Genomic DNA, 54,679 nt, shown 5'->3' on the forward strand with positions numbered 1-54,679 from the left:
GAGGTGCTCGAACACTTCCTTGGGCATGCCGTCGGGCAGGTCGATCAGGCTGTATTCGCCGCGGATGCTCAGGCGGCCGATGAAGCCGCTTTCCAGCCCGGCCTCGTTGGCGATGGCGCCGATGATGTTGCCCGGCTTGACGCCGTGCTCGTGGCCGACCTCGACGCGATAGGTGCGCTTGCCTTCCTCGGTCTGGTGCGGACGCACCGGGCGCGTGCCGAACTCGCGCGGGGCGCCGTCGCGGTCGCGCGGCCGCTGCTCGCGCTCGCCGCGATCCTGCTGGCTGTTGCGCGGGCCGTCGCGGTCGGCGCCGCGGCGATCGTCACGGCGGTTGTCCTGGCGATCGTCGCGCTCGCGCGGCGCGAAGTCGCGTTTCGGCGGCGGCGTCAGCAGCAGCGGCTGGTCGCCCTGGGCGATGCGCGCCAGCGCGGCGGCGATCTCGACCGCCGGGATGTTGTGCTCCTGCTCGTACTGCTCGATCAGCTGCTGGAACAGCTCCAGCTCGCCCACCGCCAGGGTGTCGCTGATGCGCTGCTTGAAGCGGGCGATGCGCACGTCGTTCACCGCCTCGACGGTGGGCAGGCGCATTTCCTCGATCGGCTGGCGCGTGGCACGCTCGATCGCGCGCAGCATGCCCTTCTCGCGCGGCGTGACGAACAGGATCGCCTCGCCGCTGCGGCCGGCGCGGCCGGTGCGGCCGATGCGGTGCACGTAGCTTTCGGTGTCGTAGGGGATGTCGTAGTTGAGCACGTGGCTGATGCGTTCCACGTCCAGGCCGCGCGCGGCCACGTCGGTGGCGACCAGCACGTCGAGCTTGCCGTCCTTCAGCTGCTGGATCACGCGCTCGCGCTGCGCCTGGGCGATGTCGCCATTGATCGCGGCGGCGGCCAGGCCGCGCGCCTGCAGCTTCTCGGCCAGTTCCTCGGTGGCCTGCTTGGTGCGCGCGAAGATGATCATCGCGTCGAACGGCTCGGCCTCCAGGATGCGCGTCATCGCGTCCAGCTTGTGCAGGCCGCTGACGAACCAGTAGCGCTGGCGGATATTGGCGGCGGTGGTGGTGGACGACTTGATCGTCACCTCGACCGGTTCCTTCAGGTGCTGCTGCGCGATCTTGCGGATCGGCGCCGGCATGGTCGCCGAGAACAGCGCGACCTGGCGCGACGGCGGGGTGGCCTGCAGCACCTTTTCCACGTCGTCGATGAAGCCCATGCGCAGCATTTCGTCGGCTTCGTCCAGCACCAGGAACTTCAGCTCGGACAGGTCGAGCGTGCCGCGCTCCAGATGGTCGATCACACGGCCGGGCGTGCCCACCACGATCTGCACGCCGCGCTTGAGCGCGTGCAGCTGCGGGCCGTAGCTCTGGCCGCCGTAGATCGGCAGCACCTGCAGGCCGGGCATGTGCGCGGCATAGCGCTGGAACGCCTCGGCCACCTGGATGGCCAGTTCGCGCGTCGGCGCCAGCACCAGCGCCTGCGGCTTGCCGGGCTTGAGCTCGATGCGCGAGAGGATCGGCAGCGCGAACGCGGCGGTCTTGCCGGTGCCGGTCTGCGCCTGGCCCAGCACGTCGCTGCCTTCCAGCAGCGGCGGAATAGTGGCGGCCTGGATCGGCGACGGCGACTCGTAGCCGACGTCGGACAGTGCCTTGAGCACTTCCGGCTTGAGCGCGAGCGCAGCGAAGCCGGCGGCCGCCGGCTGGGATTCGGAGGACGGGGAGGACATGGGGAACCTCGACAGGGCAGGCGCGGCGCGCATGCGTGAGAAGGCGGCCATTGTAGCAGCCTGGCTGGCCTGAGCCGTGGGATGTATGGCTAAAAAACCGTTCTGCATGGATTCTGGCAGCAAATCTCGGCTGTGGCGGGAGCGGTGACGGCAGGCGGTTGGGGGTGTGGGCGGAGCGGGGCACATCACGCTTGCGCTCCGCCCGTACCCTCATCCCAGCCCCTCTCTCCCACGGGGAGGGCACAGGGATGTGCCCGGCTTTGAGGAGCGAGGAAGGTGGCGGCAGCCGGATGAGGGTACGGGCGGAGCGGCGCGCATCACCCTTATATCGCGACATTTTCAGCCCGGTGCACCAGCGGGTGTTTATCATGCCCACCCGCTACGCCATGGTTGAGGAGACGGCATGTCCGAGATCGAGATCGTCGCCGAGCAGCGCAGTTTCGGCGGCGTGCAGGGTTTCTACCGCCATGTATCGGAGACTTGCGGCGGCCCGATGCGCTTCGCGGTCTACCAGCCGCCGCAGGCCGCCACGCGCGCCTGCCCGGTGCTGTATTTCCTGGCCGGCCTCACCTGCACCGAAGAGACCGCCACGATCAAGGCCGGCGCGCAGCGCATGGCGGCGGAACTCGGCCTGGTGCTGGTGATGCCCGATACCAGCCCGCGCGACACCGGCATCGGAGGCGCCACCGGCGACTGGGAATTCGGCGAAGGCGCCGGCTTCTACGTGGATGCCACCGTGGCGCCGTGGTCGGCGCGCTTTCGCATGCACAGCTACGTGGTGGACGAGTTGCCGGCGCTGCTGGCGCGGCAGTTTCCGGTAGATCTTGCACGCAGCGGCATCTGCGGCCATTCGATGGGCGGCCATGGCGCGCTGACCATCGCGCTGAAGCATCCGCAGCGCTATCGCTCGGTGTCGGCGTTCGCGCCGATCGTTGCGCCGACCCAGGTGCCGTGGGGGCACAAGGCGCTGCCGCGCTATCTCGGCGACGACCCGGCCGCGTGGGCGGCGTACGACGCCTGCGAGCTGGTGCGCGAGCACAGCTTCGACGGCGAGATCCTGATCGACCAGGGCGAGGCGGATAAATTTCTCGCCGAGCAGCTGCGCCCGGAATTGTTCGACCAGGCCTGCGCGGAATCCGGCCAGGCCCTGCGGCTGCGCCGCCACGCCGGCTACGACCACAGTTATTACTTCATCGCCAGCTTCATCGAGGATCACCTGCGTCATCACGCGCGGGCGCTGGAGGCATGACGCTGCTGACCACGCCGCGCACGCGCATCCGCCATGCCGGCGAGGCGGACGCCGCGGCGCTGTGGCAGTTCCGCATGGACAATCGCGCGCATCTCGCGCCGTGGGAGCCGTTGCGCGAAGAGCGCTACTACACGCAGGGCCATTGCGCGCAGACCATCTTCGACTGGCGCGAGTCGATCCGCCTGGACCGCGGCTATCCGTTCCTGGTGTTCGATCCCGACGAGCGCGAAGTGATCGCCACCTTCAACCTGGCCAACCTGGTGCGCGGCGTGTTCCAGGCCTGCCACCTCGGCTATGCGGTGGCGCAGAAATGGCAGGGGCAGGGCCTGATGCGGGAGGCGCTGGAGCTGGGCCTGGCCTGGGCCCTCGGTCCGCTGGGCTTGCACCGGGTGATGGCCAACTACATGCCGCGCAACGAGCGCAGCGGGCGGCTGCTGGAGCGGCTGGGCTTCCAGCGCGAAGGCTACGCGCCGCGGTATCTATGCATCGCGGGCACGTGGGAGGACCACGTGCTGACGTCGCTGATCCATCCCAAGGGGTAGGTTGGGGTGAGCCGTAGGCGAACCCCAACGTTCGCCACCTTGTAAGCGTCTCGCATCGTTGGGGTTCGCCTTCGGCTCACCCCAACCTACGCCGTGCGCTGCGTGCTCAGGCCTTCGCGGCCGGACGCCGGCGGCGCCGGCGCTTGTGATTGCCATCGCTGGCGCGCTCGCTGCCCGCCTGCTGCGCATGCCCATGCGGGCGGTGCGATGCGGGACGCGACTGGCGCTGGCCCTGCGACGACTGGCGCTGCCCCTGCGGCTGGCGCTGGCCCTGCACGGGGCGCGGCGCGCCGGCGTCCAGGCGCAGCGGCTGCGAGGGTTCGAAGCCGGCCACGTCGGTGACCGCGATCTCCTGCTTGAGCAGGCGACGGATGTCGCGCAGCAGGCCGGATTCGTCGTGGCTGACCAGCGACACGGCCAGGCCGTCGGCGCCGGCGCGGCCGGTGCGGCCGATGCGGTGCACGTAGTCCTCGGCCACCATCGGCAGGTCGAAGTTGATCACGATCGGCAGCTGGTCGATGTCGATGCCGCGCGCGGCGATGTCGGTGGCGACCAGCACGGTGATGCGGCCGGTCTTGAAATCGCTGAGCGCGCGGGTGCGGGCGTTCTGGCTCTTGTTGCCGTGGATCGCCGCGGCGCGCAGGCCGGCGGTTTCCAGGTAGCGCACCAGCTTGTCGGCGCCGTGCTTGGTACGGCTGAACACCAGGGTCTGGCGGCGGCTGTCCTGGGCCAGCACGTGCAGCAGCAGGTCGCGCTTGCGCGCGGCGTCCACCGGATGCACGTGGTGGCTGACCGTGGTGGCCACGGTATTGGGCGGCGTCACCGACACTTCGCGCGGCTCATGCATGAACTGCATGGCCAGCGCCTTGATCGGCGGCGCGAAGGTGGCCGAGAACAGCAGCGTCTGGCGCTGCTTCGGCAGCGCCGAGAGGATGCGCTTGAGCGCCGGCAGGAAGCCCATGTCGAGCATGCGGTCGGCTTCGTCCAGGATCAGCGTTTCCACGCCGGAGAGGTCGATGCTGCGCTGCTGCATGTGGTCGATCAGGCGGCCCGGGGTGGCGATCACCACGTCCACGCCGCGGCGCAGGGCCTGCATCTGCGGACCCATGCTGACACCGCCGAAGATGGTGGTGCTGCTGACGCGCAGGTGGCGGCCGTAGTCGCGCAGGTTGTCGTTGACCTGGGCGGCCAGCTCGCGGGTGGGGGTAAGCACCAGCGCGCGCGGGCGGCGCGTCATGGTCGGGCCGGCGGAGGCCAGCTTGTGCAGCAGCGGCAGCGCGAACGCGGCGGTCTTGCCGGTGCCGGTCTGCGCGGCGGCCAGCAGGTCGTGGCCTTCCAGCACCACGGGAATGGCGCCGGCCTGGATCGGGGTGGGGTTGGCGTAGCCCTGATCGGCGAGCGCACGCAGCAACGCGGGCGCGAGGCCCAGCGATTCGAAAGACATGGATGGATGCTCCAAGGCGCAACCCGGAGCGTCTGGCGAACCGCGTTGCAGTGTTCAAAAGGGGAGGGCGGCGGTTGCCGCGCCGCCGAGTATAGCCGAATTGTTACGCCGCCGCTTGGCGCGGCCGGCGCGCCACCAGCAGGTAGCTGTTGAAGGGCGTGCGGCCGAACAGCGGGCCCATGCTGACCGCCAGCCCGGCGGCTTCCAGCGGCGGCCGCAGTTCCTCGGTCGACGGGTAGTGCTGGGCCCCGCCGCGGATGAGTCCGCTCACGCGCAGCCACACTTCCTCGGCGCGGGTGGCCTGGAAGCGCCAGCTGCCGTCGCGCAGCACGCTGCGGATCACCAGCACCCCGCCCGGGGCGAGCCGGGCGATGGCCGCCTGCAGCAGCGTGGCCTGCGCGTCGCGCGGCAGGTAATGCAGCATGTCCAGCAGCGCGACGTGCCCGCGCAGGTCCGGCAGCGCGGCGGCATCGGCGGCGTGCAGTTCGATCGCGTGCTCGATGCCGGCGCGGCGCACCGCCACGCGGCCTTGGGTGATCTTGCGCTCGTCGCGATCCAGCCCGACGTAGCGCGGCAGCGCGCCGCGCGCATGCAGGTACAGCCCGAGCAGGCCGATGCCGCAGCCGATGTCGAGCAGGGGCAGGTTGCAGCCCGCGATGGCGTCGGCGGTGGCCGCGTACACCGGATCGGAGGCGAGCTTGCCGCGCACGTAGCCGCGCTGGAAGCGGCCGTCGTAACAGGCGGCAATGCGTCGATGCGAGTGGGGATCCATCGGTTCGCAAAAAATCTCGATGCAGGGAGACTAGCGTTCGCGCGACAGCGATACCACCGGCACGATGTGAATGCGGCGTCGCGAGCGAACGCCGCCTTGCGCCGCGGCGCGCATTGGTGTCTTGTGGCGCCACCCTCGCCGACAGCGGAGTTTCCATGCGCCTGTTCGAGCCTTTGCGCGAATTGAATGCCACGCAGCGTCACACCGTGCTGGCGAGCTTCCTCGGCTGGACGCTGGATGCGTTCGATTACTTCCTGCTGACCTTCGTGATCGTCGCGGTCTCCAAGGAATTCCACGCCGACAAGGCGCAGGTGCTGTATGGCCTGTTCCTCACGCTGGCGGCGCGGCCGCTCGGCGCGTTCCTGTTCGGACGGCTGGCGGATCGCTACGGACGCCGGCCGATCCTGATGATCGACGTGGTGCTGTTCTCGCTGTTCGAACTGGCTACCGCGTTCGCGCCGTCGCTCACCGCATTCCTGGTGCTGCGCTTCCTGTTCGGCGTGGCGATGGGCGGCGAATGGGGACTGGGCGCGTCGCTGGCGATGGAAAGCATTCCGGCGCGCACGCGCGGGCTGGTCTCCGGATTACTGCAGAGCGGGTATCCGTGCGGCTTCTTCCTCGGCGCGCTGGTGAACTGGCTGCTGGTGGATCACATCGGCTGGCGCGGCCTGTTCATCGTCGGCGCGGCGCCGGCGCTGCTGGTGCTGTACATCCGTTCCAGCGTGCCGGAATCGCCGGTGTGGGAAGCCGGGCGCGAGGACCGCGCCAAACGCGGCCTGTTCGAGCAGATGCGCGGCCACTGGAAGCTGGCCTTCTACCTGACCCTGCTGATGGCCGCGTTCAACATGTTCAGCCACGGCTCGCAGGACCTGTACCACACCTTCGAGGAGGAAACCCTGCATCTGCCGACGGGCTCCGGCGCGGCCTTCCTGCTGGTGGCGATGCTCAACCTGGGCGCGATGTTCGGCGGCCTGTTCTTCGGCGGGCTGTCGGAGCGGTTCGGGCGGCGGCGCACGATGATCACCGCGGCGCTGCTGGCGATCCCGGTGATTCCCCTGTGGATGTACGGCGGCTCGATGCTGTGGCTCTCGGTCGGCGCCTTCCTGATCCAGGTGATGGTGCAGGGCGCCTGGGGCGTGGTGCCCACGCACCTGAACGAGCTGTCGCCCGATGCGGTGCGCGGCACCCTGCCGGGCGTGGCCTACCAGCTGGGCAACCTGCTGGCGGCCTATACGGCCAATGCGCAGAACCTGATCGCGGACTGGCGCGGCGGCGACCTGGCCTTCGCCATGAGCGCGTGGATCGCCGGCATCGCCCTGCTGCTGGCCCTGCTGGTATGGCTGGGGCCGGAAAAACAGGGCGTGGGGTTCGGAGATTCCTCAGGCCCCAGGGGCGAATCCTTCTCCCCTCGGGAGAAGGTGCCGGCAGGCGGATGAGGGTGCGGGCGGAGCGGTGCGCATCACTCTTGCGCTCCGGCCGTACCCTCACCCCCAACCCCTCTCTCCCACGGGGACTACCTTCGGGTCGCCGGAGGGAGAGGGGCTCAAAGCCTCTGCTAGAATGACCGCTTTTCGCACATCACGAGACAGGCAATGAAGGCTGGCAAGGACAAGGTCATCTCGCTCCACTACACCCTGACGGTGGACGGCGAGAAGGTGGAAAGCTCGCTCGATCGCAACGAGCCGCTGTGGGTGCTGCTCGGCCACGGCCAGCTGATCCCCGGCCTGGAGAAGGCGCTGGACGGCCACGAGGCCGGCGCGAGCCTGCAGGTCGAAGTGGCGCCGGAGGAAGGCTACGGCGTGCGCCAGGACGGCCAGATCCAGCGCGTGCCGAAGAAGTACTTCCAGAACGGCGCCCGCCTGAAGGTCGGCGACACCACCGTGCTGGCGCTCAAGCAGGGCGGCCAGCGCGTGGTCACCGTGCACAAGGTGGGCATGAGCGCGATCGACGTCGACCTCAATCATCCGATGGCCGGCAAGACGCTGCACTTCGACGTGACCGTCAACGAGGTGCGCGACGGCAGCGAGGAAGAGATCCAGCACGGCCACGCGCATCCGCCGGGCGCCGAGGCGCACTGAGCGCGGTTCTCGCGAGGCAAACGAAAACGGCGCCCACTGGGCGCCGTTTTTTTCTGCCGTGTGCGATCAGGCCGCCAGCGTGATCTGCACGTCGACGTTGCCGCGGGTGGCGTGCGAGTAGGGGCAGATGTCGCTGTGCGCGGTGTCGACCAGCTTCTGCGCGACCTCGCGGTCGATGCCCGGCAGGCTCACTTCCAGCTTCACCGCGATGCCGAAGCCGGTCGGCTCGCGCGGGCCGATGCCCACCTGCGCGGTGACCGAGGCGTCCTTCAACGCCACCTTCTGCTCGCGCGCCACATAGCGCACCGCGCCTTCGAAACAGGCCGCATAGCCGGCGGCGAACAGCTGCTCCGGATTGCTGCCGTGGCCGCCCGGGCCGCCGAGTTCCTTCGGCACCTTCAGGTCGAAGTCGAGCACGCCGTCGCTGCTCTTGATATGGCCTTCGCGGCCGCCGTGGGCGGTGGCGGTGGCGGTGTAGAGGATCTTGCTGACAGTGCCGTTGCTCATGATGGTTTCCTCGATGGGAGTGGTACGGGGTGGGTGTGGGTCAGGCTTCGGTGGGGCTCAGTACCCGTGCGGCGAGTTCTCGCAGTTCGTCGCGCAGGCGGCGCATGTCGTCGGGGGCGAGGCACAGCCGCGCCGCCAGGCATGCGGGGATCGATTCGGCCGCGGCGCGCAGTTCGCGCCCGGCCGGGGTGAGGCGGATTTCCACTTCGCGCTCGTCGCTGCTGCGGCGTTCGCGCGAGACCAGGCCGGCCTGCTGCAGGCGCTTGAGCAACGGGGTCAGGGTGCCGGAATCCAGCTGCAGGCGGCGGCCCAGCTCGCGCACGGTCAACCCGTCCTGTTCCCACAGCACCAGCATGGTCAGGTACTGCGGATAGGTCAGGTCCAGCGCCTCCAGCAGCGGCCGGTACGCGGCGGTGACGGCGCGGGAGGCGGCGTACAGCGCGAAGCACAGCTGCTGGTCGAGCAGCAGGGCGTCCGGGCTGGCGGTGGGCTTGGCGGTCTTCATGTAGGCGAACCTTAGGTGCAAAATTCAATTGTGTACAATTCAATTTTTCAATCGCTGCGATAGGCGGCGCTCGTCGGGGCGCACCTGAGCGAAGGGCGAATCAGGGGGAGGCTAGTCGAGCAGCCGTTTGCCGAAGGCGAAATGGTCCTTCCAGTACGGCCCGTCGATATCGTCCAGGCGCACCGTGCCGCCGCTGTTGGGCGCGTGCACGAAGCGCCCCTTGCCGACATAGACGCCGACGTGGCTGATGCCGCCGCCGCCGCCGAAGAACACCAGGTCGCCGCTGACCAGGTCGCGCATGGTGCCGACCCGGTGGCCGCCCATCGCCGACATCTCGCGCGAGGTGCGCGGCAGCTGCAGGCCCGCGGCCTGGCGGTAGATGTAGTCGACCAGGCCGCTGCAGTCGAAGCCGCCGTCCGGCGTATTGCCGCCCCAGCGGTACGGCGTGCCGACCAGCGCGATGGCGCGGAACAGCACGTCGTTGGCCGTGCCCGTCGCCCCTTCCGGCGCGCGCGCGGGCAGGTTGGCGAGGGAGGAGCGGGATTCCTTGTAGGTCGGCTGCGGCCGGCGCGGCGCGCTGGAGCAGGCCGCCAGCGCCAGCAGCACCAGGGCCAGCGCCGCATGCCGCAACGTCAGCGGCGGGCGGGTGCTCGGTGCGGTGGCGGCCTGGCGCATGGGACATCCCTGGCGAACGACGGGCGCGAGGCTAGCAAATCAATGAGTTGGATGGAAGTCTTGAGTCCCGGGGTGAGGCTCTGCAGCCGCTGAGACCGCAATCCTCACTTGCCGACCGTCACCGTCCGCTCGCCCAGCACCTTGCCGTCGGCATCACGGACACGGACGCGGTAGTCGCCGGGGAACAGATACAGCGCGCTGCGCACGCCCGAATGCAGGAAGGCGAAACGGTCCGCCGGCACCGCCTGGTCGTTTTCCTTGGCGTGGAAGGCTTCGACCAGGCAGGGATAGGTCTTGTCGCACAGCTCGCTGCCGATCTCGAACGGCAGGCGCTCGCCACCCAGGCCGAGCCAGTCCGGACGCTGGCCTTCGTCGACGCCGGCCAGGTAGGGCAGCAGCAGGTCGCCGACCTGGGCATACGTTGCCGTGGCGGTGGCTTCCTTCGCGGTGTGGCTGTCGGGCGGGAGGATCACCGAGATGTCGTGCAGATCGGGATTCGCGCTCCAGTAAGGCGATGCCGGTGCCGTGCCCGCGGCCGGCGCGGCGTCGGCCCTGCGTTCGAGCACCACCGGCCCGCTCGGCTTGTAGCTGGCAATGAGCTGGTCGTAGGCGGCGTGCGGCACGCGCGGATTCGCCTCGCGAAACTGCGTCTGCTCGATCGACAGCGGCTCGATGCCGCTCAGCCGCGCCAGTTCCGCCGCCATCGGCGCGGCCTTGCCGAGACGGCCCTTGGCCTTGTCGATGTGCGCGTAGCCGGCGTGCACGAACAGGCGCGCATCCGGATGCTCGGCGAACACGCGCTTGTACAGATTCTTGGCCTGGCCGCTTTCGCGCACGGCGGTGGAAGACGTGTCCGCTTCGTACGGCACTACCACGAAGCCCAGTTGCAAGGCGCGGCGCACCAGTTCTCCGTACAGCGGCTCGTGCAGGTATTCGCTGCCGCTGGTCAATAATGGATAGCCGCGCCTGGCCATATCCGCATCCTCGTCGCCCAGCGCTTCCACCGCGAAGTAGTTGAAGCCTGCGGCACGCATGCGCGGCAGCAGGGCCAGGGTGAGTGCGCGGGTATGCGGGTCGTGGTGCGCCTCGTTGATCAGCACCAGCTTGCGACCCTCCGCCATGTGCGCGATCGCCGCGGCGGCGTCGACGGCCTGCCAGGCGCCGGGCGCCGGCAGCGGGTCGTTGTAGTTCTTGCGGGTGTCGATGGGGAAGTCGCGCAAGGCCTGGGTGTACAGGCCCAGCTCGCTCTCGGTGGTGGCCAGCAATTGCCTGGCCACCAGGCGCTGGTCTTCCGGCAGCTTGTGCACGGCGGCGGCCAGGTAGCGGTAGCGCGCCAGGTCGTCGGTCAGCGGCTTGAGGTCGCGCAGCAGGGCCAGCGTGGCGGGATCGATCTCGTTCGCGCGCGATGCGCCGCACAGCAACCCCAACGCACAAGCGATGGCCGCGACACCGCGCGAAACCCGATGGCCCGATGACATGAATCCGTTCTCCCCCGTGGATGACGACGAAAGCTAATGGGGCCGATGCGCGGTTGCAAAAGCAGCGCAACAAAGGCGGTCAGGGCGCGACCTCGATGCGCCGTTCGGCCAGCACGCGGCCGTCCGCGTCCGACGCGCGCAGCCGGTACTTGCCCGGAAACAGATACAGCGAACTCATCCCATCCGCCGCGAGGAAGCTGTAGCGGTCGGCGGCGATCGCATCGTCGCTTTCGTCCGCGTAGCGCGCTTCGACCATGCAGGGGATGTGGCCCGCGCACAGGTCGGTGGTGATCAGCCGCGAGCTGCGCCGTCCGTCCAGCGCGAGCCAGCGCGGCCGGCGCTGGTGGCCAGAGGGCGGCAGGATCACGTCGACATCGTGCCGCGCCGGATCCGCGCTCCACGCGCTGCCGTCGTCGCGGCGTACCAGCACCATGGCTTTCTCCGGGCGATAAAGCGCGAGCAGCTGGCGATACGGATCGCCGTCCAGCTTGAAGCCGATGTCGCGCCAGCGGGTCTGGTCGATCGACAGCGGTTCGAAACCGCTGAGCTGCTTCAGCTGCATCGCCATCGGTTGCACGCCTGCGCCGAGATTGCCGGGCGCCTTGTCGACGTGCGCGTAGCCCGCATGGACGAACAGCCTGGCCTTCGGATCGGCCTCGAACACCTTGCGGTACAGCTGGCGCGCCTGGCCGGCCTCGCGCTGGCCGACGCTGCCCTCGTCCGCTTCGTAAGGCACCACGACGAAGCCGAGCTTCAGCGCCTGCCGCACGATCTCGCCGTACAACGGCTCGTGCAGGTATGGGCTGCCGCTGGCCGGCACCGGATAACCGCGCCGGGCCAATTCCGGATCGCCATCGTGCAGCGCTTCCGCGGCGAAATGGGTATAGCCCTCGGCGCGCAGGCGCGGCAGCAGGGCGAGGGTGAGCGCGCGGGTATGCGCGTCGTGGTGTGCTTCGTTGATCATCACGATGCGGCGGTCCTGCGCCAGCTTCGCGATGACCTCGGCGGCGTCGTCCGCCCGCCATTGCGCGGGCTGTGGCAACTCGCCGTTGAAGGCGACGCGGTTGTCGAACGGGAAGTCGCGGATCGCTTCGTCGTAGAGGCCCAGTTCGTCCTCGACCGCGGCCAGCAGCTGCAGCGGCAGGATGCGCGCGTCGTGCTCCAGGCGCGGGATGGCGTCGACCAGGTGGCGGTAGCGCTGCAGGTCGTTCTTCAGCGGTTGCAGCTCCGCATAGATATCGCGCGCCTGGGTGGCCTGGTCTGCCGCGACTGCCGGCGCGGCGAGAGCGGCGGCGAGCAGCGCGAAGCCCAGCATGGGTCCGAGCCGCGCCAGCCAGTGCTCTGAAAATCGGTCCATGCCCATCCCCGTGAACGAGGCCGGCGGGGGAGCGGCCTCGCCCCGCTACAATAGCCCGCATGGATGCTTCGCGCAGTGACGTATTGATTCTCGGCGGCGGCGTGATCGGCCTCGCCAGCGCCTATTACCTGTTGCGGGCCGGCGCCACGGTCCGCGTGCTGGAACAGGGCACCCCCGGCTGCGGCAGCTCCCACGGCAACTGCGGCACCATCACGCCCAGCCACGCCGCGCCGCTGGCGATGCCGGGCATGGTCAGCGTGGCCTTGCGCTCGATGTTCCGCGCCGATGCGCCGCTCTATCTCAACCCCCGCCCCGACCCGGAGCGCCTGCGCTGGCTGCTCGGCTTCGCGCGGCGCTGCAACTGGCGCGATTTCGAGCGCGCCACGCGGGCCCGCTCGGCCATCCTGCAGCGCTCGCGCGGCCTGCTCGAGGCGCTGGTGCGGGACGAGGCGCTGGACTGCGAATTCGTCGCCGGTGGCGAGCTGTACGTGTATCGCACGCGGGCCCAGATGGAAGCCGACGAACGCCATCATGCGCAGGTGCTGGACCGCCTCGGCATCGAGGTGAACCGCCTGCGCGGCGACGAGGTGGAAAACCTCGAGCCGGCCCTGCTGCCCGGCGTGGCCGGCGGCCTGTTTCATCCGGGCGATGCGCAGCTGCGGCCCAACCGCTACGCGGCGGAGCTGGCGCGCCGCGTGCGCGAGCTCGGCGGCGTGATCGAAAGCGGTGCGCGCATCGACCAGTTCGGCCTGCAGGACGGCCGCATCTCGCATGTGCGCACCACCCGCGGCGTATTCCACGGCGAGCAGGTGGTGATGGCGCTGGGCGCCTGGTCGCCGCTGCTGGGCAGGCTGCTGGACCTGCGCCTGCCGATGCAGCCGGGCAAGGGCTATTCGATCACCTACACCCGCCCGCAGCAGGCGCCGCGCCATGCGCTGGTGCTGCGCGAGGCGGCGGTGTGCGTCACCACCTGGGGCAGCGGCTACCGGCTGGGCAGCACCATGGAATTCTCCGGCTACGCCGAAGGCCTCAACCGCACGCGCCTGGACGCGCTGCGCCGCGGCGCGGCCGCCGCGCTGCGCGAGCCGGAAGGGCCGGAAGTGCTGGAAGAATGGTGGGGCTGGCGGCCGATGAGCATGGACGAGGTGCCGATCATCGGCCCGAGCACGCGCTGGTCGAACCTGCTGCTGGCCACCGCGCACGGCATGCTGGGCGTCAGCATGTCGGCGGCCACCGGCGAGCTGGTCGCCGCGCTCGCCGGGCGCGGTACGGCGGCGCTCGATCCGGCGCCTTATGCACCGGCACGCTTCGGGCTGTGAGCTGTTGACGCGGGCTTAAAGCAGCGGCCGTTAGCGTGGCCGGGCTGGAAATCGATAGCGAGGAACCTCGACGCATGGCCGACACCTACGACCTGATCGTGCTCGGCGCCGGCTCCGGCGGATTGGCCATGGCCTTCCGCGCCGCGCGGCACGGCGCACGCGTCGCGCTGCTGGATCCCGGTGCGCTGGGCGGCACCTGCGTCAACGTCGGTTGCGTGCCGAAGAAATCGCTGTGGTTCGCCGCGCAGATCGCCCACTCGCTGCAGCTGGCCGGCCCCTACGGTTTCGAGGGCGTGGCGGGCCGGTTGGACTGGGAACACTTCCGGCAGCGGCGGCTGGCGTATATCGACGGCATCAAGCAGCGCTACGAAGAGCGCCTCGCCGCCGCCGGCGTGCAGTGGCTGCGCGAGGCCGGACGTTTCGTGGCGGCGGACACCGTGGCCACTGAGAGCGGCGCCGAACTGCGCGCGCCGCAGATCGTCATCGCCACCGGCGCGCGCCCGCAGCGGCCGCCGCTGCCGGGCTTCGAGCTGGGGCTGGTATCGGACGACATGTTCGCGCTGCGCGAACTGCCGCGGCATGTGGGCATCGTCGGCGGCGGCTATATCGCGGTGGAATTCGCCGGCCTGCTGCGCGCGCTGGGCAGCGAAGTCACGCTGCATGTGCGCGAGCGGATGCTGCGCACATTCGACCGCGAGCTGGTCGATTCGCTCGAGGAGCACATGCGCACCCAGGGCATCACGCTGGCCACCGGCGCGAGAATCTCCGCCGCTCGCCGCGAAGGCGACGCCATCGTGCTGGACGATGACAGCTGCGGCGAGCGCGGACCTTACGACGCCGTACTGTGGGCGCTGGGCCGCGTGCCCAATACCGAGCGCCTGGACCTCGACGCGGCCGGCGTGCAGTGCGATGTGCTCGGCCACGTCGTCACCGATCCCTGGCAGAACACCAACGTGCCCGGCATCGCCGCGCTGGGCGACGTCACCGGCCGCCTCGCGCTGACACCGGTGGCGGTGGCCGCCGGGCGGCGCCTGGCCGACCGCTGGTTCGGCGGCAGGAACGAGGCCAGGCTCGACTACGACGACGTGCCCAGTGTGGTGTTTTCCGAGCCGCCACTGGGCGCGGTGGGCCTGACCGAGGCGCAGGCGCGCGCAAAGTTCGGCGACAGCGTGCGCGTCTACCGCAGCCGCTTCACTCCGATGCAGTGGGCGCTGGCCGGCCAGCACGGGCAGACGCTGATGAAACTGGTCTGCGTGGGCGACGACGAGCGCGTGGCCGGCGTGCACGTGCTGGGCCCGGGCGCCGACGAGATGCTGCAAGGCTTCGCCGTGGCAGTGAAGATGGGCGCCTGCAAGCGCGACCTGGACGCCACCGTGGCGATCCATCCCAGCTCGGGCGAAGAACTGGTCCTGATGTCGTAGGTTGGGGTGAGCCGCAGGCGAACCCCAACGTCGCGCAACCCCCGCAGGTGACGCATGTTGGGGTTCGCCTGCGGCTCACCCAACCTACATGGGCCGTTACACTGCGCCGATGGATACCTACACCCTCCACCAGGGCAGCGCTCCGCTGCTGATCAGCCTGCCGCACGACGGCAGCTTCATTCCCGAGTCCATTGCTGCGCGCCTGCACCCGTCCGCGCGCCGCGCGCCGGATACCGACTGGCACGTCGGCCGCCTGTACCAGCCGCTGGCGCAGGCGCTGGGCGCGAGCGTGATCCGGCCGCGGCTGTCGCGCTACGTGGTCGACCTCAACCGTCCGGCGGACGGCCATGCGCTCTATCCGGGGCAGCGCGAAACCGGCCTGGTCTCCACCATCGGTTTCGATGGCGTGCCGTTGTATCTCGACGGGCAGGCGCCCGATGCCGCAGAAGTTCAACAGCGGGTAAACGATTATTGGCGTCCGTATCACCAGGCGCTCGCGCAGGAAATTGCGCGGCTGCTCGATACGCACGGCCGCGTGGTGGTGTGGGAAGGGCATTCGATCCGCAGCCTCGTGCCGATGCTGTTCGAGGGCCGGCTGCCCGATCTCAATCTCGGCACCGCCGATGGCGCCAGCTGCGCGCCGGCGCTGCAGGAGCGGCTGGCGGCGCGTCTGGAGGCGCAGTCCGACTATGCTTTCGTGGTCAACGGCCGCTTCAAGGGCGGCTACATCACGCGGCAATACGCGCAGCCGGAGCAGGGCGTGCAGACCGTGCAGCTGGAGCTGGCGCAGCTCAACTACATGGACGAGGACAGCTTCGCCTACGACGAGGCGAAGGCCGCGCGCCTGCAGCCGCTGATCCTTGCGCTGCTGCGCGAGTGCGTGGCGTAGGCGCAAGGAATTTCGTCATGCCGCGCGCCATCGGAAAGTCAACCGCTGTGTCGCGTCCATGTGCGCCGCGCGCGCTGATTTTCCGGTTCCGGCGCGTGCGCGAACGTGCCAAGGTAAACCCGCCGCGCCACCCGTGACGCCGGGTTCCGGCCGGGCCCGCGGCGAATCAGGATGTAGAGGTTTTCCCTATGCGTATGCGCAAACTGGCCATCGCGTCGCTGCTGGTCGCCGGCGTGGCTCTTTCCGGATCGGTGTTCGCCCAGGACGGCGCGGCCGCGCCGCAGGCGGGTACGACCCAGTCGGCGACGCAACATCATGCCAAGCACTCCAAGAACAAGAGCCACAAGAGCGCCAAGGGCTCGAAGAGCTCCAAGAAGAACGCCTTGCCGGCCACCACCACGACGCCCTGAGCGCATCGTTGGCGTGTCGAAAGCCCCGGGGCGCTGCCGCCGGGGCTTTTCTTTGTCCGATGGATGCCTGTCATTCCGGCGCGGGCTGGAATCCAGTCACGAGGCGCGCATCGTGACTCGGCGTCGAGAGAGTCGGCCCTGAGCTTTCCGCGACAATCAGGCGGTAACGCTGCTGGATTCCGGCCTGCGCCGGAATGACGAGGGGGTCGAGATGCGCTATTGCCCGTTCTCAGCTGTCCGCCGGCAGCGCCGCGATGCACTTGAGCTCGATCGCGATCGGCGTCGGTAACGAGCTGATGCCCAGCGTGGTGCGGCAGGCGTCCACGCCGGCGAAGTGCTCGGCGTAGAGGCGGTTGTAGGCGGGGAAGTCGTGCGCCATGTCGGTGAGGAAGACGGTGACATCGACCAGGTCTTCCCAGCGCGCGCCGCTGGCTTCGAGCACGGCGCGCACATTGGCGAATACCTGGCGGCACTGCGCCTCGATGTCGTAGCTCAGCAGGCGCCCCTCGGCATCGTGGACATTGCCGGGAACCGCGTTGCTGCCGGGCATGCGCGGACCCACGCCGGAGAGAAACAGCAGGTTGCCGACGCGGCGCGCGTGCGGATACGCGCCGACCGGAGCGGGAGCCGCATCGGTGCGCACGACATCGCTCATCGCGGCAGCGCCGGGCCGGTCGTGAGGCGCTGCAGCGCATCCTGGTAGGCCGGATACAGCTGCTCGCGCGAGCTGACGTGCAGTCCCAGGTCGTTGATGTGGCCGTCGGACAGGCTGTAGCACCACGCGTGCACGGACAGCTTCTGCCCGCGCTCCCAGGCATCCATCACCATGGTGGTGTGGCAGACGTTGACCACCTGCTCGATCGCATTGAGCTCGCACAGGCGCGTATTGCGCAGTTGCATCGGGTCCAGCGCGGCGAGCATGCCGGTGTGCTTCTGCGCGACGTCGCCCACATGGCGCAGCCAGTTGTCGACCAGGCCCAGGCGGCGATCGTCCAGCACTGCCTGCACGCCGCCGCAGCCGTAGTGGCCGACCACCAGGATGTGTTCCACCTTCAGTACGTCCACCGCGAACTGGATCGCGCTGAGGCAGTTGAGGTCGGTATGCGAGACCACGTTGGCGACGTTGCGCTGCACGAAGATGTCGCCGGGCGGCAGGTCCACGATCTGCGTGGCCGGCACGCGCGAATCGGAGCAGCCGATCCACAGGTACTTGGGCGCCTGCTGCTGGGCGAGGCGCTCGAAGAAGTGCGGGTCGTCGCCGCGCACGGCGGCGGACCAGCGGCGGTTGCTGTCGAGCAGGTCTTGCAGGGGGTTGTTCAAGGCCAGGCCTCTTTAGTAACGGATGCAGATGTTCTTGGGCTCGGTGAAGAAGCGCAGCGCCTCGACGCCGCCCTCGCGGCCGACGCCGGATTGCTTGGCTCCGCCGAACGGCGTGCGCAGGTCGCGCAGCAGCCAGCAGTTGATCCACACGATGCCGAAATCCAACTGCGCGCCGAAGCGGTGCGCACGCGACAGGTCGGTGGTCCATAGCGAAGCGGCCAGGCCGTAGCCGGTGCCGTTGGCGATGGCCAGCGCTTGTGCCTCGTCGTCGAACGGAATCAGGGTGACCACCGGGCCGAAAATTTCCTGCTGGTTGGTCGCGGTCTCGGGGCCGAGGCCTTCGATCACCGTGGGCGCCACATACCAGCCGCCGGCCAGCGGGCCGGGCAGGGCGAGTGCGTCGCCGCCGCACAGCACGCGGCCGCCTTCGGCGCGGGCCTGCGCGATGCAGCCGGTGACCTTGTCGAAATGCTCGCGCGATACCAGTGCGCCGAGATCGGTGGCGGCCTCGCGCGGATCGCCCACGCGCAGCGCGCGCACCTTGGCCAGATAGCGTTCGCGGAACGCGTCGTAGATCGAGCGCTGCACCAGCAGGCGCGAGCCGCACAGGCAGATCTCGCCCTGGTTGGCGAAGCCGGAGCGCACGATGGTGTCGAGGTTGGCGTCGCTCAAGTCCGCATCGGCGAACACGATCGCGGGATTTTTGCCGCCCAGTTCCAGCGACAGCTTCTTGAAGCGCGGCGCCGCCGCCGCGGCGATCTGCGCGCCGGTGCGCGTGCTGCCGGTGAAGGACACCGCCTTGACGTCGCGATGCTCCACCAGTGCCTGGCCGACCTCGGGCCCGCGGCCCTGCACGATGTTGAGCACACCGGGCGGAAAACCCGCCTCGATGCTCAGCTCGCCGAGCAGCGCCGCGGTGCACGGCGTGATCTCCGACGGCTTGGCCACCACCGCATTGCCGGCGGCCAGCGCGGGCGCGATCTTCCAGGTGAACAGGTACAGCGGCAGGTTCCACGGGCTGATGCAGGCCACCACGCCCAGCGGCTGGCGCAGCGTGTAGTTGATCGCGCCCAGCTCCATCGCGTGCGATTCGCTGCTCCACGGCACGATCGCCGCGGCGAAGTAGCGCAGGTTGCTCACCGCGCGGGGAATATCGAGGCTGCGTGCCAGACTCAGCGGCTTGCCGCTGTCGCGCGATTCGAGCGCGGCGAATTCGTCCAGGCGCGCTTCAATCAGGTCGGCCAGCCGCTGCAGCAGGCGGGCGCGCTGCTCGCTCGGCGTCGCGGCCCAGCCGGGCGCGGCGGCGACTGCGGCGGCGACGGCAGCGTCGACGTCGGCGAAAGAGGACTCGGGACAATGCGCGAAAACCTCGCCGGTGGCCGGCTCGAACACCTCGAGCCAACGCTCCTGGCGCGGTGCCTGCAGGCGACCGTCGATCAGATTGGCGAGGCGCAGGCTGGGCATCCGCGAAAGCTTAATCCCTGGAGGATGCGATTGCACCGGACGCCGCGGTATGGGCGGTGCGCTCAGGACAGCGCGCGCGTGCGGCCTCCGTCGACCGCGATGCTGACGCCGTTGACATAGGCGGCGGCCGGCGTGCACAGGAAGGCGATCACGGCGGCGATTTCCTCCGGCTCGCCGAAGCGGCCGGCGGGGACGCCGGCCAGCATGCCGCGCTCCAGTTCCTCGCGGCTGCGGCCGCTGCCGGCCATCTGCGTGGCGAGCAGGCCGTCGAGGCGGGCGGTGCGGGTGTAGCCGGGCAGCACGTTGTTCACCGTGATGCCGTCGGCGGCCAGTTCGCCGGCCAGCGTCTTGGCCCAGGCGGCGACCGCGGCGCGGACCGTGTTGGAAACGCCCAGGCCCGGGATCGGCTCCTTCACCGACGTGGAAATCACATTGACGATGCGCCCGTAGCCGCTGTCGCGCATGCCCGGCAGCACCGACTGCACCAGCGCCTGTCCGGCCAGCAGGTGCTGGCGGAACGCCGCCTCGAACGCCGCGCCCTCGGCGGTGTGCGCGCTGCCGCCGGGCGGGCCGCCGGTGTTGTTGACCAGGATCTGCACCGGTTCCGTCGCGGCGGCATCGGTGGCGGCGGTGAGCAGCTTGGCGGTGTCGAGCATGTCGGCGGCCTGCCAGCGATGCTGCTGCGTGGCATGCGTACGCGGCAGTTCGTCGACCACTTGCTTGAGCGTCTCGATGGAGCGCGCCAGCACGGTGACGTTGGCGCCGAGCCTGGCCAGTTCGATCGCGGCGGCGCGGCCGATGCCTTGGGTGGCGCCGCAGACCAGGGCGTGGCGCCCGCTCAGATCCAGCTGCATCGAAACCTCCTCGGTATCAGTGCGTGCGGGCCAGGTATTGCAGGCCCAGCGCGGCGAACCAGCACAGCCAGGCGCCCCAAAGAGAGTAGCGCCACACCCGTCGCCAGCGGGTGATGGCAACGTCTTCCAGCGCCGGCAGGATCGGCGAGCGCAGCGCCAGCTGCAGGCGCATCCACACGCCGAACGGCCCGCTGCGGCCGCGCTCGGTCTCGGCGATGATCTTCCACTGCGCGGGATGGCGATCGCGCAACAGTCTGGCGATGCGCGCCTGCGCGAAGAAATGCAGCAGGAAGAACACCACGCCGGCAAGCAGGAGCGAGAGATAGAGCGTAAGCATGCTGGTGATTCCGGAAGGGACCAGGCGCGGACGATCAGTCCGGCTTGGCCTGGTTGCCGTCGTCGGACTTGGCGGGCGTATCCGCGGCGGGCGTATTGACCGGGCCGGGCTTGGCCGCCGGGTCGGCGCCCGGCCACAGCGGCACCGGCAGCGCGGTGCGCAGGGTGTTGAGCACGCCTTCGCCCTTCGGCGCCTTGCCGCAGATGGCGCTGTCGACCGCGTCGGCGAAGCTGCTGTTCATCAGGCCGATCCACACCGAGCCGTCCGGACCGTGCGGGATGGTGAAGCTGCCGGTCGTCGCCATCTTCACCGGCGCCTCGGCGGAGAACGCTGCCGGCGACTGTTCCCAATAGGTGCTGCCGGCCTGCTGCTTGGCCGAGCTGTACAGCACCAGGTAGCGCGCCTGCTTGCTGGTGACCTTGACGCTGCCGAATGCGCCGGTGGTCTCGCTGGTCCAGCCCATGTGCTCGCACAGCGGAATGTCTTCGCTGCTGATCGGCTGAAACGCTTCGTCCAGCATGGTGACGGTCGGGCCGAACAGATAGCTGGCGCGCAGCCAGCGGCCGTTCAATTCCGACTTGAGCGCGATGCGGTACGGCAGCTTGCTGTCCGGCGGCAGGCGGAAGCTGAGGAAATAGCTGCGCTCGCCGTTGATGCTGGCGACCAGGCTGCCCGGGCCCAGCTCGAAGCGCTTCGGTTCCCACGGCAGCAGGTTCTGGTAGGAGAAGTCCGCGTAGCTGCTGCAGCAGGGCGTGGCCTGCTGCAGCGTGGCCTTGGCCTGGTCCAGCGCGGTGCTGCTGTCTTCCGGCGGCCGGAAATTCGGCGGCACCAGTTTCTTGACCTGGTGGCAGGCGCCAAGGGCCAGGACGAGGACGGCAAGCAGCGGGGCGAGGAACAGTCGGCGTGAAGGCATCTCGAGATCAGAACTCGGCCGTGCCTGCGGCACGGGGATAGGGGATGGCATCGCGGATGTTGGCAAGACCGCAAACGTAAACCAGCAGGCGCTCGAAGCCCAGCCCGAAGCCGGCGTGCGGCACCGTGCCGTAGCGGCGCAGGTCACGGTACCAGCCGTAGGTGGCGGCATCGAGACCGAACTTGGCCATGCGGCGGTCGAGGTAGTCCAGGCGCTCCTCGCGCTGGCTGCCGCCGATGATCTCGCCGATGCCGGGGGCCAGCACGTCCATCGCGGCGACGGTCTTCTCGTCGTCGTTCAGGCGCATGTAGAAGGCCTTGATCTGCTCGGGGTAGTTCATCACCACCACCGGGCGGCCGACGTGCTTCTCGGCCAGGTAGCGCTCGTGCTCGGTCTGCAGGTCGATGCCCCAGGCGACCGGGAATTCGAACTTCTGGCCGCAGTTCTTCAGGATCTCGACCGCCTCGGTGTAGTCGATGCGCTCGAACGGCTGGGCGATGAAGTTCTCCAGGCGCGTGATCGCATCCGGCAGCACGCGCTCGGCGAAGAACGCCATGTCGTCCGCGCGCTCGTCCAGCACGGCCTTGAAGATGGCCTTGAGGAAGGCCTCGGCGCAGTCGGCGTCGGCGGCCAGGTCGGCGAAGGCGATCTCAGGCTCGACCATCCAGAACTCGGCCAGGTGGCGCGGAGTGTTGGAATTCTCGGCGCGGAAGGTCGGGCCGAAGGTGTAGACCTTGCTCATCGCCAGCGCATAGGCCTCGACGTTGAGCTGGCCGGACACGGTGAGGAAGGCCTCGCGCCCGAAGAAATCCTTGCGGAAGTCGATCTTGCCGTCCGGCGTGCGCGGCAGATTGGCCAGGTCCAGGGTGGACAGGCGGAACATGTCGCCGGCGCCCTCGGCGTCCGAGGTGGTGATGATCGGCGTGTTGATCCAGAAGAAGCCCTGCTCGGTGAGATGGCGGTGGATCGCCGTCATCATGGTGTGGCGCACGCGGGTCACCGCGCCGAACAGGTTGGTGCGCGGGCGCAGGTGGGCCACCTCGCGCAGGAACTCCATGGAGTGCTGCTTGGGCTGGATCGGATAGGTTTCCGGGTCGTCGACGAAGCCGGTGACCTGGACGCTCTCGGCCTGCAGCTCGAACGCCTGGCCCTGGCCCTGCGAGGGCACCAGGGTGCCGCTGACGATCAGGCCGGCGCCGGCGGTGAGGTGCTTCACCTCGGTCTCGTAGTTGGCCAGGGTGGCCGGAACCACCGCCTGGATCGGGGCGAAGCAGGAGCCGTCCGTGATATTGACGAAGGACAGGCCGGCCTTGGAATCGCGCCGGGTACGCACCCAGCCCCGGACCGTCGCCTTGCTGCCGGCCTCGAGCTTGCCGGAGAGGGCCTGTTTGACACTGACCACCGTCATGGATTGAAACTCCTGCTGGGGTGCCGCATCTGGCACATGTAATCGTTATAAGACCGGGCTCGGGCGCCCCGCCGCATCGCAGCGCCGGGGGCAAACCTGCATCATAATGTAGGCTTCGACCGGACCGCGACGTTCCGATCCCCATTTCATGCCGTCAGTTCCCCTATGAGCATCAGCATCACCCCCGCCGCCAACGAACGCATGCGCCACTTCCTGGCCACCACGCCGGGCGCCGCCGGCGTGCGCTTCGGCGTGAAGCGCACCGGCTGCTCGGGCTTCTCCTACGTGGTGGACCTGGCCGAGCGCATGTCCCCCGAGGACCAGGCCCTGGACGTGGACGGCGTGCGTCTGATCGTCGACGCCAAGAGCCTGCCCCTGGTGGACGGCACGGTGATCGACTTCCAGCGCCAGGGCCTCAATGCGGCCTTCGTGTTCCACAACCCCAACGCCACCGGCGAATGCGGCTGCGGCGAGAGTTTCACCATCTCCTGATATAGAGCCCCTCTCCCTTCGGGAGAGGGGTTGGGGTGAGGGTTCGGGCGGAGCGCAAGCGTGATGTGCACCGCTCCGCCCGTACCCTCATCCGGCTGCCGCCACCTTCTCCCGGAGGGAGAAGGGTTCCAAATGAGAAGGTTTGGCAAGGCGCCGCTGGCGCCCTTGCGGTAAATCCCTGCGGTTGTTTACAATTCCGCTTCTGCCCAGGCGAAAAAGGTCCGGGCAGGCCCTTGCCTCACCGCATCCGGCGGGAGGCTGCCAGGCCCCGAAAGGGCCGCATCCGCAAGGAGTTACCTACCAATGACGACTCTGCGTCATTACGAAGTTGTGTTCCTGGTCCACCCTGACCAGAGCGAGCAGGTCCCGGCCATGATCGAGCGCTACAAGGCGCTGATCGAGACCGACGGCGGCAAGATCCACCGCCTGGAAGACTGGGGCCGCCGCCAGCTGGCCTACCCGATCGTGAACCTGGCCAAGGCTCACTACGTGATGCTGAACATCGAAGTCGGCCAGAACGCGCTGAACGAGCTGGAGTCGGGTTTCCGCTTCAACGACGCCGTGCTGCGCCACCTGGTGATCAAGCGCGACGAAGCCGACACCGAGCCGTCCTTCATCCTGAAGTCCAAGGAAAAGGATGACGCCAAGTCCTCGCGTCGCCGCGACGACGACAGCGAAGGCGAAGGTGACGACCGCCGCAGCCGCGGCAGCCGCGACGACAACGATCGCGACAGCGACGACTGATCAGGAGCACAGCCATGTCCAAGTTCTTCCGCCGCCGCAAGTTCTGCCGCTTCACGGCCGAAAAGGTCAAAGAGATCGACTACAAGGATCTCAACACCCTGCGCCAGTACATCACCGAGAACGGCAAGATCGTGCCGAGCCGCATCACCGGCACCAAGGCGCGCTACCAGCGCCAGCTGGCCACCGCGGTCAAGCGCGCGCGCTTCCTGGCGCTGCTGCCGTACACCGACAACCACGACGTCTGAGCGTGGCAGGGAATGGGGAGTAGGGAATAGAGAATAGGTTCGCCAGTTCGCGGCGCCGCTCTCCGATTCCCGACTCTCTATTCCCTATTCCCAGACATTTCGGACACCCGTCCACGGCTGCGCCGGGCCACTCCGGTGCTAACGAAAAGGAATACCCATGGAACTGATCCTCCTCGAGAAAGTCCGCGGCCTCGGCAACCTTGGCGACAAGGTCAACGTGAAGCCGGGCTACGGCCGTAACTACCTGCTGCCGCAGGGCAAGGCCGCGCCGGCCACCGCCGCCAACCTCGAAAGCTTCGAGAAGCGTCGCGCCGAATACGAAGCGAAGGCCAACCAGCAGCTGTCCGACGCCACCGCGCGCCAGGCCAAGCTGGCCGATGCGGCGGTGACCATCACCGCCAACGCCAGCCCGGAAGGCAAGCTGTACGGTTCGGTCGGTCCGCGCGAGATCGCCGACGCCCTGCAGGCCGCCGGCCACGACATCCACAAGAACGAAGTGATCCAGGGCGAAGGCCCGATCCGCACCACCGGTGAGTTCGAAGTGGTCGTCGCGCTGCATGCCGACGTGCAGTCGACCGTCAAGGTGACGGTGCTCGGCGAGAAGTAAGCCGGCCCTCAGCCTGGCTGATCAGACGGGCGCCCCAGGGCGCCCGTTTGTTTTAGTGCAAGGCGCCCGCGCTGGCGGACTTTATCCACCGGCACCCACAACTTATCCACAGAGTTATTGTCTCGTCGCATGAGAAAACGCCGCGTATCCTCTGAGGGCGACGATCCGCGTTGGTCGGAATCGCCCGGCACCTCGCGAGGAGACTCGATGTCCTTTGCCCCTGACCGCAAGCACGGCAACTCCGCCATCGAGGCGCTGCGCGTGCCGCCGCATTCCATCGAGGCCGAGCAGGCGGTGCTGGGCGGCCTGATGCTGTCCCCCGATTCGCTGGACAAGGTGGCCGACCGCCTGGGCGAGCGCGACTTCTACCGCAAGGACCACCGCCTGATCTGGCGCGCCATCACCGAGCTCGCCAACAAGGGCATGCCCTGCGACGCGGTGACCCTGGGCGACTGGTTCGAGGCCAACGGCCTGGCGGAACTGGTCGGCGGCGCGACGTACCTGGTCGAACTGGCCAACGCCACGCCGAGCGCGGCGAACATCGGCGCCTACGCCGACATCGTGCGCGAGAAGTCGATCCTGCGGCAGTTGATCGATGCCGGCACGGAAACCACCGAGGACGGCTACCGCCCCGAGGGCCGCAGCGTGCAGGAGGTGCTGGAAAGCGCCGAGCAGCGCGTGTTCAAGATCGCCGAGTCCGGCGCGCGCGGCAAGAAGGACACCGTCTCCATGCGCGAGGCGGTGAAGGACGCCTTTCGCATCCTGTCCGAGCGCTACGAGAACCGCGGCCAGCTCACCGGCATCTCCACCGGCTTCACCGACCTGGACGAACTCACTTCTGGCCTGCAGCCGTCGGACCTGATCATCGTCGCGGCGCGCCCCTCGATGGGCAAGACCGCGTTCTCGGTGAACATCGCCGAAGCCGCCGCCCTGGGCGCCAAGAAGGCGGTGGCGATCTTCTCGATGGAAATGTCGGCCTCGCAGCTGGCCTTCCGCATGATTTCCTCGATCGGCCGCATCCACGCGCAGCACCTGCGCAACGGCGACCTGGCCGAGGAGGACTGGCCGCGCGTCACCAATGCCATCGCGCTGCTGTCCGAAGCCAAGATCTTCATCGACGACACCCCCGGCCTGTCGCCGGTGGAGCTGCGCTCGCGCTCGCGCCGCCTGCATCGCGAGCACGGCGGCCTGGGCCTGATCGTGATCGACTACCTGCAGCTGATGCAGGTGCCCGGCAACAAGGAAAACCGCGCCACCGAGATCTCCGAGATCTCGCGTTCGCTGAAAGGCCTGGCGAAGGAGCTCAATTGCCCGGTGATCGCGCTGTCGCAGCTCAACCGCTCGCTGGAGCAGCGCGCCGACAAGCGGCCGATGATGTCGGACCTGCGCGAATCCGGCGCTATCGAGCAGGACGCGGACGTGATCATGTTCATCTACCGCGACGACTACTACAACAAAGAGTCGCCGGACAAAGGCCTGGCCGAGATCATCATCGGCAAGCAGCGTAACGGCCCGACCGACACGGTGAAGCTGACCTTCCTGGGCCACTACACCAAGTTCATGAACTACGCGCCGGATTCGTTCGTCGGCGCGTTCGAGTAAGCGCCGCCAGAAATCCTTTAGCGACGTAGGTTGGGGTGAGCGCAGCGAACCCCAACTTCGCGACCACCTGGTCAGGCCTGTTGGGGTTCGCCTTTGGCTCACCCCAACCTACGTGCTGCGCGGGGTCTGCCCGCGAATTTCCCCGGACCAGCCCCGGCTGCCGCAGACCCGGCCTGCTAAGCTTTTCTGCGATTACACCTCCCGCCAGCTCAGCCGCCGCGATCCGCGCGCGGCGCCAAGGAATCATGAGCCGCACCACCGTCGCCACCATCCACCTCGGCGCTCTGCGTCACAACCTCGCCCGCATCAAGGCGATGGCCGCGCCGGCGCAGGTCATGGCGGTGGTCAAGGCCGACGCCTACGGGCATGGCCTGGAGCGCGTGGCGCGCGCGCTGGACGGTGCCGCGGATGCTTTCGCGGTGGCGGCGCAGGGCGACGGCCTGCGCCTGCGCGCGGCAGGGCACCGGCAGCGCATCGTGGTGCTGTCCGGCCCGGACCGCGCCAGCGACATCGCGGAAATGCAGCGCCTGCAGCTGGATGCGGCGATCCACCACGAATCCCAGCTGGCCTGGCTGGACGGCGCCTCGTCCTCGCGCGGTCCGCTGCGCGTGTGGCTGAAGGTGGATACCGGCATGCACCGCCTGGGCTTTCCGCCGGAGCGCGCGGCCGAGATCCATGCGCGGCTGGCTTCGATGCCGGGCATCGACCCGGAGGTGGGCCTGCTCACGCATTTCTCCGAATCGGAGGAATTCGAGGGCGAGGAAACGCGCGCGCAGATCCGCCGCTTCAATGAAGCCGTGAAGAACCTGGCCGGCCCGCGCGCGCTGTCCAATTCCGCCGGCGTGCTCGGCTGGCCCGATGCGCGCGGCGACTGGGTGCGCACCGGCGGCCTGCTGTACGGCCTGTCGGTGGTGCCGGGCAAGAGCGGCGCGGATTTCGGCTTCCGTCCGGCGATGACGCTGACCACGCGGCTGATCGCGGTGAACCGGATCCGCCGCGGCGAGCGCGTCGGCTACAACGGCACCTGGACCTGCCCGGAAGACATGCCGGTCGGCGTGGCCGCGGTCGGCTACGGCGACGGCTATCCGCGCAGCGCCGCCAGCGGCACGCCGGTGCTGGTCGGCGACAGGCGTGTGCCGCTGGTCGGGCGCGTGTCGATGGACCTGATCACGCTGGACCTGCGCGAAGCGCCGCAGGCCAAGGTGGGCGACCGCGTCACCCTGTGGGGCGCGGAACTGCCGGTGGAACACATCGCCGCCCAGGCCGGCACCATCTCCTATGACCTCACCTGCGGCATGACCCGACGCGTGCTGTTCGTCGAGGACGACGGCTGACGTCGTCATTCGCCGTCTCGCCGATTGCGATCAAGGCGGGCTAAGCTCGCCTTTCGTTTTTTGAGGTTCGATTTCATGGCCAAGGCCAAGACCGCCTACGTCTGCGCCGATTGCGGGGCGGAACACTCCAAGTGGCAGGGGCAGTGCATCGAATGCGGCGCCTGGAACACGCTGAGCGAGTTCGTGGTGCAGCCGGCGGTGAAGTCGGCCGGCGCCGCGCGCAGTTCGGGCTATGCCGGCGCCGCGGCCGGCGCGCCGAAGGTGACTCCGCTGACCGCGGTGGCGCTGACCGCCGAATTGCGCACGCTCACCGGCATCGGCGAACTCGATCGCGTGCTCGGCGGCGGCCTGGTGGACGGTTCGGTCGTGCTGATCGGCGGCGATCCCGGCATCGGCAAGTCGACCCTGCTGCTGCAGATGCTCGGCAAGCTCGGCGAACAGCTGGCCAGCGTCTACGTCACCGGCGAGGAATCGCTGGCCCAGGTCGCGGCGCGCGCGCAGCGCCTGGACCTGCCGCTCGGCCCGCTGCACGCGCTGGCCGAGACCTGCATCGAGCGCATCCTGGAACAAGCCGTGTCGGCGCGTCCGCGCGTGCTGGTGATCGATTCGATCCAGACCATCTGGACCGAGCTGCTCACTGCCGCGCCGGGCTCGGTCAGCCAGGTGCGCGAATCCGCCGCCAAGCTCACCCGCTTCGCCAAGGAGACCGGCACCTCGGTGTTCCTGGTCGGCCACGTCACCAAGGAAGGCGGCATCGCCGGCCCGCGCGTGCTGGAGCACATGGTCGATGCGGTGCTGTACTTCGAGGGCGAATCCGGCAGCCGCTTCCGCGTGCTGCGCGCATTCAAGAACCGCTTCGGCGCGGTGAACGAGCTGGGCGTGTTCGCCATGTCGGAAAAGGGGCTGCGCGAAGTGCCCAATCCGTCGGCGATCTTCCTCTCCGCGCATGCCGGCCCCACCTCGGGCAGCGCGGTGATGGTGACGCGCGAAGGCACGCGTCCGCTGCTGGTGGAAGTGCAGGCGCTGGTGGACCAGTCCTCTCTGGGCAATCCGCGCCGCGTGGCGCTGGGCCTGGAGCAGAACCGCCTGGCCATGCTGCTGGCGGTGCTGCACCGGCATGGCGGCGTCGCGGCCTATGACCAGGACGTGTTCGTCAACGTGGTCGGCGGCATCCGCGTGCAGGAAACCGCGGCCGATCTGCCGGTGCTGCTGGCGGTGCTGTCGAGCCTGCGCGACCGGCCCCTGCCGGAGAAGACCATCGCGTTCGGCGAGGTCGGCCTGTCGGGCGAGATCCGTCCGGTGCCCAACGGCGACGAGCGCCTGAAGGAAGCCGCGCACCATGGTTTCCAGCGCGCGATCGTGCCCAAGGCGAATGCGCCGAAGAAGGGCAAGGTGGGCGAGCTGGAAGTGGCCGGCGTGGAGCGCCTGTCGCAGGCGATCGACGCCTGCCGGTAAACGCGGATGTCGATGCGTCGATCGTCGCGCGCGTCGATGCGAGATGGCCGCTCGCCGCAAAGACGACGAGCGGCGCCTGGCGCGTCAGACCGGCTGCAGCGCGACGAAGGCCGGCAGCAGCTCGGCGCGCGCCGAGTGCGCGGCAAGCGCCGGATAGTCCTGCGGCGCGATCAGTTCCGGCTGCATCAGCTGGGTGAAGCGCCAGGCCACGGCGATGGTGATGTCGGCCTGGGTCAGCGTGCTGTTGACCAGCCAGCCGTCGCGGCCCCTGGCCTCGCGCTCCAGTCCCGTATACGCCGCCTTGAGCTGGCCCTGCACGCGGGCGAGCCAGCCGGCGTCGCGGTGGTCCTCGCTGCGCTTGCCTTCATACACGATCTGCACGCTCTTCTCGGCGGCGATCAGCGCCAGGCCGGTGAGGCGCAAGGCGCGCAGGCGTTCGGCCGGATCGGCTGGCATCAGGTTGGGGCCGCTGCCTACGGTTTCCGCCCAGTCGATGATCAGGGAGGAGTCGACCAGCTGCCAGCCGTCGTCGCCGATCAGCGTGGGCGCCTTCACCAGCGGATTGATCGACTGGAACTCGTCGAAGTTGCGGAACACCGACAGCGACAGGTGCTCGAACGGCAGCCCCTTCAGCGTCAGCGTGATGGCCGCGCGGCGGACGAAGGGCGAATCGAGCATGCCGATGAGCTTCATCTGTTGTCTCCAGGGTATCGCCAAGAACCTTGGCGTAGGTTGGGGTGAGCCGCAGGCGAACCCCAACATCAAGTTATCCGGGCGCTGCGCATGGTTGGGGTTCGCCTTTGGCTCACCCCAACCTACGTGCGATGCAGGATCAGCTCGAGCACCGCCTTGGTGCCGAAAAACGCCAGCAGCAGCACGCCCATGCCGACCAGGGTGAGATTGACCGCGCGGCGGCCGCGCCAGCCATAGCGCCAGCGCCCGAACAGCAGCGCGCCGAACACCAGCCAGGCGACGATCGACAGCACGGTCTTGTGGATCAGGTGCTGGCCGAACAGGTCGTCGACGAACAGTGCGCCGGTCAGCAGGGTGAAGGTGAGCAGCACGAAGCCGGCGCCGATCAGGCGGAACAGCAGCGACTCGGTCAGCGTCAGCGGCGGCAGCGCGCGCAGCCAGGGACCGAAGTGGCGATGGCGCAGCGCGCGTTCCTGCACGGCCAGCAGGATCGCCAGCGCCGCGGCGATCGACAGCACGCTGAAGGCGAGCAGGGCCACCGTCACGTGCAGCTTGATCTGCCAGCCCATCGCCAGCGGCGCGGTGGCGGGCGCCATGAAGCTGTCCGCCGCCAGCAGCAGGGCGGTGAGCGGGAACACGATCACGCCCAGCGCAGCCACCGGCCGGCTCAGGTTCACCATCAGGGTCAGCGCGGAGACCACGCAGGCCACCAGCGACAGCGCCGCGAAGAAATGCAGATCCAGTGCGCCGCGATGCACACCGAGCAGGAGGCCGGCGTGGATCAGCACCGCCGCGCCGCCCAGGCCCAGCGCCGACTTGTTCAGCGGTTGCCCCCCGCCCAGCAGCGGCCGGGCGAGCCCGCCGGCGGCGGCGAGGTAGAGCACGGCGGCGAGCAGGGAGAGCAGATGGATGGCCATGACCGGCGAGTGTCGCACAGGCCTTGAGTGCAGGTGAATGCGGCCCCGGCGCACTCCGCTATACTTGCCCACTTTCCCTTTGCCGTACTCCGCCATGTTCGAGTCGCTCAGCCAACGCCTCTCCGCCACCGTCAACCGCCTGCGCGGCCGCGGCCGCCTGACCGAGGAGAACATCCGCGAGGCGCTGCGCGAAGTGCGCATCGCCCTGCTGGAGGCCGACGTGGCCCTGCCGGTGGTGCAGGCGCTGATCGAGCGCGTGAAGGTGCGCGCGGTCGGGCAGGAAGTGCTCAAGAGCCTCAGCCCCGGCCAGGCCCTGGTCAAAGTGGTCAGCGACGAGCTGACCGCGGTGATGGGCACCGCCAACACCGAACTGAACCTGGCGCAGCAGCCGCCGGCGGTGGTGCTGATGGCCGGCCTGCAGGGCGCGGGCAAGACCACCACCGTGGCCAAGCTGGCGCGCTTCCTCACCGAGCGCAAGAAAAAGAAAGTGATGGTGGTCAGCTGCGACGTCTACCGTCCGGCCGCCATCGAGCAGCTGCGCACGCTGGCCGAGCAGGTCGGGGTGAAGTTCTTCCCCTCGGAGTCGGGCCAGGACCCGGTCGACATCGCCAGGAACGCCATCGCCGCCGCGCGCCGCGAAGTGGTCGACGTGCTGCTGGTCGACACCGCCGGCCGCCTGCACGTGGACCAGGCGATGATGGCCGAGATCAAGGCGCTGCATGCCGCGATCACCCCGGTCGAAACCCTGTTCGTGGTCGATTCCATGACCGGCCAGGACGCGGCCAACACCGCCAAGGCCTTCGCCGAGGCGCTGCCGCTCACCGGCGTGGTGCTGACCAAGACCGACGGCGACGCCCGTGGCGGCGCCGCGCTGTCGGTGCGCTACGTCACCGGCCGCCCGATCAAGTTCCTCGGCGCCGGCGAGAAGACCGACGCGCTCGAGCCGTTCCATCCGGACCGCGTGGCGCAGCGCATCCTCGGCATGGGCGACGTGCTGTCGCTGGTCGAGGAGGTCGAGCGCAAGGTCGACCAGGAGAAGGCGCAGAAGCTCGCCGAGAAGGTCATCAAGGGCAAGCGCTTCGATCTCAACGACATGCGCGACCAGCTCGAGCAGATGTCCAACATGGGCGGCCTGGCCGGCCTGATGGACAAGCTGCCCGGCGTGTCCAATCTGCCGGACAACGTGAAGTCCAAGGTCAACGACGGCGAGATCAAGCGCATGGTGGCCATCATCAACTCGATGACCAAGAAAGAGCGTCGCCATCCCGACCTGCTGAACGGCTCGCGCCGCGCCCGCGTGGCGCGCGGTTCCGGCACCCAGCCGGCCGATGTCAACCGCCTGCTCAAGCAGTACATGCAGATGGAGAAGATGATGTCCAAGCTCTCCAAGGGCGGCTCGAAGGGCCTGCTGCGCCAGATGCGCGGCGCCATGAAGGGCATGGGCGGCATGGGCGGCGGCTTGCCGCCCATGCGCTGAGAACCCAGGAAATCGCCGGGGAGCGGGGTAACGGGCTGTTTTTTCGCCCGCTTTTGCTGCTCCCTATTCCCTTTTTTTCGTTCCTTCCCTAAAATGCCGCGTTTACCGCGCCCGTGCTCGGGCGTGCTGCCGGTGCGGCCGGCGCCTCTGGAGCTTTTTATTTATGGTCAAGATTCGTCTTTCGCGCGGCGGCGCCAAGGGCCGTCCGTTCTACCACGTCATCGTCACGGACTCGCGCAGCGCGCGCGACGGCCGCAACATCGAGAACGTGGGTTTCTACAACCCGGTCGCCTCGGGCAAGGACAAGCGCCTTGAGCTGAACGTCGTGCGCATCCAGGAATGGGTGTCCAAGGGCGCCCAGCTGAGCGACAAGGTCGCCTCCCTGGTGAAGGAAGCCGGCAAGCAGCAGGCTGCCTGAGTATGACCGCAGCCGGCCGGCGCGTCCTGGTAGGACGCATCGTCGGGCTGTACGGAGTGCAGGGCTGGCTCAAGATCGAATCCTGGACCGAGCCCCGCACCCAGATTTTCCGCTACCAGCCCTGGCTGCTCATCACGGCGCCGGGTGAGGTAAAGGAACTGCACGGGGTCAAGGGGCGTCCGCAGGGCAAGGGCCTGGTGGCCTATTTTCCCGGCATCGACGACCGCGACACGGCGACAGCACTGATCGGGCAGGACATCTACGTCCCTCGCGAACAGCTGCCGCCTCCCGGCAAGGACGAGTACTACTGGGTCGATCTCGAGGGCATCGAGGTCGTCACCACGGAAAACGTAGTCCTGGGGCGGGTCAGTCACCTGTTCGCCACCGGAGCCAACGATGTCGTGGTGGTGAGGGACGGCGAGCGCGAGCGGCTGATTCCCTTCGTCCAGGGTTCTTACGTGCGTTCGGTGGACCTGTCCGGCGGACGCATGGTGGTGGACTGGGATCCTGAATTCTGACGGCGGTTCCGCCGCAGCTGGAGTTTGAGGGTCATGCGCTTCGACGTCGTCACGCTGTTTCCCGACTTCGTGCGCCAGTGCGCCGCCGTCGGTGTCGTCGGGCGCGCTCAGCAGCGCGAGCTGCTCCAGGTGGAAACCTGGAATCCGCGCGACTACGCCACCGACAACTATCGCACCGTGGACGGCCGCACCTGCGGCGGCGGACCCGGGATGGTGATGCTGATCGATCCCCTGCGTGCGGCCCTCAAGGCCATGCGCGAGGCCGCGGCAGAACCGGTGCACGTGATTTACCTCAGCCCGCAAGGTGCGCGGCTGACGCAGGGCAGGGTGGAAGCGCTGGCGAAGCTGCCGCGCATCGGCCTGCTCTGTGGACGTTACGAAGGTGTGGACGAGCGCCTGCTTGCGCACGAGGTCGACGAAGAACTCTCGATCGGCGACTATGTGCTGTCAGGCGGCGAGCTGGGCGCGGCGGTGATCATCGATGCCGTCGGCCGCTTGCAGGAAGGGGCGCTCAACGACGCGCAGTCGGCGCAGCAGGATTCGTTCTCGGACGGATTGCTGGATTGCCCGCACTACGCGAAGCCGGTGCGCCACGCACTGGGTGACGTGCCGGAGGTGCTGTTGTCCGGCGACCACGCGGCGATCCGCCGCTGGCGCCTGAAGCAGGCCCTGGGACGGACCTGGCTGCGACGTCCGGACCTTTTGGTGCAACGCGCGCTGGATAAGGAATCCCGCGCGCTGTTGGAAGAATTCCGCCGTGAATACGCTCAATCCGAGCGCGAGCGGCTAGCTAACGATGCGGCCGAGCAGTAACCGCAGCCATTGAAATCAGATAGGTGTTGCCATGAACAAGATCATCGAACAGTTCGAAGCCGAGCAGATCACCCGCCAGCTGCCGGAGTTCGGCCCTGGTGACACCGTGGTCGTCAACGTCAAGGTGAAGGAAGGCAATCGCGAGCGCGTGCAGGCCTTCGAGGGCGTGGTCATCGCCAAGCGCAGCCGCGGCCTGAACTCCGCCTTCACCGTGCGCAAGATCTCGCACGGCACCGGCGTGGAGCGCGTGTTCCAGTCGCACAGCGCGGCCATCGAGTCGGTGCAGGTGAAGCGCAAGGGCAAGGTGCGTGGCGCCAAGCTCTATTACCTGCGTGGCCTGGAAGGCAAGGCCGCCCGCATCAAGGAAGACGTCGCCGCCGCCGCCAAGGCGAAGGCCGGCGCTGCCGCCGCCGAGTAATTCCGGCTCCGGTTCTGCATATGAAAACCCCGCGGATGCCTGGCGTCCGCGGGGTTTTTTATTGCGCGCCGCCGGCATGGCCGGCGGTGCCCGGTATGTCGTGGCTTACGGGGTGATCGCCAGCCGCTGCGGCTCCTGCAGGAAGTTGCCCTGCACGAAGTCCACGCCGCAGGCGAACAGCAGCGAGGTGCTGGCGGCATCCTCCACCCATTCGGCGATGGTCAGCCGCTTGATCTCGCGCGCCTGGCGGCACAGCTCGGCCACTTTCTTCTGGCTGTCCGGCTGCTGCGGCAGGCTGGACATGTAGCTGCGGTCGATCTTCAGATAGTCCGCGTCGATATGCGTGAGCAGCTGGAACGAGTTGAGGCCCGAGCCGAACTGTTCCAGCGCGAACTGCCCGCCCAGCTGGCGCCAGGCCCGCACGAACACCTGGGCGGGGCGCAGCGAGGTGACCACCTTGCTCTCGGTCATTTCCAGCACGATCTTGCCGTGCTTGAGGTTGGCCTGCTTCAGCCGCGCCGTCAGCCAGGGAATCAGCTGCTCGTCGTGCAGCGAGCCGGCGGTGAGCTTGACGAAGAAAGTGGTCGGCGAGGCCAGCCGCTCGCGCGAGCTCAGCGCCTGGATCGCCTGATTCACCACCCAGCGGTCGATCGCGGGCGTGAGGTTGTATTTCTCGGCGATCGGCATGAAGAAGCCGGGCAGCACCTCGCCCTGCGGACCGTTGAGGCGCAGCAGGATTTCCGAGAACTCGCCCTCGGCGTCCTGCAGGCTGATGATGTGCTGGTGGTACAGCACGAACTCGTCCTGGCTCAGCGCCTGCTTCAGCTGGCCCAGCCAGTAGCGCTCGCGCTCGGCGTCGGCTTTCTCGCGTGCCGCCGGGTCGTGCAGGTCGTAGCGGTTGCCGCCCAGGCTCTGCGCATTGCGCAGCGACTGCCCGGCCTGCTCCAGCAGCAGTTCGGTATTGGCGTTCTTCTCGCCCAGCAGGCTGCCGCCGATGCTGGTGGTGACGGTGAGCGAGCGCGAGCCGACGTCGAAGATCTCGTTGGCCACCGCCTGCTGCAGGCCGGCGATCCATTCCTTGATGCCGTCGTCGTTGCGCGAATGCAGGATCACACCGACCGTGTGCTCGGCCAGCAGGCCGGCGGTGTCCTCCAGGCCGAGCAGGGCGTTGATGCGGGCGGCGAAGGCGGCCAGCAGCTCGTCCGCCTTGCCCAGGCCGATACCCGAAACGATCGCCTGCCAGTTGTCCGGCTCGATCAGCAGCAGCGACTGGCCCTTGGTGCCTTCGGTGGCGGCAGCCACGGCCTGGTCGATGCATTCGAGCATGCGCGCGCGGTTGAACAGGCCGGTGACCGGGTCGCGTTGCAGCTGCTCGAGCACCGACGGATCGACCTGCTGCCGGCGGAACACGATCTGGACGCAGGGCTCGCCCTCGAAGGTGGCGTGGGCGAATTCGACCATGGCCTTGAAGGTGCTGGCATCGGCGCGGCGCGCCTGCAGCTCCATCGGACCGGAGGGCTTCTCGCCGCGCGACAGGCTCTTGAGCGTGGCCTTGAAATCCTCGGCCTGGGTCGAACCGATCATGTCCAGCACGGGCAGGCCGAGCAGGTCGTCGAATTCGGCGTAGCCGAAGGTGTCGAGGTAGGCCTGGTTGGCGCGCACGTGCATGCCTTCATGCACATAGGCGATGGCGTCGGTGGAGGAATCCAGCAGCGCATCGCAGCGGCGCTCGGATTCGCGCAGCGCGGTCTCCAGGCGGCGCAGCTGGCGGCGCGTGTTGAGCGCCTCGAACTCGCGCTGCACCACCGCCAGCAGCTGCTTGGGCTGCGGGCGCAGTGCGATGGCGCGCACGCCGTTGATGAAGAAATCCGACACGATGGTGTTGTCCACCTGCGGCACCACCGCGATCACCGACAGATCGCGCCCGTTGGCGTCCAGCTGGTGCAGCAGGTCCGGCAGCGTGACGGTGCCGACCGCGGGATCGTAGAGCACCACGTCCGGCCCCAGGTCGTCCAGCGCGGCCTGCACCTGCTCGGCATTGGTGGCGCGCGCGGGGCGGACGGCAATGCCGTTGTTGCGCAGGAGGCTGACGATCTGTTCCGCGTCTTCGACCGATTTCTCGATGAAAAGAATCTTGATGACCGAGTCTGTCTTCATTGGCACGTCGTGCTGTCCATGGGCGCCCGAGCTGTCGATGGGACTGACCGGCATGGCGCCAGCCGGCAGCGCTTGGTTTTAACGGATTCGCGTGACAACCGCCAGCGAAAAAGTCCTAGAGGTGACGCGGCGCGCACTCATTTCAGACAGGGCGCTTGGAAGCGTCCCCTTCCATCTCGCGCACCAGCTTCGGCACCAGGTACCCCGGCAGCCGGCCGCGGATCGCCTCGACCAGGGCCCGGGCCCGCGCGTCGTCCACTTCGAAATGCGCCGAGCCCTGCACGCGGTCCAGCTGGTGCAGGTAGTAGGGCAGCACGCCGGCGGCGAACAGGCGCTCCGAGAGCTCGCTGAGCGTATCGGCATCGTCGTTGATGTTCTTGAGCAGCACCGACTGGTTGAGCAGGGTGGCGCCGGCCTCGCGCAGGCGCCGGCAGGCGTCGTCGACGGCGGCGTCGAACTCGTTGGCGTGGTTGGCGTGCAGCACCACCACCTTCTGCAGCGGCAGCGCGGCGAACCAGGCCAGGAAGGCCGCGTCGATGCGCTCGGGCAGCACCACCGGCAGGCGGGTGTGGATGCGCAGGCGCGTGACCTGGGGCAGCGCGGCCAGGCCGCGGCTCAGTTCTTCCAGCTTGGGCGTGGCCAGCGACAGCGGATCGCCGCCGGAGAGGATCAGCTCGGCGATCGAGGCGTCCTGGCGCAGGTGGTCCAGCGCCTTGCGCCATTGCCCGGCCGCGGCCATCTCCTCGCCGTAGGGGAAATGGCGGCGGAAGCAATAGCGACAGTTGACCGCGCAACTGCCGCTGGCGATCAGCAGGGCGCGGCCCTCGTACTTGTGCAGCAGGCCCTGGGCCTCGCGCGCGGCCAGGTCGCCGACCGGATCGGCGACGTAGCCGGGCGCTTGTTCCAGCTCGGCCAGCTGGGGCAGCACCTGCAGCAGCAGCGGGTCGTCGGGATCGCCCGGCCGCATGCGCGCCGCGAAGCCGCGCGGGACACGCAGGGCGAAGCCGGCATCGCCCGGCGGCAGGCGTCCGGCCAGGTGCCCCAGCTGCACGGTCCGCAGCAGTTCGCCGGCGTCGGTGATCGACGCGCGCCACAGCTCGCGCCAGTCGGCAGCGGGCGGCAATAGGCGGGCGGCGGGGCTTGCGGTTATCATGTCGGGCCTTGATCGGGCCTGAGGGCCCGGACGATCCCCTATTGTAGCCGCCCCCGGGCGGTGTCACCTCTGGAGCACGAGCGCATGGCCACCGTCGGTCTCAACGACGTCAAGAAGGGTATGAAGATCCTTCACAACAACGACCCGTGGGTCATCACCGACGCGGACTTCATCAAGCCCGGCAAGGGCCAGGCCTTCACCCGCATCTTCATCCGCAACCTGAAGAACGGCCGCACCACCGAGCAGACCATGAAGTCCAGCGACAGCTTCGAGGTCGCCGACGTGGTCGACACCGACATGCAGTACCTGTACTCCGACGGCGAGTACTGGCACTTCATGCAGCAGGAGAGCTTCGAGCAGCACCAGGCTGGCAAGGTGGGCGTCGGCGACGCCGCCAAGTGGCTGAAGGGCGAGGAGGAGTGCGTGGTGACCCTGTTCAACGGCGAGATCATCGTGGTGCAGCCGCCGAACTTCGTCGAGCTGAAGATCACCGAGACCGACCCGGGCCTGCGCGGCGACACCTCCGGCGGCGGCGGCAAGCCGGCCACGCTGGAAACCGGCGCCGTGGTGCGCGTGCCGCTGTTCGTCACCACCGACGAAGTGATCAAGGTCGACACCCGCACGGGCGAATACGTCAGCCGCGTCGGTAAATAATCGCCGCGGCGACATCGAACGGCACGGCAGCCTCACGGACGCCGTGCCGTTTTTTTATAGCTGTTCTCTGGAATCGAACCGGCGAGGTAACGCATGAGTCCCGGCAGCACTGTCATTGACCTTCTGATCGAAGCGCGCTGGGTCGTCCCCGTCGAGCCGCATGCCGTGGTGCTGGAAAACCACGCGGTGGCGGTGGACCAGGGCGTCATCGTCGCGCTGCTGCCGATCGCCGAGGCGCGCGCCGCCTACGCACCGCGCGAGCGCATCGAGCTGGGCGAGCACGCGCTGATCCCCGGCCTGGTCAACACGCATACGCACAACCCGATGACCCTGCTGCGCGGGCTGGCCGACGACCTGCCGCTGATGGTGTGGCTGCAGCAGCACATCTGGCCGGTCGAGGGCCAGGTGATCGGACCGGAATTCGTGCGCGACGGCGTGGAGCTGGCGGTGGCCGAGATGCTGCGCGGCGGTACCACCTGCGCCAACGAAAACTATTTCTTCCCCGACGTGATCGGCGCCACCTATCGCCGCCTCGGCTTCCGCGCCACGGTGGGCCTGCCGGTGATCGAGTTTCCCACCGCCTGGGCCAAGAGCCAGGACGAATACTTCGAGCGCGCGACCGAAGTGCACGACAGCTTCCGCGGCGACGCGCTGATCGCCACGGCGTTTGCGCCGCATGCGCCATACACGGTGTCCGACCAGAGCTTCGAGCGCATCCGCGTGCTGGCCGACCAGCTCGACATCCCGGTCCATCTGCACACGCACGAGACCGCGCACGAGGTGGAGGAAGAAAAGCGCAAGAGCGGCCTGCGCCCGTTCCAGCGCCTGCAGCAGCTGGGCCTGGTCAACGACCGCCTGATCGCCGTGCACATGACCCAGCTGACCGACGGCGAGATCGCCGCCTGCGCCGAGACCGGCGTGTCGGTGGTGCATTGCCCGGAATCCAACCTCAAGCTCGCCTCCGGCTTCTGCCCGGCCGAGAAGCTGCGCCTGGCCGGCGTCAACGTGGCGATCGGCACCGACGGCTGCGCCTCCAACAACGACCTGGACATGTTCGGCGAGATGCGCACCGCGGCCATGCTGGCCAAGGCGGTGTCCAACGACGCCGCCGCGTTCGATGCGGCCTATGCGCTGCGCGCGGCCACGCTCAACGGCGCCAGGGCGATGGGGCTGGAAGGGAAGATCGGCTCGATCGAGCGCGGCAAGCAGGCCGACCTGGCCGCGGTGCGGCTGTCGGACCTGGAAACCCAGCCGCTGTTCCACGTCGCCTCGCAGCTGGTCTACGCCACCGGCCGGCACCAGGTGACCGACGTGTGGATCGCCGGCCGGCGCAAGCTGGCCGACCGCATCCTGGTCGACATGGACGTGGACGGCATCCGCGCCCGCACCCATGCCTGGCGCGACCGCATCGCGGCGATCGACGCCCATGGCTGAGGCGTCATCCCTGCAGCGCTATCTGGTGCTGGTCATGCGCAATGCCGGCTTCGACCCGGCGGCGGTGCAGCCGCACCGGGACTTCCTGGAAGGCCTGCGCGCCGGCGGCCGGCTGGAACTGTCCGGCGGCTTCGCCGACGGCAGCGGCGGCGCCTACCTGCTGTTTGCCGAGAACCTGGAGCGGGCCATGGCTACGGTCCATGCGGATCCGGCCTATATCAGCGGCGGGTGGGATTTCACCGTTCACGAGTGGCACGCGCGTTAAGCTACGGCCTCCCCGAGCAAGCCCCGCCCCCAGGTAAGTCCCCCAGAGGTATCCCTCATGCAAGCCTCGCCCAACGTCAGCCCCGACGAAATCGCCCGCTTCGGCAAGCTCGCCGCCCGCTGGTGGGATCCCGACGGCGAATCGCGTCCCTTGCACGACCTGAACCCGGTGCGCCTGGGCTACGTCGCCGCGCGCATCGACCTGCGCGGCGCCCGCGTGGCCGACGTCGGCTGCGGCGGCGGCCTGCTGAGCGAAGCGCTGGCGCGCTCCGGCGCCGAGGTCACCGGCATCGACCTGGGCGAGAAAGTGATCGAGGTGGCGAAGCTGCATCTGCATGAGTCCAAGCTGCAGGTGGACTATCGCGTGCAGTCCTCCGCCGCGCTGGCGGCGGCCGAGCCGGGCTCGTTCGACGCGGTGTGCTGCATGGAGCTGATCGAGCACGTGCCGGATCCGGCCGCGCTGGTCGCCGACCTCGCCAACATGGTGCGGCCCGGCGGCCTGGTCTTCATATCGACCATCAATCGCACGCCGGCCGCGTTCGGCGCGGCCATCCTGGGCGCCGAATACCTGCTGCGCATGCTGCCGCGCGGCACGCACCACTACGGCAAGTTCCTCAAGCCGTCCGAGCTGGGCCGCCTGCTGCGCCACACCGGCCTGGAACTGGAAGATGTCACCGGCCTGGGCTACAACCCGGTGAACCGCAAGGCCTGGCTGGGCCGCATCACTTCGGTCAACTACGTGCTGTGCGCGCGCAAACCTGCATGAAATCCTTCCCCAACGATCTGCAAGGCGTGCTGTTCGACCTGGACGGCACCCTGCTCGACAGCGCCCCCGACCTCTACGACGCCCTGGTGGCGCTGTGCCAGGAACAGGGCGTAGCCGCGCCGGCCTTCGAGCCGGTGCGCGAGGTGGTGTCGCGCGGTTCGCGCGCACTCATCCGCTGCGGCTTCCCGGGGCATGACGAAGCCGGCGTGCTCGCGCTGGTGCCGCGCTACCTGGAGCTCTACCAGGACGTGATGTCGCGCCAGACGCGCGCTTTCGATGGTGTGGAACCGCTGCTCGCGCTGATCGAGGCGCAGGGCCTGCGCTGGGGCATCGTCACCAACAAGCCGGGTTTCCTCACCGATGGGATCGTGCGCCAAATCGGCTGGGACCAGCGCGCCAGCGCGGTGGTGTCGGGCGACACGCTGCCGGTGAAGAAGCCGGATCCCGCCCCGGTGCTGCTGGCCTGCGAGCGCGCCGGCCTGGACCCGGCGCGCTGCCTGTTCGTCGGCGACGACCGCCGCGATGTGCTGGCCGGCGCCGCCGCCGGCTCGTACACGGTGGCTGCGGCCTGGGGCTATCTGGACGGCGGCGATCCGCATGCGTGGAACGCCGACCTGGTGCTGGACGAGCCGTCCGCGCTCACCGCGCTGCTCCAGCGCGGCGCGGTCACGGCATGACGGCTGCCGAACCCAGCGGTCCGCTGCAAAGCTACGTCGACAAGTGGCTGGCGGTGCAGCCGCGCCAGCGCATTGCGCTGGCTTTCGTGGACGGTGCGCGCTATCCGGGCCACATCGCGCTGGCCGCGTTGGAACAGGAACTGCTCTCCGCCGCCTATGGCATCCGCGAGCCGCAGGTCGCCGCGGTCAAGCTCAACTGGTGGGCCGAGGAACTCTCCGGCGCCGCCGCCAGCGGCGGCCGCCATCCGTTGACCCAGGTGCTGTTCGACGACGAGCGCGCGCAGCGCGTGCCGGCCGAACGCTGGCTGGCGCCGGTGCTGGCCGGCATGGCGCAGCTGGAAGAAGGCACCGCCGCCGATTTCGAGGCGCAGCTCGCCGCCGGCGGTCAACTGCACGGCGCGCTGGCCGCGCTGGAAACCGCGTGGTGGTACGGCGAGGCCGCATCCAGCGACAAGGCGGCGCGCGTGGCCACGCTGTCGCACCTGTTGTTTGCCCTGCTGCGCGTGGAAGAGGATGCGGACCGCGACCGCCTGCCGCTGCCGATGGCGCGCATGGCGCGTTACGGCCTCAGCCGCACCGACCTGCGCAAGGACACCCCCGCGCGCGAGCAGGCGCTGCGCGCCCAGCTCGGCGAGCTGGCTGCCGCCTGGCGCGATGGCGCGCAGTTGCCCGGGCCGCTGAGCGTGTTCCGCGCATTGGAATCGGATACGGGCCGCGCACTGGCCCGCCGCGCCGCCAGGGCCACCGATCCGCTCGCCACGCTGCGCACGGGGCTTTCGCGCAGCGGCTTCGGCACCGCCTGGCAGGCCTGGCGCGCCGCGCGCCAGTGGCAGCGCCAGGCCGGCTGAGCGTGCCGCTTTCCGCACCGCGACTATTGCGGCCGGCGCGCGCTGTCCCAAGATAGACAGGTCCGGGCACGCTGGTGCTGCGCCCGTCTGAAGGGTTTCCTCATGTATACCCAGGAACAAACCGCCCGCCTGCTTCCCGACGTGGCCCATCACGCCCAGCCGCACCTGGCCGGCGCGCTGGACTGGGTCGGCATGGACGGCATCGAGGTGCCGGTGCGCTTCGATGCCGGCGACGGCGAGCCGCAGCGGGCCAGCGCGCGGGTCGGCGCCTTCGTCAATCTGCATCGGCCGGACAAGCGCGGCATCCATATGTCGCGCCTCTACCTGCTGGTCGAACACGCGCTCAGCGCCGGACAGCTGACCGCGGGTGCGCTGCGCGACCTGCTGCATGCCTTCCTCGAATCGCACAAGGACCTGTCCGACCGCGCCTGCCTGAGCATCCGCTTCGAGCAACTGGTGCGCCGTCCGGCCCTGCGCAGCGGCAACAGCGGCTGGCGCGCCTATCCGGTGTGCATCGAGGCGAGCATGGTAGGCGAGGATTTCCTGCTCGAGTACGGCACCGAAGTGGTGTACTCGAGCACCTGTCCGGCTTCGGCCGCGTTGTCGCGGCAGTTGATCCAGGACCAGTTCGCCCGGGACTTCGACGTATCGCATCCGCTGGAGCATGCCGCCGTGCTGGCCTGGCTCGGTTCGGAGCGCGGCATCGTCGCCACGCCGCATGCGCAGCGCAGCGTGGCGCGCCTGCGCGTGCGCGTCGCCGCGGGCGGGGCGTTCCATCTGATCAAGCTGATCGACCGGGTGGAGCAGGCGCTGGGCACGCCGGTGCAGACCGCGGTCAAGCGCGAGGACGAGCAGGCCTTCGCGCTGGCCAACGGCAGTAACCTGATGTTCTGCGAGGACGCGGCGCGCCGCATCCAGAAGGCGCTGGACGCCGATGCGAACCTGGCCGATTTCCATATCCGCGTGGAGCACCAGGAAAGCCTGCATCCGCACGACGCCGTGGCCTATGCCAGCAAGGGCGTGGCCGGCGGCCTGGGTGGCGCGGCGCGCGCTTGAGCGTTGCTTCGCGCGAAACGAAAAAAGGCGCCTTCCGGCGCCTTTTTTTCATCGGACGGTCATGGCCTCAGCGGTCGAACGCCAGGCGCTGGCCGCGCACCGAGGGATCGACCCGCTGGCCGTCCCACACGCGCCGGCCGTTGACGAAGGTGCCGACGATCGAGCTGTTGAAGGTATAGCCCTCGAACGGCGACCAGCCGCACTTGGACAGCACTTCGTCGCGGCGCACGGTATGCGGCTTGTTCGGATCGACCAGGGTCAGGTCGGCCGCGTAGCCCTCGCGCAGGTAGCCGCGCTCCTTCACGTCGAACAGCTGCGCCGGCGCATGCGTCACGGCCTCGACCACGCGCTCCAGCGACAACTTGCCTTCGAACACCCGCTGCAGTGCCGCCTGCAGCGCGAACTGCACCAGCGGCAGGCCGGACGGCGCCTTGTCGTAGAGCTGCTCCTTCTCCTCCAGCAGGTGCGGGGCATGATCGGTGGCCAGCACGTCGAGGCGGCCCTCGGCCAGCGCGCGGGTGATCGCCTCGCGGTCGGCCGCGGCCTTGATCGCCGGGTTGCACTTGATCAGGAAGCCGAGCCGCTCGTAGTCGCGATCGTCGAAATGCAGGAAGTGCACGCAGGTCTCGGCGGTGATCTTCTTGCCCTTGATCGGACCGGGCTGAAACAGCGCCAGCTCGTCGGCGGTGGAGATGTGCAGCACATGCAGCCTGGTGCCGTGTTTCTGCGCCAGCGAGATGGCCAGGCGGGTCGACTTGATGCAGGCCTCGCGCGAGCGGATCAGCGGATGCTCCCGGGCGGGGATGGCGTCGCCGTACTTCTCGCGCGCCTTGGCGTGCAGCGCGTCGATCATCGGGGTGTCTTCGCAATGCGTGATGATCGGCGTGGGCGCCTCGCGGAAGATGCCGTCGAGCACGTCCGGGTCGTCCACCAGCATGTTGCCGGTGGAGGCGCCCATGAACACCTTCACGCCGGGCGCGGCCAGCGGGTCGAGCGAGCGGATCGCCTCGAGGTTGTCGTTGCTGGCGCCCATGTAGAAGGCGTAGTTGACCGCCGAGGTCTCCGCGGCGCGCGCGTACTTGGCTTCGAGTGTGTCGCGGTCCAGCGCCGGCGGCCTGGTGTTGGGCATCTCCATGTAGCTGGTGATGCCGCCGGCGGCGCAGGCGCTCGATTCGTGGGCGATGTCGGCCTTGTGGGTGAGGCCCGGTTCGCGGAAGTGCACCTGGTCGTCGATCATGCCGGGCAGCAGCCACAGGCCGGCGGCGTCGATCACCTGTTCGCCGGGGCGGGCATCCAGGTCGCCGGCGATCGTCTCGATGCGTCCGCCCTTGACCCGCAGGTCGGCATGGAAGCGGCGGCCTTCGTTGACCAGTTCGGCGTTCTTGATCAGCCAGTCAGTGGACATGAGGTTCCTCGTGGTTGCGGCAGCGGCGGAAAGAGAATTGCTCGGGTACCGGATCCATGCCACCGTCGCACAGCGGCTGGCAGCGCAGCAGGCGCCAGCCGGCCAGCAGGCTGCCGCGCAGCGGACCGAAGCGCGCCACGGCGATCCGTGCATAATCCGAGCAGCTCGGATGGAACCGGCAGCGCGGACCCAGCAAGGGGCTCAACAGGCGCTTGTACAGGCCAAGCAGTAGAAGTAAGAGTCGTGTCACGAGGGTTTTACGCTGCCGAAACAGCTGGCTGTGAGGTTGGCAGAGCAGGCGTGAAGTATTCCAGATGCATGGTTGCCGGGGTAGGTCACATGGGCTATAACACCCGGCCGCCAAGGCCAAAATGGTGAAGGGAAATGGCGAAAACGACGCATAGTTCGACGGCTGCCAAGTCGCAGAAGGGAAAGCCTGCGGCGAAGGCCAAAGAGGTCAAGCCCAGCAAGTCGAAAGTCGCCGCCAAGGCGGCCAAGGCCGTGAAGACGACGGTCAAGAAGCCCGCCCCCAAGCCAGCGCCCGCCAAGAAGGCGGCGCCGGCCAAGAAGCCCGCGGCCAAGCAGGCACCCGTAAAGACCGCGGTCGCCAAGAAAGCGGTCCCGGCCAAGAAGCCGGTGCCCAAGCCGGCCGCGAAGAAGGCACCCGTGAAGCCAGCTCCTGTGAAGGCAGTTCCTGTGAAGTCCGCTCCTGTGAAGTCCGTTGCCGCGAAGCAGGCGACTGCCAAGTCGGTGCCGAAGAAAGTCGCGCCGCCCGCGAAGCCGGCCGCCGCCAAGAAGGCAGCGCCGCCGCCGAAGCCCGCCGCCAAGGCGGCCCCGGTGAAACCCGCCGCGCCCGCCAAGGCAGCACCGGTGGTGGCCAAGCCGGTCGCCAAGCCGGCGCTGGAAAAGAAGATCGTCGCGCCGGCTCCGGCCGCCGCGAAAGCAGCCCCGAAGCCCGTCGCCGCGCTCCCCCCGGGCAAGGTGGCGAGCGCCATCGCCGTGGCGCCCCCCAAGGTGGCAACCGCTACCGCGCGCCATATCCCCTCCAAAAAGCAGAAGACCCCGCAGTCCTCGATGAATAGCTCCACAGCCGTACTCGACAATGGCATCACCAAGGAAGACGGGCGCTACGCCCTGCCTTCCACGACCTCCATCGACCTGCCCAAGGGCTACAAGCCCCTGGACGACGAGGAGTACATGAACCCGCGGCAGCTCGCCTACTTCCGCAACAAGCTGCGCGAATGGCGCGAGCAGTTGGTGGAAGAGTCGCGCCAGACCATGGAGAACCTCCGCGACGAGGTGCGTGACGTCGGCGACGAAGCCGAGCGCGCCACCCGCGAAACGGAGAACTCGCTGGAGCTGCGTACCCGCGATCGCTACCGCAAGCTGATCTCCAAGATCGACAAGGCCCTGCGCCGGATCGAGGAAGGCCGCTACGGTTACTGCGAAGAGACCGACGAAGAGATCGGCGTGGAGCGCCTCGAAGCGCGCCCCATCGCCACCCTCTCGCTGGACGCGCAGGAGCGCCGCGAGCATCTGCAGAAGCAGATGGGCGACTAAGCGACGCGTTTGGTTCGATGCCGGCAAGGAAGCCCCGCCATCGGCGGGGCTTTTTGCGTGGCCGCAGGAATGACCGCCGGGCTCAGAGCGAGGCGGCGGCGTAGGCCTTGAGCTTGGCCAGCATCGCGGCCAGGCCATTCGAGCGGGTGGGCGAGAGATGCTTGGCCAGGCCGATCGCGTCGATGAAGCGCGGTTCGGTCTCGACGATTTCTCGTGCGGAACGGTCCGAATACACCCGCAGCACCAGGGCGATCAGGCCGGACACGATGGCCGAATCGCTGGTCGCGCGGAAATGCATGCGCGCGGCGTCGCCCTCGGGCACCAGCCAGACCATCGACTGGCAGCCGTGTACACGGTAGGCCTCGGTCTTCAGTGCCTCGGGGAAGGGCGGCAGTTGCTTGCCCAGGTCGATCAGGTACTGGTAGCGCTCGGTCCAGTCGCCGAAGAAGGCGAACTCCTCGATGATGTCCTGCTGCGCCTGCCCGGCGCTGGATACGGTGGTGTTCATCCGCGGATTATCGCGCGTTTCGGACGATGCCATGGCGAACAGGCGCTGTGGTCGGCGCCGGTTCGCGTCGGATCAACCCTTGGCGACGCTCCAGCGCGTGCCCTGCGCGCCGTCCTCGATCACCACGCCCATTGCGCTCAGCTCCTCGCGGATCGCATCGGCGCGCTTGAAGTCGCGCGCGGCGCGGGCGGCGCGGCGCTGTTCCAACAGGGATTCCACCTGGGCCGCGTCGACCTCGGTGGCGCCGCCGTGCTTGAACCACGCTTCCGGATCCTGCTGCAGCAGGCCGAGCAGGGCGCCGGCGCCGAGCAGGGCGGCCTTGGCCGCCGGGCGTCCGGCCGCATCGGCCTGGCGCGCGGCATCGGCCAGCTGGGAGAGCTCAGCCAGCGCCTGCGGGGTGTTGAGGTCGTCGCACAGCGCCGCTTCGACCGCGGCCGGCACCGGCAGCGGGACTTCGGGCAGGGCGACGTCGGCCAGGTCGCGCAGCACGCGGTACCAGCCGTCCAGTGTGCTGACCGCCTGGGCCACCGCGTCGTCGGACCAGTCCAGCGGCTGGCGGTAGTGGCCGCGCAGCAGCACCAGGCGCAGCGCTTCGGCCGGATGCTGCTTGAGCAGCTCATGCACCTTCAGCACGTTGCCCAGCGACTTGGACATCTTGCGGCCGTCGAAGGTGAGCATGCCGTTGTGCAGCCACCAGCGCGCGAACACCTTGCCGCCGTGCGCGCAGGTGGACTGGGCGATCTCGTTCTCGTGGTGCGGGAACTGCAGGTCGACGCCGCCGGCGTGGATGTCGATGGTGTCGCCCAGGTGCGCCTCGCACATGGCCGAGCACTCGATATGCCAGCCCGGGCGGCCGACGCCCCAGGGGCTGTCCCAGCCCGGAAGATCCGGCGTGGAGGGCTTCCACAGCACGAAGTCGCCAGGGTTCTTCTTATAGGGAGCCACTTCGACGCGGGCGCCGGCGATCAGCTCCTCAGTGTCGCGGCCGGAGAGTTCGCCATAGGCCGGGTAGCTGCCCACTTCGAACAGCACGTGGCCCTCGGCCGCATAGGCGTGGCCGCCGGCGATCAGGCTTTCGATCATGGCGATGATCGGCTCGATGTGGGCAGTGGCCTTGGGTTCGAGGTCCGGCGGGGCGATGCCGAGGGCGGCCATGTCCTCGCGGTAGGCCTCGGTGTAGCGCTCGGTGATCTCGCTGATCGGGCAGCCGGCTTCCTTGGCCGCGGCGTTGATCTTGTCGTCCACGTCGGTGATGTTGCGGGCGTAGACCAGCCGCGGGTAATGCCGCCGCAGCAGGTTGGCCAGCACGTCGAATACCACCGGGCCGCGCGCGTTGCCGATGTGCACGTAGTTGTAGACCGTGGGGCCGCACACATACATGGTCACTCGCTGCGGATCGCGCGGGGCGAACGGCTCGGGGCGGCGGGTGAGGCTGTTGTAGAGCGTGATCGGCATCGGTTCCGGTCCGGTGAGGGCCGCGCGGCGCGCGGGCCAGCCGGGCATCTTAACAAGCTGTAAGCGCATCCGCTGGCTGGTCGACAATTCTAAGCATCGATTCAGAGATGTTTTGCTGCAATTCACATAAGCGCTACGTAGCGCCGTGACAGTCCCCGTCGGAGGGCCGCGATGAGCAAGCTGTTTATTCCCGCGCTGGTGCTGAGTCTTGCGGCCGCCAGCGTCGGTGCGCAGGACGCGCGTTACCCCAATGACGACAATACCCATTACGGCTGGGCCGACGTACTGCGCGTGGACCCGGTCTACGGCGTCGCGCGCACCGAGGTACCCCGCCAGGAGTGTTACGACCAGCAGGTAGTCCGCCGCGAGCCGGGCTCCGGCAGCGCCGCGGGCACCATCCTGGGCGCCGTGGTCGGCGGCGTGCTCGGCAACACCGTGGGCAAGGGCGACGGCCGCCGCGCCGCCACCGTGGCCGGCGCGGTCGTCGGCGGCGCCGTAGGCAATGGCGTGTCGCGCAGCGGTGGCGGCGAGTACGAGAGCACCGAGACGCACTGCCGCCAGGTCGCCGCGGTCAGCGAGCAGCGCCGCATCATGGGTTACGACGTGGAATACCGCTATCGCGGCGAGGTCTACGTGTCGCGCCTGAACTACGACCCGGGCGAGCGCCTGCGCGTCCGGGTCAGCGTGGCCCCGGCGGACTGAGCGCCGGAGTCGCCGCCAGCGAGTCCAGCCGCCGCCTTCGGGCGGCGGTTTCTTTTTATCGGACCGTTTCCCTGTTGCAGAGCAACGAAATTCCCGTCATGATGCCGATTCTTCTACCCGAGCACCTCATGTCCTCAGCCGTCTATACCGCCACCGTCCTCACCAGCGCCCGCATGGCCGCTGGCATGACGTCGCGTGCGCGCCGACCGCTGGTCCGACATTCGGCCGGGTAGGCTGTCGCACGCGTTTCATGCGTATAGACGACAAAGGAACCCGGCCATCGCGCCGGGTTTTTTTGTGTTTCGGTTTTGGGGTACGCAGGGGAAAACCGGCCCGGCCGGGAGTTGCTCACCGTGGTCCCGGCTGTTGCAGGATCATCGTTTCGAATACCGGATTGACTAGCAGAGACATCACATGACGCTTCGCCACTTCCTCACCACCCAGGATTACAGCCGCGCCGAGATCGACGCCCTGCTCGAGCAGGCCGCCGCGTTCAAGCGTTCCCCGCGCGGCCAGCAGCTGGCCGGCAAGTCGGTGGCGCTGCTGTTCTTCAATCCCTCGATGCGCACCCGCACCAGCTTCGAGCTGGGCGCGTTCCATCTCGGCGGCCATGCCATCGTGCTGGCGCCGGGCAAGGATGCCTGGCCGATCGAGTTCGACGTCGGCACCGTGATGGACGGCGACACCGAGGAGCACATCGCCGAAGTCGCGCGCGTGCTCAGCCGCTACGTCGACCTGATCGCCGTGCGCGCCTTCCCGAAGTTCCAGGACTGGACGGTCGATCGCGAGGACCGCGTGATCAAGGCCTTCGCCCAGTACGCCAGCGTGCCGGTGATCAACATGGAGACGATCACCCATCCCTGCCAGGAACTGGCCCACGCGCTGGCCATGCAGGAACACCTCGGCAGCCTGCAGAACAAGAAGTACGTCCTCACCTGGACCTACCACCCCAAGCCGCTCAACACCGCGGTGGCCAATTCCGCCCTGCTGATCGCCACCAAGATGGGCATGGACGTGACCCTGCTGTGCCCCACGCCGGACTACGTGCTGGACGATCGCTACATGCAGGCCGGCTACGCCAACGCGCAAGCCAATGGCGGCTCGCTGCGCATCAGCCACGACATCGACGAAGCCTACAGCGGCGCCGACGTGGTCTACGCCAAGAGCTGGGGCGCGCTGCCGTTCTTCGGCCGCTGGGAACAGGAAAAACCGATCCGCGACGCGCACAAGCACTTCATCGTCGACGAGCGCAAGATGGCGCTGACCAACAACGGTCTGTTCAGCCATTGCCTGCCGCTGCGCCGCAACGTCAAGGCCACCGACGCGGTGATGGACGCGCCGTACTGCATCGCCATCGACGAAGCCGAAAACCGCCTGCACGTGCAGAAGGCGGTGATGGCCACGCTGCTCGGCCAGCGCTGATGTATCTGCCGCGCTCGTTCCAGGAAACGCGCGAAGCCGCCTTGCAGGCGCTGATGCGCGACTACCCGTTCGCCACGGTGGTCACTGCCGGCGCGACTGGCCTGGCCGCCAACCACCTGCCGCTGGAGCTGGTCGATGGCCGGCTGCACGGCCACGTGGCGCGCGGCAACGAGCTGGCCAAGGCGGACGGTGCGCAGGTGCTGGTGATCTTCCAGGGGCCGGACGCCTACGTCAGCCCCAACTGGTACCCCAGCAAGCACGAGACCGGCCGCGAAGTGCCCACCTGGAACTACGCCGTGGTGCACGTGCACGGCCGCCTGCGCGTGGTCGAGGACAAGACCTGGCTGCGCGCGCTGCTCGAACGCCTCACCGACCGCCACGAAGCGGGGCAGGCGCAACCCTGGCATATCGACGACGCGCCGGCCGATCACGTCGAGAAGATGCTCGGCGCCATCGCCGGCCTGGACATCGCCATCGAGCGCATCGAAGGCAAGTTCAAGCTCAGCCAGAACCATCCCAGCCGCAATCAAGCTGGCGTGGTCGACGGCCTGCGCTCCCGCGCGCAGCGCCACGACCGCGATCTCGCTGCGCTGATGATCGCCACCAAGGAACCCGCCGATGGCGCATGAACACCACTATCCGGTCGAAGTCGTGTGGACCGGCAATCGCGGCGACGGCACGCGCAGCTACCAGGGCTACGGCCGTGACCACGAGATCCGCGTCGAAGGTCGCCCGGTCATTGCCGGCTCTTCCGACGCGGCGTTCCGCGGCGACGGCAGCAAGCACAACCCGGAAGACATGCTGGTCGCCTCGCTCTGCGCCTGCCACATGCTGTGGTACCTGCACCTGGCCGCCGATGCCGGCATCGTGGTCACGCATTATGTGGACCGCGCCGAAGGCACGCTGCTGGTCGATGCCGACGGCGGCCGCTTCACCGAAGTGGTGCTGCATCCCGAGGTCACCATCGCCGCCGGCGACGCGGCCAGGGCCGAGGCGCTGCACGACGATGCGCACCACGCCTGCTTCATCGCCAATTCCATGAATTTTCCCGTGCGCTGCGCACCGCGCATCGTCGTTTCCGCCTGACCGCCGCTCTTAAACAACACCTTTCCATCCAGGATTCCCGAAAGCCATGAGCAAAGACATCGTCCTCGCCTTCTCCGGCGGCCTCGACACCAGCTTCTGTGTGCCCTACCTGAAGGAGCGCGGCTGGAACGTGCACACCGTGTTCGCCGACACCGGCGGCGTGGATGCCGAGGAGCGCGCCTACATCGAGGCCCGCGCCCAGGAACTGGGCGTGGCCAGCCACGTCACCGTCGACGGCGGTCCGGCGATCTGGAACGGCTTCGTCAAGCCGTTCGTGTGGGCGGGCGAGGGCTACCAGGGCCAGTACCCGCTGCTGGTGTCCGATCGTTACCTCATCGTCGACGCGGCGATCCAGCGCTGCGCGGAACTGGGCACCCGCGCCATCGCGCACGGCTGCACCGGCATGGGCAACGACCAGGTGCGTTTCGACCTCGCCGTGAAGGCGCTGGGCGACTACGAGATCGTGGCGCCGATCCGCGAGATCCAGAAGGAACACACCCAGACCCGCGCCTATGAGCAGGCGTATCTGGAAGAGCGCGGCTTCCCCGTGCGCGCCAAGCAGAAGAGCTACACCATCAACGAGAACCTGCTCGGCGTGACCCTGTCCGGCGGCGAGATCGACCTGTGGAAGGCGCCGGGCGAAGGCGCCCGCGGCTGGTGCAAGCCGCGCGCCGAATGGCCGTCCGAAAAGCTCAGCGTCACGCTTGGCTTCGAACACGGCGAGGCCGTGTCGCTCAACGGCGAAAAGCTGCCGGGCGCAAAGATCCTCGCCAGGCTCAACGAACTGTTCGCGCCCTACGGCGTCGGCCGCGGCATGTACACCGGCGACACCACCATCGGCCTGAAGGGCCGCATCGTGTACGAAGCCCCGGGCCTGATCTCGCTGCTGGCCGCGCACCGCGCGCTGGAAGAAGCCGTGCTGACCAAGCAGCAGAACCGCTTCAAGCCGGAGATCGCGCGCAAGTGGGTGGAGGTGGTCTACGAAGGCTTCTTCCACGATCCGGTCAAGACCGACCTGGAAGCCTTCCTCGCCTCCAGCCAGCAGCAGGTCAACGGCGACGTGGTGCTGGAAACCTCCGGTGCGCAGGTCACCGCGGTGGAAGTGCGCTCGCCGCACATCCTCAACGCCAAGGGTGCAACTTATGCGCAGTCGGCCGACTGGGGCGTGGCCGAGGCCGAGGGCTTCATCAAGCTGTTCGGCATGAGCAGCACCCTGTGGGCGGAAGTGAACCGGAAGGGCTGAGCAGCCATGAGCCATCCACTGCGCGGCGGCATGCCCATGCCGTTCGCCCGACGACGACACCTCCGGGCATAAGGCCCGGGCATAAGCGACAAGAAGACGGATTTCATGAGCCAACTACTCGACGACACCCTCCGACACCTCCGGGCCCTGGTCAGCCATGACACGCGCAATCCGCCGCGCGAGATCGGCACCGGCGGCATCTTCGACTACCTGCGCGAGCAGCTCGCCGGGTTCGAAGTGACCGTCACCGATTTCGGCGCCGGCGCAGTGAACTTGTACGCCGTGCGCGGCAAGCCGAAGTACCTGTTCAACGTGCACCTGGACACGGTGCCGGATTCGCCGCACTGGAGCGCCGATCCGCACGTGCTGCGCGTGGAGGGCGACCGCGCCATCGGCCTGGGCGCCTGCGACATCAAGGGTGCCGCCGCCGCGCTGGTGGCCGTGGCCAACGCCACGCAGGGCGACATGGCGCTGCTGCTGTCCACCGACGAGGAAGCGAACGACGCGCGCTGCATTGCCGGTTTCCTCAAGGACCATCCGGTCTACGAGGCGGTGATCGTGGCCGAGCCGACCAAGGGCGAGGCGGTGCTGGCGCATCGTGGCATCCATTCGGTGCAGATGCGCTTCAGCGGCAAGGCCGGTCACGCCTCGGGCGAGCAGAAGCCGTCCGACAGCGCAGTGCACCAGGCGGTGCGCTGGGGCGTCGCGGCGCTGGACTATGTGGAAAGCCAGGCGCATGAGCGCTTCGGCGGGCTGACCGGCCTGCGCTTCAACATCGGCAAGGTCGAGGGCGGCATCAAGGCCAATGTGATCGCGCCGACCGCCGACGTGCGCTTCGGTTTCCGTCCGCTGCCGTCGATGGACGCGGACCGGATGCTGGAGACCTTCCGCACCCTGGTCGAGCCGCAGCCAGTGGAATTCGGCGAGACCTTCCGCGGCGATTCGCTGCCGGCCGGCGATACCGCCACCGCGGAAACGCGCCGCCTGGCCGCGCGCGACCTGGCCGACGAGCTCGGCATCCCGGTCGGCAACGCGGTGAACTTCTGGACCGAGGCGGCGCTGTTCTCCGCCGCCGGCTACATCTCCTTCGTCTACGGCCCCGGCGACATCGCCCAGGCGCACGCCGCCGACGAATGGGTCGCGCTGGAGCAGCTGGACCATTACGCCCAAACCATCTACCGGATCGTTGACCGTGGAAGCGCATAAGCACACCCGCAAGACCATCGTGAGGCTGCTGTCGAGCATGGGCAGCGCCAAGGAAATCCAGCAGTACCTCAAGCGCTTTTCGCAGCTGGACGCGAAGCGCTTCGCCGTGGTCAAGGTCGGCGGCGCGGTGCTGCGCGACGACTTGCCGGCACTGACCTCCTCGCTGACCTTCCTGCAGCAGGTGGGCCTGACCCCGATCGTGCTGCACGGCGCCGGCCCGCAGCTGGACGAGGAGCTGTCCGCCGCCGGCATCCAGAAGCAGACCGTCAACGGCCTGCGCGTGACCTCGCCCAAGGCGCTGGCGATCGTGCGCAAGGTGTTCCAGGAGCAGAACCTGCGCCTGGTCGAGGCGCTGCAGGGCATGGATACGCGCGCCACCTCGGTGCCGTCGGGCGTGTTCACTTCCGAATACCTGGACCGCGACGTCTACGGCCTGGTCGGCAAGGTCAGCAGCATCAACCTGGCCCCGATCGAGGCCAGCCTGCGCGCCGGTTCCATCCCGGTGATCGCCAGCCTGGGCGAGACCGCGGAAGGGCAGATCCTCAACATCAATGCCGACTTCGCCGCCAACGAACTGGTGCGCGTGCTGCAGCCGTACAAGATCGTGTTCCTCACCGGCACCGGCGGCCTGCTGGACGACAAGGGCCGCATCATCGACTCGATCAACCTCAGCACCGAGTACGAACATC

At 68.5% G+C, this 54,679-nt stretch carries 58 protein-coding genes (2 of these 58 cut by a window edge); 35 read left to right on the forward strand and 23 right to left on the reverse strand.

Annotated elements, in window-relative coordinates:
• Positions 1–1,719, reverse strand: partial view of a DEAD/DEAH box helicase gene (locus BM172_RS08175; protein WP_026635222.1) — the 5' portion only. 180 nt of this gene lie to the left of the window's left edge; 1,719 of the gene's 1,899 nt are visible here — the first part of the coding sequence; it begins with the start codon at positions 1,717–1,719; its stop codon lies off the left edge, out of view.
• A gap of 403 nt (positions 1,720–2,122) precedes the next feature.
• Here BM172_RS08175 and fghA point away from each other — a divergent pair, with 403 nt between their 5' ends.
• Both fghA and BM172_RS08185 read left to right on the forward strand, forming a co-directional pair.
• Positions 2,123–2,968 (forward strand): S-formylglutathione hydrolase, encoded by an 846-nt coding sequence (gene fghA, locus BM172_RS08180; RefSeq protein WP_026635223.1) that lies wholly within the window; start codon positions 2,123–2,125, stop codon positions 2,966–2,968.
• Positions 2,965–3,510: a GNAT family N-acetyltransferase gene (locus BM172_RS08185; protein WP_026635224.1), complete on the forward strand. Its 546-nt coding sequence runs from the start codon at positions 2,965–2,967 to the stop codon at positions 3,508–3,510. The genes fghA and BM172_RS08185 overlap by 4 nt, the downstream gene beginning before the upstream one ends.
• Positions 3,511–3,616: 106 nt before the next feature.
• On the opposite strand, the gene BM172_RS08190 is transcribed toward BM172_RS08185, so the two are convergent.
• Both BM172_RS08190 and BM172_RS08195 read right to left on the reverse strand, forming a co-directional pair.
• On the reverse strand, positions 3,617–4,954 hold the full coding sequence (locus BM172_RS08190) for a DEAD/DEAH box helicase (protein ID WP_026635225.1): 1,338 nt from the start codon (positions 4,952–4,954) through the stop codon (positions 3,617–3,619).
• Between the two features lie 103 nt (positions 4,955–5,057).
• The gene (locus tag BM172_RS08195; protein ID WP_026635226.1) at positions 5,058–5,726 is read right to left on the reverse strand and encodes a class I SAM-dependent methyltransferase; all 669 of its coding nucleotides are present in this window, start codon (positions 5,724–5,726) and stop codon (positions 5,058–5,060) included.
• Between the two features lie 155 nt (positions 5,727–5,881).
• Between BM172_RS08195 and BM172_RS08200 the strand changes: the two genes are divergently transcribed.
• Positions 5,882–7,162, forward strand: a complete 1,281-nt coding sequence (locus BM172_RS08200; RefSeq protein WP_051548663.1) for an MFS transporter — start codon at positions 5,882–5,884, stop codon at positions 7,160–7,162.
• Between the two features lie 156 nt (positions 7,163–7,318).
• The gene (locus BM172_RS08205; protein WP_026635227.1) at positions 7,319–7,804 is read left to right on the forward strand and encodes an FKBP-type peptidyl-prolyl cis-trans isomerase; all 486 of its coding nucleotides are present in this window, start codon (positions 7,319–7,321) and stop codon (positions 7,802–7,804) included.
• A 66-nt stretch (positions 7,805–7,870) separates the two neighbouring features.
• On the opposite strand, the gene BM172_RS08210 is transcribed toward BM172_RS08205, so the two are convergent.
• From BM172_RS08210 to BM172_RS08230, 5 genes are all read right to left on the reverse strand, one after another.
• Complete coding sequence (locus BM172_RS08210; RefSeq protein ID WP_026635228.1) at positions 7,871–8,311, reverse strand: organic hydroperoxide resistance protein; 441 nt, start codon at positions 8,309–8,311, stop codon at positions 7,871–7,873.
• Between the two features lie 40 nt (positions 8,312–8,351).
• Positions 8,352–8,816 carry a MarR family winged helix-turn-helix transcriptional regulator gene (locus tag BM172_RS08215; protein WP_026635229.1) on the reverse strand — a complete coding sequence of 155 codons (465 nt, stop codon included), beginning with the start codon at positions 8,814–8,816 and terminating at the stop codon, positions 8,352–8,354.
• Between the two features lie 111 nt (positions 8,817–8,927).
• Positions 8,928–9,491 carry a C40 family peptidase gene (locus BM172_RS08220; RefSeq protein ID WP_026635230.1) on the reverse strand — a complete coding sequence of 188 codons (564 nt, stop codon included), beginning with the start codon at positions 9,489–9,491 and terminating at the stop codon, positions 8,928–8,930.
• A gap of 104 nt (positions 9,492–9,595) precedes the next feature.
• On the reverse strand, positions 9,596–10,969 hold the full coding sequence (locus BM172_RS08225) for a hypothetical protein (RefSeq protein WP_051548665.1): 1,374 nt from the start codon (positions 10,967–10,969) through the stop codon (positions 9,596–9,598).
• Positions 10,970–11,048: 79 nt separating this feature from the next.
• Complete coding sequence (locus BM172_RS08230) at positions 11,049–12,326, reverse strand: hypothetical protein (protein ID WP_143096485.1); 1,278 nt, start codon at positions 12,324–12,326, stop codon at positions 11,049–11,051.
• Positions 12,327–12,385: 59 nt separating this feature from the next.
• Here BM172_RS08230 and BM172_RS08235 point away from each other — a divergent pair, with 59 nt between their 5' ends.
• From BM172_RS08235 to BM172_RS08250, 4 genes are all read left to right on the forward strand, one after another.
• On the forward strand, positions 12,386–13,645 hold the full coding sequence (locus tag BM172_RS08235) for an NAD(P)/FAD-dependent oxidoreductase (protein WP_026635233.1): 1,260 nt from the start codon (positions 12,386–12,388) through the stop codon (positions 13,643–13,645).
• A gap of 74 nt (positions 13,646–13,719) precedes the next feature.
• A complete protein-coding gene (gene gorA / locus BM172_RS08240; protein WP_026635234.1) occupies positions 13,720–15,066 on the forward strand; it encodes a glutathione-disulfide reductase in 1,347 nt (448 codons plus the stop codon).
• Positions 15,067–15,175: 109 nt separating this feature from the next.
• The gene (gene hutG, locus BM172_RS08245) at positions 15,176–15,955 is read left to right on the forward strand and encodes an N-formylglutamate deformylase (protein WP_026635235.1); all 780 of its coding nucleotides are present in this window, start codon (positions 15,176–15,178) and stop codon (positions 15,953–15,955) included.
• 188 nt (positions 15,956–16,143) lie between these two features.
• On the forward strand, positions 16,144–16,365 hold the full coding sequence (locus BM172_RS08250; protein ID WP_143096486.1) for a hypothetical protein: 222 nt from the start codon (positions 16,144–16,146) through the stop codon (positions 16,363–16,365).
• Positions 16,366–16,594: 229 nt separating this feature from the next.
• On the opposite strand, the gene BM172_RS08255 is transcribed toward BM172_RS08250, so the two are convergent.
• The 7 genes from BM172_RS08255 to asnS all read right to left on the reverse strand — a co-directional run bounded on the left by BM172_RS08255 (position 16,595) and on the right by asnS (position 22,661).
• Positions 16,595–17,020 (reverse strand): RidA family protein, encoded by a 426-nt coding sequence (locus tag BM172_RS08255; RefSeq protein ID WP_026635237.1) that lies wholly within the window; start codon positions 17,018–17,020, stop codon positions 16,595–16,597.
• On the reverse strand, positions 17,017–17,685 hold the full coding sequence (gene can / locus BM172_RS08260; protein WP_026635238.1) for a carbonate dehydratase: 669 nt from the start codon (positions 17,683–17,685) through the stop codon (positions 17,017–17,019). Before can ends, BM172_RS08255 begins: the two co-directional genes overlap by 4 nt.
• A 12-nt stretch (positions 17,686–17,697) precedes the next feature.
• Positions 17,698–19,149: an aldehyde dehydrogenase gene (locus tag BM172_RS08265; protein ID WP_026635239.1), complete on the reverse strand. Its 1,452-nt coding sequence runs from the start codon at positions 19,147–19,149 to the stop codon at positions 17,698–17,700.
• A gap of 62 nt (positions 19,150–19,211) precedes the next feature.
• Positions 19,212–20,003: an SDR family oxidoreductase gene (locus BM172_RS08270; RefSeq protein ID WP_026635240.1), complete on the reverse strand. Its 792-nt coding sequence runs from the start codon at positions 20,001–20,003 to the stop codon at positions 19,212–19,214.
• 16 nt (positions 20,004–20,019) lie between these two features.
• Positions 20,020–20,340, reverse strand: a complete 321-nt coding sequence (locus BM172_RS08275; RefSeq protein ID WP_026635241.1) for a hypothetical protein — start codon at positions 20,338–20,340, stop codon at positions 20,020–20,022.
• A gap of 34 nt (positions 20,341–20,374) precedes the next feature.
• Complete coding sequence (locus BM172_RS08280) at positions 20,375–21,253, reverse strand: MalM family protein (RefSeq protein ID WP_051548669.1); 879 nt, start codon at positions 21,251–21,253, stop codon at positions 20,375–20,377.
• A 7-nt stretch (positions 21,254–21,260) separates the two neighbouring features.
• On the reverse strand, positions 21,261–22,661 hold the full coding sequence (gene asnS, locus BM172_RS08285; RefSeq protein WP_026635242.1) for an asparagine--tRNA ligase: 1,401 nt from the start codon (positions 22,659–22,661) through the stop codon (positions 21,261–21,263).
• A gap of 165 nt (positions 22,662–22,826) precedes the next feature.
• On the opposite strand from asnS, the gene BM172_RS08290 reads away from it, so the two are divergent.
• From BM172_RS08290 to radA, 7 genes are all read left to right on the forward strand, one after another.
• Positions 22,827–23,153 (forward strand): HesB/IscA family protein, encoded by a 327-nt coding sequence (locus BM172_RS08290; protein WP_026635243.1) that lies wholly within the window; start codon positions 22,827–22,829, stop codon positions 23,151–23,153.
• A 303-nt stretch (positions 23,154–23,456) separates the two neighbouring features.
• Positions 23,457–23,897, forward strand: coding sequence for a 30S ribosomal protein S6 (rpsF, locus tag BM172_RS08295; RefSeq protein WP_035323321.1), 441 nt, complete (start codon positions 23,457–23,459; stop codon positions 23,895–23,897).
• A gap of 14 nt (positions 23,898–23,911) precedes the next feature.
• Positions 23,912–24,142 carry a 30S ribosomal protein S18 gene (gene rpsR, locus BM172_RS08300; RefSeq protein ID WP_026635245.1) on the forward strand — a complete coding sequence of 77 codons (231 nt, stop codon included), beginning with the start codon at positions 23,912–23,914 and terminating at the stop codon, positions 24,140–24,142.
• A gap of 157 nt (positions 24,143–24,299) precedes the next feature.
• A complete protein-coding gene (gene rplI / locus BM172_RS08305; protein WP_026635246.1) occupies positions 24,300–24,749 on the forward strand; it encodes a 50S ribosomal protein L9 in 450 nt (149 codons plus the stop codon).
• Positions 24,750–24,956: 207 nt separating this feature from the next.
• Complete coding sequence (locus tag BM172_RS08310; RefSeq protein ID WP_026635247.1) at positions 24,957–26,351, forward strand: replicative DNA helicase; 1,395 nt, start codon at positions 24,957–24,959, stop codon at positions 26,349–26,351.
• 245 nt (positions 26,352–26,596) lie between these two features.
• On the forward strand, positions 26,597–27,685 hold the full coding sequence (alr, locus tag BM172_RS08315; protein ID WP_026635248.1) for an alanine racemase: 1,089 nt from the start codon (positions 26,597–26,599) through the stop codon (positions 27,683–27,685).
• Between the two features lie 75 nt (positions 27,686–27,760).
• On the forward strand, positions 27,761–29,140 hold the full coding sequence (gene radA, locus BM172_RS08320) for a DNA repair protein RadA (protein ID WP_026635249.1): 1,380 nt from the start codon (positions 27,761–27,763) through the stop codon (positions 29,138–29,140).
• Positions 29,141–29,224: 84 nt separating this feature from the next.
• Here radA and BM172_RS08325 read toward each other — a convergent pair whose 3' ends face one another.
• Together BM172_RS08325 and BM172_RS08330 are read right to left on the reverse strand one after the other, a co-directional pair.
• The gene (locus tag BM172_RS08325; protein WP_026635250.1) at positions 29,225–29,833 is read right to left on the reverse strand and encodes a glutathione S-transferase family protein; all 609 of its coding nucleotides are present in this window, start codon (positions 29,831–29,833) and stop codon (positions 29,225–29,227) included.
• Between the two features lie 122 nt (positions 29,834–29,955).
• On the reverse strand, positions 29,956–30,750 hold the full coding sequence (locus BM172_RS08330; RefSeq protein ID WP_026635251.1) for a cytochrome C assembly family protein: 795 nt from the start codon (positions 30,748–30,750) through the stop codon (positions 29,956–29,958).
• A gap of 94 nt (positions 30,751–30,844) precedes the next feature.
• On the opposite strand from BM172_RS08330, the gene ffh reads away from it, so the two are divergent.
• The 5 genes from ffh (at position 30,845) to rplS (ending at position 34,394) form a co-directional block, all read left to right on the forward strand.
• Positions 30,845–32,227 (forward strand): signal recognition particle protein, encoded by a 1,383-nt coding sequence (gene ffh / locus BM172_RS08335; protein ID WP_026635252.1) that lies wholly within the window; start codon positions 30,845–30,847, stop codon positions 32,225–32,227.
• Positions 32,228–32,390: 163 nt separating this feature from the next.
• Complete coding sequence (gene rpsP, locus BM172_RS08340) at positions 32,391–32,645, forward strand: 30S ribosomal protein S16 (protein ID WP_026635253.1); 255 nt, start codon at positions 32,391–32,393, stop codon at positions 32,643–32,645.
• A 2-nt stretch (positions 32,646–32,647) separates the two neighbouring features.
• Complete coding sequence (gene rimM, locus BM172_RS08345; protein ID WP_026635254.1) at positions 32,648–33,163, forward strand: ribosome maturation factor RimM; 516 nt, start codon at positions 32,648–32,650, stop codon at positions 33,161–33,163.
• Positions 33,164–33,196: 33 nt separating this feature from the next.
• On the forward strand, positions 33,197–33,976 hold the full coding sequence (trmD, locus tag BM172_RS08350) for a tRNA (guanosine(37)-N1)-methyltransferase TrmD (protein ID WP_026635255.1): 780 nt from the start codon (positions 33,197–33,199) through the stop codon (positions 33,974–33,976).
• Between the two features lie 31 nt (positions 33,977–34,007).
• On the forward strand, positions 34,008–34,394 hold the full coding sequence (rplS, locus tag BM172_RS08355; RefSeq protein ID WP_026635256.1) for a 50S ribosomal protein L19: 387 nt from the start codon (positions 34,008–34,010) through the stop codon (positions 34,392–34,394).
• Between the two features lie 105 nt (positions 34,395–34,499).
• Here rplS and BM172_RS08360 read toward each other — a convergent pair whose 3' ends face one another.
• Together BM172_RS08360 and epmB are read right to left on the reverse strand one after the other, a co-directional pair.
• Entirely contained in the window at positions 34,500–36,551 is a 2,052-nt protein-coding gene (locus BM172_RS08360; RefSeq protein ID WP_026635257.1) for an EAL domain-containing response regulator, read from the reverse strand.
• A 142-nt stretch (positions 36,552–36,693) separates the two neighbouring features.
• The gene (gene epmB / locus BM172_RS08365; protein ID WP_026635258.1) at positions 36,694–37,704 is read right to left on the reverse strand and encodes an EF-P beta-lysylation protein EpmB; all 1,011 of its coding nucleotides are present in this window, start codon (positions 37,702–37,704) and stop codon (positions 36,694–36,696) included.
• A gap of 84 nt (positions 37,705–37,788) precedes the next feature.
• Between epmB and efp the strand changes: the two genes are divergently transcribed.
• The 7 genes from efp to folE2 all read left to right on the forward strand — a co-directional run bounded on the left by efp (position 37,789) and on the right by folE2 (position 43,403).
• Positions 37,789–38,358: an elongation factor P gene (efp, locus tag BM172_RS08370; protein ID WP_026635259.1), complete on the forward strand. Its 570-nt coding sequence runs from the start codon at positions 37,789–37,791 to the stop codon at positions 38,356–38,358.
• 93 nt (positions 38,359–38,451) lie between these two features.
• Positions 38,452–39,792, forward strand: a complete 1,341-nt coding sequence (locus tag BM172_RS08375; RefSeq protein WP_026635260.1) for a TRZ/ATZ family hydrolase — start codon at positions 38,452–38,454, stop codon at positions 39,790–39,792.
• Positions 39,785–40,057 (forward strand): YciI family protein, encoded by a 273-nt coding sequence (locus tag BM172_RS08380; RefSeq protein WP_231504195.1) that lies wholly within the window; start codon positions 39,785–39,787, stop codon positions 40,055–40,057. Before BM172_RS08375 ends, BM172_RS08380 begins: the two co-directional genes overlap by 8 nt.
• Positions 40,058–40,114: 57 nt before the next feature.
• Entirely contained in the window at positions 40,115–40,822 is a 708-nt protein-coding gene (gene ubiG, locus BM172_RS08385) for a bifunctional 2-polyprenyl-6-hydroxyphenol methylase/3-demethylubiquinol 3-O-methyltransferase UbiG (RefSeq protein WP_026635262.1), read from the forward strand.
• On the forward strand, positions 40,819–41,499 hold the full coding sequence (locus tag BM172_RS08390) for an HAD-IA family hydrolase (protein ID WP_026635263.1): 681 nt from the start codon (positions 40,819–40,821) through the stop codon (positions 41,497–41,499). Before ubiG ends, BM172_RS08390 begins: the two co-directional genes overlap by 4 nt.
• Complete coding sequence (locus tag BM172_RS08395; RefSeq protein WP_026635264.1) at positions 41,496–42,347, forward strand: squalene/phytoene synthase family protein; 852 nt, start codon at positions 41,496–41,498, stop codon at positions 42,345–42,347. Before BM172_RS08390 ends, BM172_RS08395 begins: the two co-directional genes overlap by 4 nt.
• Positions 42,348–42,449: 102 nt before the next feature.
• The gene (gene folE2 / locus BM172_RS08400) at positions 42,450–43,403 is read left to right on the forward strand and encodes a GTP cyclohydrolase FolE2 (RefSeq protein ID WP_026635265.1); all 954 of its coding nucleotides are present in this window, start codon (positions 42,450–42,452) and stop codon (positions 43,401–43,403) included.
• A 67-nt stretch (positions 43,404–43,470) separates the two neighbouring features.
• Here the strand turns inward: folE2 and BM172_RS08405 are convergent, their stop codons facing one another.
• Together BM172_RS08405 and yidD are read right to left on the reverse strand one after the other, a co-directional pair.
• Positions 43,471–44,808 carry a dihydroorotase gene (locus BM172_RS08405; RefSeq protein ID WP_026635266.1) on the reverse strand — a complete coding sequence of 446 codons (1,338 nt, stop codon included), beginning with the start codon at positions 44,806–44,808 and terminating at the stop codon, positions 43,471–43,473.
• Positions 44,798–45,058, reverse strand: coding sequence for a membrane protein insertion efficiency factor YidD (yidD, locus tag BM172_RS08410; RefSeq protein ID WP_026635267.1), 261 nt, complete (start codon positions 45,056–45,058; stop codon positions 44,798–44,800). Before yidD ends, BM172_RS08405 begins: the two co-directional genes overlap by 11 nt.
• A gap of 134 nt (positions 45,059–45,192) precedes the next feature.
• Between yidD and dksA the strand changes: the two genes are divergently transcribed.
• Positions 45,193–46,368: an RNA polymerase-binding protein DksA gene (dksA, locus tag BM172_RS22490; protein ID WP_177218802.1), complete on the forward strand. Its 1,176-nt coding sequence runs from the start codon at positions 45,193–45,195 to the stop codon at positions 46,366–46,368.
• A gap of 82 nt (positions 46,369–46,450) precedes the next feature.
• Here dksA and BM172_RS08425 read toward each other — a convergent pair whose 3' ends face one another.
• Positions 46,451–46,876: a SufE family protein gene (locus BM172_RS08425; RefSeq protein WP_026635269.1), complete on the reverse strand. Its 426-nt coding sequence runs from the start codon at positions 46,874–46,876 to the stop codon at positions 46,451–46,453.
• Between the two features lie 72 nt (positions 46,877–46,948).
• Positions 46,949–48,331: a cysteine--tRNA ligase gene (gene cysS / locus BM172_RS08430; RefSeq protein WP_026635270.1), complete on the reverse strand. Its 1,383-nt coding sequence runs from the start codon at positions 48,329–48,331 to the stop codon at positions 46,949–46,951.
• 171 nt (positions 48,332–48,502) lie between these two features.
• Here cysS and BM172_RS08435 point away from each other — a divergent pair, with 171 nt between their 5' ends.
• From BM172_RS08435 to BM172_RS08465, 7 genes are all read left to right on the forward strand, one after another.
• Entirely contained in the window at positions 48,503–49,033 is a 531-nt protein-coding gene (locus BM172_RS08435; RefSeq protein ID WP_026635271.1) for a glycine zipper 2TM domain-containing protein, read from the forward strand.
• A 414-nt stretch (positions 49,034–49,447) separates the two neighbouring features.
• Entirely contained in the window at positions 49,448–50,455 is a 1,008-nt protein-coding gene (locus BM172_RS08440) for an N-acetylornithine carbamoyltransferase (RefSeq protein WP_026635272.1), read from the forward strand.
• Positions 50,455–51,084, forward strand: coding sequence for an FMN-binding negative transcriptional regulator (locus BM172_RS08445; RefSeq protein ID WP_026635273.1), 630 nt, complete (start codon positions 50,455–50,457; stop codon positions 51,082–51,084). The genes BM172_RS08440 and BM172_RS08445 overlap by 1 nt, the downstream gene beginning before the upstream one ends.
• Positions 51,074–51,541: an OsmC family protein gene (locus BM172_RS08450; RefSeq protein WP_026635274.1), complete on the forward strand. Its 468-nt coding sequence runs from the start codon at positions 51,074–51,076 to the stop codon at positions 51,539–51,541. Before BM172_RS08445 ends, BM172_RS08450 begins: the two co-directional genes overlap by 11 nt.
• Positions 51,542–51,587: 46 nt before the next feature.
• On the forward strand, positions 51,588–52,784 hold the full coding sequence (locus BM172_RS08455) for an argininosuccinate synthase (RefSeq protein WP_026635275.1): 1,197 nt from the start codon (positions 51,588–51,590) through the stop codon (positions 52,782–52,784).
• A gap of 105 nt (positions 52,785–52,889) precedes the next feature.
• Positions 52,890–53,990 (forward strand): acetylornithine deacetylase, encoded by a 1,101-nt coding sequence (locus BM172_RS08460; protein WP_026635276.1) that lies wholly within the window; start codon positions 52,890–52,892, stop codon positions 53,988–53,990.
• A 37-nt stretch (positions 53,991–54,027) separates the two neighbouring features.
• Positions 54,028–54,679: the 5' portion of an acetylglutamate kinase gene (locus BM172_RS08465; RefSeq protein WP_231504198.1), read on the forward strand. It continues 614 nt past the right edge of the window; the window shows 652 of its 1,266 coding nt (coding positions 1–652); it begins with the start codon at positions 54,028–54,030; the stop codon falls past the right edge of the window.

This window comes from Dyella marensis (assembly GCF_900112865.1).
Lineage (GTDB): Bacteria > Pseudomonadota > Gammaproteobacteria > Xanthomonadales > Rhodanobacteraceae > Dyella_D > Dyella_D marensis_A.

Coding starts and splice junctions, on each gene's coding strand:
- fghA (WP_026635223.1), top strand. CDS start 2,123: ATGTCCGAGATCGAGATCGTCGCCGAGCAGCGCAGTTTCGGCGGCGTG.
- BM172_RS08185 (WP_026635224.1), top strand. CDS start 2,965: ATGACGCTGCTGACCACGCCGCGCACGCGCATCCGCCATGCCGGCGAG.
- BM172_RS08190 (WP_026635225.1), bottom strand. CDS start 4,954: ATGTCTTTCGAATCGCTGGGCCTCGCGCCCGCGTTGCTGCGTGCGCTC.
- BM172_RS08195 (WP_026635226.1), bottom strand. CDS start 5,726: ATGGATCCCCACTCGCATCGACGCATTGCCGCCTGTTACGACGGCCGC.
- BM172_RS08200 (WP_051548663.1), top strand. CDS start 5,882: ATGCGCCTGTTCGAGCCTTTGCGCGAATTGAATGCCACGCAGCGTCAC.
- BM172_RS08205 (WP_026635227.1), top strand. CDS start 7,319: ATGAAGGCTGGCAAGGACAAGGTCATCTCGCTCCACTACACCCTGACG.
- BM172_RS08210 (WP_026635228.1), bottom strand. CDS start 8,311: ATGAGCAACGGCACTGTCAGCAAGATCCTCTACACCGCCACCGCCACC.
- BM172_RS08215 (WP_026635229.1), bottom strand. CDS start 8,816: ATGAAGACCGCCAAGCCCACCGCCAGCCCGGACGCCCTGCTGCTCGAC.
- BM172_RS08220 (WP_026635230.1), bottom strand. CDS start 9,491: ATGCGCCAGGCCGCCACCGCACCGAGCACCCGCCCGCCGCTGACGTTG.
- BM172_RS08225 (WP_051548665.1), bottom strand. CDS start 10,969: ATGTCATCGGGCCATCGGGTTTCGCGCGGTGTCGCGGCCATCGCTTGT.
- BM172_RS08230 (WP_143096485.1), bottom strand. CDS start 12,326: ATGGACCGATTTTCAGAGCACTGGCTGGCGCGGCTCGGACCCATGCTG.
- BM172_RS08235 (WP_026635233.1), top strand. CDS start 12,386: ATGGATGCTTCGCGCAGTGACGTATTGATTCTCGGCGGCGGCGTGATC.
- gorA (WP_026635234.1), top strand. CDS start 13,720: ATGGCCGACACCTACGACCTGATCGTGCTCGGCGCCGGCTCCGGCGGA.
- hutG (WP_026635235.1), top strand. CDS start 15,176: ATGGATACCTACACCCTCCACCAGGGCAGCGCTCCGCTGCTGATCAGC.
- BM172_RS08250 (WP_143096486.1), top strand. CDS start 16,144: ATGCGTATGCGCAAACTGGCCATCGCGTCGCTGCTGGTCGCCGGCGTG.
- BM172_RS08255 (WP_026635237.1), bottom strand. CDS start 17,020: ATGAGCGATGTCGTGCGCACCGATGCGGCTCCCGCTCCGGTCGGCGCG.
- BM172_RS08265 (WP_026635239.1), bottom strand. CDS start 19,149: ATGCCCAGCCTGCGCCTCGCCAATCTGATCGACGGTCGCCTGCAGGCA.
- BM172_RS08270 (WP_026635240.1), bottom strand. CDS start 20,003: ATGCAGCTGGATCTGAGCGGGCGCCACGCCCTGGTCTGCGGCGCCACC.
- BM172_RS08275 (WP_026635241.1), bottom strand. CDS start 20,340: ATGCTTACGCTCTATCTCTCGCTCCTGCTTGCCGGCGTGGTGTTCTTC.
- BM172_RS08280 (WP_051548669.1), bottom strand. CDS start 21,253: ATGCCTTCACGCCGACTGTTCCTCGCCCCGCTGCTTGCCGTCCTCGTC.
- asnS (WP_026635242.1), bottom strand. CDS start 22,661: ATGACGGTGGTCAGTGTCAAACAGGCCCTCTCCGGCAAGCTCGAGGCC.
- BM172_RS08290 (WP_026635243.1), top strand. CDS start 22,827: ATGAGCATCAGCATCACCCCCGCCGCCAACGAACGCATGCGCCACTTC.
- rpsF (WP_035323321.1), top strand. CDS start 23,457: ATGACGACTCTGCGTCATTACGAAGTTGTGTTCCTGGTCCACCCTGAC.
- rpsR (WP_026635245.1), top strand. CDS start 23,912: ATGTCCAAGTTCTTCCGCCGCCGCAAGTTCTGCCGCTTCACGGCCGAA.
- rplI (WP_026635246.1), top strand. CDS start 24,300: ATGGAACTGATCCTCCTCGAGAAAGTCCGCGGCCTCGGCAACCTTGGC.
- BM172_RS08310 (WP_026635247.1), top strand. CDS start 24,957: ATGTCCTTTGCCCCTGACCGCAAGCACGGCAACTCCGCCATCGAGGCG.
- alr (WP_026635248.1), top strand. CDS start 26,597: ATGAGCCGCACCACCGTCGCCACCATCCACCTCGGCGCTCTGCGTCAC.
- radA (WP_026635249.1), top strand. CDS start 27,761: ATGGCCAAGGCCAAGACCGCCTACGTCTGCGCCGATTGCGGGGCGGAA.
- BM172_RS08325 (WP_026635250.1), bottom strand. CDS start 29,833: ATGAAGCTCATCGGCATGCTCGATTCGCCCTTCGTCCGCCGCGCGGCC.
- BM172_RS08330 (WP_026635251.1), bottom strand. CDS start 30,750: ATGGCCATCCATCTGCTCTCCCTGCTCGCCGCCGTGCTCTACCTCGCC.
- ffh (WP_026635252.1), top strand. CDS start 30,845: ATGTTCGAGTCGCTCAGCCAACGCCTCTCCGCCACCGTCAACCGCCTG.
- rpsP (WP_026635253.1), top strand. CDS start 32,391: ATGGTCAAGATTCGTCTTTCGCGCGGCGGCGCCAAGGGCCGTCCGTTC.
- rimM (WP_026635254.1), top strand. CDS start 32,648: ATGACCGCAGCCGGCCGGCGCGTCCTGGTAGGACGCATCGTCGGGCTG.
- trmD (WP_026635255.1), top strand. CDS start 33,197: ATGCGCTTCGACGTCGTCACGCTGTTTCCCGACTTCGTGCGCCAGTGC.
- rplS (WP_026635256.1), top strand. CDS start 34,008: ATGAACAAGATCATCGAACAGTTCGAAGCCGAGCAGATCACCCGCCAG.
- BM172_RS08360 (WP_026635257.1), bottom strand. CDS start 36,551: ATGAAGACAGACTCGGTCATCAAGATTCTTTTCATCGAGAAATCGGTC.
- epmB (WP_026635258.1), bottom strand. CDS start 37,704: ATGATAACCGCAAGCCCCGCCGCCCGCCTATTGCCGCCCGCTGCCGAC.
- efp (WP_026635259.1), top strand. CDS start 37,789: ATGGCCACCGTCGGTCTCAACGACGTCAAGAAGGGTATGAAGATCCTT.
- BM172_RS08375 (WP_026635260.1), top strand. CDS start 38,452: ATGAGTCCCGGCAGCACTGTCATTGACCTTCTGATCGAAGCGCGCTGG.
- BM172_RS08380 (WP_231504195.1), top strand. CDS start 39,785: ATGGCTGAGGCGTCATCCCTGCAGCGCTATCTGGTGCTGGTCATGCGC.
- ubiG (WP_026635262.1), top strand. CDS start 40,115: ATGCAAGCCTCGCCCAACGTCAGCCCCGACGAAATCGCCCGCTTCGGC.
- BM172_RS08390 (WP_026635263.1), top strand. CDS start 40,819: ATGAAATCCTTCCCCAACGATCTGCAAGGCGTGCTGTTCGACCTGGAC.
- BM172_RS08395 (WP_026635264.1), top strand. CDS start 41,496: ATGACGGCTGCCGAACCCAGCGGTCCGCTGCAAAGCTACGTCGACAAG.
- folE2 (WP_026635265.1), top strand. CDS start 42,450: ATGTATACCCAGGAACAAACCGCCCGCCTGCTTCCCGACGTGGCCCAT.
- BM172_RS08405 (WP_026635266.1), bottom strand. CDS start 44,808: ATGTCCACTGACTGGCTGATCAAGAACGCCGAACTGGTCAACGAAGGC.
- dksA (WP_177218802.1), top strand. CDS start 45,193: ATGGCGAAAACGACGCATAGTTCGACGGCTGCCAAGTCGCAGAAGGGA.
- BM172_RS08425 (WP_026635269.1), bottom strand. CDS start 46,876: ATGAACACCACCGTATCCAGCGCCGGGCAGGCGCAGCAGGACATCATC.
- cysS (WP_026635270.1), bottom strand. CDS start 48,331: ATGCCGATCACGCTCTACAACAGCCTCACCCGCCGCCCCGAGCCGTTC.
- BM172_RS08435 (WP_026635271.1), top strand. CDS start 48,503: ATGAGCAAGCTGTTTATTCCCGCGCTGGTGCTGAGTCTTGCGGCCGCC.
- BM172_RS08440 (WP_026635272.1), top strand. CDS start 49,448: ATGACGCTTCGCCACTTCCTCACCACCCAGGATTACAGCCGCGCCGAG.
- BM172_RS08445 (WP_026635273.1), top strand. CDS start 50,455: ATGTATCTGCCGCGCTCGTTCCAGGAAACGCGCGAAGCCGCCTTGCAG.
- BM172_RS08450 (WP_026635274.1), top strand. CDS start 51,074: ATGGCGCATGAACACCACTATCCGGTCGAAGTCGTGTGGACCGGCAAT.
- BM172_RS08455 (WP_026635275.1), top strand. CDS start 51,588: ATGAGCAAAGACATCGTCCTCGCCTTCTCCGGCGGCCTCGACACCAGC.
- BM172_RS08460 (WP_026635276.1), top strand. CDS start 52,890: ATGAGCCAACTACTCGACGACACCCTCCGACACCTCCGGGCCCTGGTC.